Below are 56,599 nucleotides of genomic sequence, written 5' to 3' on the forward strand. Positions count from 1 at the left end.
CACACCGAGCCTAAGCGAGGTGCCGAGTGGTGGGGCAAGAGCGTTTTGCTTACTTTTGCGCTTTTCAAAAGTGAGCCGCTGTAAAAGCGGAACCGTTAGCAGCCGTTACCGCAGAAACGGATATGTACTCGGTCCAATCCAACATCCTGGTCGGCTCTGAGGCCGCCATCGGGGGCAAGCCCCCTCCCACATTTGGATTGTGGAGCATCAGTAAGATAGTCATAGGCTGGGGCTTGCCCCCCCACATTGGGTTCTATGTATTCACAGGCTGATCGGCATCGCCTCAAAGCGTACCCGGGGATGGGCGATTCGATCCTGCGCCCGCACCAGTTCCAGTTCATAACTGGCGCAGGCCTGGGTCTCCAGCAGCACCTCATGCACCGCCGCCGCCGTGAACTCGAACGCCGCCACCAGGCTATCACCCAACAGCACCCGCGCCAGGAACAGCCCCGACGTCAGGTCACCCACACCCACCGGCTGGCGCGGGAAGGCCAGGAGCGGCCTGCGCAAGTGCCAACTGCCCTCGGCCGTCACCAGCAACATCTCGAAGCCGTCCGGCAGCTTGCCCGGGTAATCCAGATGCTTGACCAGCACCGCCTTCGGCCCGCGCGCCAGCAAGGCTTTGGCCATCGCCAGGCAATCGAACAGCGATTGCGGCTTGCGCCCGGCAAAACTGTCCAGCTCCAGCTGGTTAGGACACAGGAAATCCGCCATGGCCGCAGCCTCGTTGAGCAGGAAATCACTGACTTCCTGGGGCACGCTGCAGCCCTTTTCCGGATGGCCCATCACCGGGTCGCACAAGTACATCGCCTTGGGATTGAGCGCTTTGATCCGCGCCACGCCACTCAGAATGGCGCGTCCCTGAGCCGCGCTGCCCAGGTAGCCGGACAGCACCGCATCGCAGTTACCCAGCTCGCCGATCGCCGCGATACCTTCCACCAGTGCCGGAATTTGCTGCGGCGCCAGCACTTCGCCCGCCCAGTGGCCATACTGTGTGTGGTTGGAGAACTGCACCGTGTTGAGCGGCCATACATTCACCCCGACCCGCTGCATGGGGAACACGGCGGCGCTGTTTCCGGCGTGGCCAAAGACCACATGAGACTGGATCGCAAGCAGATGGGGTGTACGTTTCATGCAGGAGATTTCCATAAAGCCATTGAAATTCTGGCCGCGCAGTATGCGACTAAACGCAGCCTGTACGACAGACCGGCGACACAGTTAAGCTGCGCTCACTTTGTTGGAGTTCATGGAATGCTGACCCTGGGAAACATGTTCGTGTTGATGCTGCTGGCGACCGGCGCCGCGTGGGTCTGGCACAACCATGGCCTGCGCGAGCGGGCGCTGGAGCGGGTCAAACAGCACTGCGCCAAGCTCGACATCGAACTGCTCGACGGCGCAGTGGCGTTGAAACGCATCGGTCTGGTGAAGGATGCCAAGGGTCGGCGCCGTCTGGCACGCGTCTACAATTTCGAGTTCACCGTCACGGGCGAGACTCGCCACAGCGGCACCATCACTCAATTTGGCGCCCACAGCGCGCAGATCGAACTGGCGCCCTACCCGTTCGAAGCCAAGGAGCCGCTGCCCAGCGCCGACGTCATCGAACTGAGTCAGTGGCGCCAGGACCACGCCACCAAGAACCGTCAGTAACGGCAGGCCACCAGGGCAGCCTGCAATGCCGCCACGTCCTGGGGTACGCTGAAGATCAGTTCGATACGCGAATCGCGGCGCCATTCGCTGAGCTGCCAGGCCAATGGGCTGTTATCCACAGCATTGGCGGATACCCAGGCCTCACGGCTGTGGATAACCAGTTTGGCACGACGCAATTCCAGGCTTGTCAGCCACTGCTTCAAGCGCTGCGGATCAAATTGCTGGCTCGGGTGCCAGCGCCAGCCGATACTCCAGCCGTCATCCTGGGCCTGACTCAGGCAGATCGGCAGCGCGGCGTCGCTCCAGACCGCCTCCATGTGCGCCAAGCCTTTGGGCACCACGAAGTTATCCACAACCCCGCCCGCCTGTGCCTTCAAACCAGGCAGTTGCTCGATGGGCAACCGTGACTGACGCGTCCAATAAATCGCGTTGCCGGGTAATTGCTGCGCTATGGCCTGACGCTGCCGCGCATCCAGCGTCTCATCCTTGTTCAACACCAGCAGGCCGGCACTGGCCAGCGCCTCCTGCTGCGCCGGCGGCAAGGGTTTGCCCGCTGCCAGGGCTTGAGCGTCCAGCACCAGCACACAGGGCTGAACCGACAGCACCTCCTGCCATGGCGCCTGGCCCAGTTGTTTGAGTAACTGCGCCGGATGGCCCAGGCCCGAAGGCTCGATAAACAGCCGATCCGGCCTGGCCTTGCGCAACAACCGACCCAGGCCTACCTGGAACGGCGCACCATTCACACAACACAGGCAGCCGCCCGCCACCTCGCCCAGGGCAATGCCATCCTCTTCTTGCGTGAGCAAGGCTGCGTCCAGGCCGATCTGCCCGAACTCGTTGATCAACACCGCCCAGCGCTCGTTGGCCGGACGCTGGGCAAGCAGGTGTTTGATCAGGCTGGTCTTGCCGGCGCCCAAGGGCCCGGCAATCACGTGGGTGGGAATGTTCTGCAGCATGGGTGGCATTATTCAGACCGTGTAGAGCGTTTGATCCTACGCGTTTATGCGAGCCAATCCAGCGTGAGAATCAAGCGACGCTCATTCGCCGTCAGGGCGGGCGAGCGGTGAATCAGGCCATGATTTTCGTTGCCGTGCCATTTTGTACCCTTGAGCAGCGCCACTTCACCGCAGTGAATCTGCTCGATGCGCTCGGCGGGTTCTGCGTCAGGTTGGCTCAAGCGGCGGCGGTCCATGACGCCTTCACGCAGCCACTGGCTGCCAATGCCCGCGTAGGTAGTGATCAGCCGCACAGGCACATGGTCGACATGGAAACGCGGGCACATCGCCTTGTCCAGCAAGCGCAAACGCACGCCGATGCGCCTGGCGCCAAGCAGGCAGGCGAATGCGCTGACCAGCCAGGAGACATCGGCGATAAAGCCGTCATAGCCTTCAAGATCACGGCAACCGGACGCCAGGCCCTGCAAGTTCGGCGCGGTGTCTTCGTCGCTCAACTCGATGACCAATGCTTCGGCCAACGGCTCATCGAGCGACACCAACAACGCACCGAACTCGGCGATATGCAGCGGCAATTGGCGCTGCCACAGCGCCAGGTTCACGCCGTCTTCGAGGATATCGGAGAGCGCCAGCGGGGTTTCGCCGCAGGTCTGGCGGATCACGGGGCGCAGGGGAATAACCGGGGCCAGCATCAGGCGGCTGCCTCCTCATACCAGGGGCCAAAGGGATCGACCCACTGACGCCAGCTTTCGACGCCCAGGGCCATTTCTTCGTCAGTGAGCAGGCACTGGTCAAGTTCGGCGCGCATCTGCGCAAAATCAATGTTCTGCCCGATGAACACCAGTTCCTGACGGCAATCGCCAGTGCTCGGCTGCCAGTTGCCCATGATTGCCGCGACACTTTCTTCGTCTTGCGGCCACTGGCTTTTCGGCACGAAGCGCCACCAGCGCCCGGCAAAGCCATGGCGCATCAAACCGCCGGCCTGGGACCAACTCCCGGCGTCCTGGTGTTTGCTGGCCAGCCAGAAAAAACCCTTGGAACGCAACAGCTTGCCGTTCACCCAGGGGCGGTCGATGAAGTCGAAAAACCGCTGCGGGTGGAAGGGGCGGCGCGCGCGATAAGCGGTGGAAGCGATGCCGTACTCTTCGGTTTCCGGCACGTGCTCGCCGCGCAATTCCTGCAACCAGCCCGGGGCCTGGGCGGCCCGTTCGAAATCAAAGCGCCCGGTGTTGAGGATGGTGTGCAGCGGCACCTGCCCCATCACCATCGGGATGATGTGTGCCTGGGCATTGAGCCGTTCGAGGATCGCCATCAGCTCTAGGCGCTCGTGGCTGCCGATCAGGTCGATCTTGCTGATCAGTATCACGTCGGCGAACTCGATCTGTTCGATCAACAGGTCGGTGATCGAGCGCTCATCCTCTTCCCCCAGGGTTTCCCCGCGTGAGGCCAGGCTTTCCGCGGCTTGATAGTCGAGCAGGAAATTCATGCCGTCGACCACGGTGACCATGGTGTCCAGGCGCGCGATATCCGCCAGGCTTTGCCCGTTTTCATCGCGAAAGGTGAAGGTTTCGGCCACAGGCATGGGTTCGGAAATGCCGGTGGATTCGATCAGCAGGTAATCGAACCGGCCTTCCCTGGCGAGCTTGCCGACTTCTTCGAGCAAGTCTTCGCGCAACGTGCAGCAGATGCAGCCGTTGCTCATCTCCACCAGCTTTTCTTCGGCGCGATTGAGGGTGACGTCGCGCTGGACCTCGCTGCCGTCGAGGTTGATTTCGCTCATGTCGTTAACGATCACCGCCACGCGCAGGTGTTCGCGGTTGCGCAGTACGTGGTTGAGCAGGGTGCTTTTACCGGCGCCGAGAAAGCCGGACAACACGGTAACGGGTAGACGATTGGGCATCAGGTCGCTCTCATCAGGCTGCCCGGTCAAGCCAGGCTTTGTTTTATGTTATATTATAACAATACAAACAAGCCAACCCTCCTTGCTCTGCGTGACGAAGGGCGCGAAGCTTGATCACCTCCCAACCCCAGAGAAACCCGATGAAACGCCTGTGGTACATCCTGCTATTGGCAGCGGCGGGACCTGCCTGTGCTCAATCCCCAAGCCTGTCGGCCCACTGCACGCGCAGCGCCAACCTGCTGGCCTGCGTTGACCCGGTGGGCAATGCCTACAGCGTGGCGACCGTCGGCAGCACCACGTATTTGCGCGGTTTCGAAGTGATCGGCAAACGCTTCTGGGCACAAACCAACAGCCGCTACGGGCAGCTGACGTTCTTCACCGGGTTGGCATCGGACGGTGAGGCGTGGGTCGGCTACACGCGGCGCGTGGGCTGGACCACGCTCAACCGCTTCTCCAGTTCCGGCGGAGCCGGCGCCACATTCACCTGCAGCCGCATCACCGGCTGCTAGACCTGGCCTTTCTTCTGTTCCTGCGCCCACGCCATGTAGCTGTTCATCGGTGGGTTTTTCTCGAAGTATTTTTTCAGACCGTCGAACAGGCCATCGGCAACCGCCTGTTGATGGCGCGCCGTTACCAGCCGCTGGGCGTCCTGGGTGTTGGAGATAAAGCCGGTCTCGACCAGGATCGACGGCACGTCCGGTGATTTGAGCACCGCAAATCCGGCCTGCTCCACCCGCTTCTGATGCAGGCTGGTGATATTTTGCAGGCTACCCAGCACCGAGCTGCCCAGTTGCAGGCTGGAGGCGATGGTGGCGTTCATCGACATGTCGAGGATTACTCCCGCGAGCATCGGGTCCTTGTCCTTGAGGTTGAGTAACGTCGTGGCGCCCAACAGGTCCGCGCCGTTTTCGCGCTGCGCCATGAAGCGAGCGGTCGCCGAGGTGGCGCCGCCTTCGGACAACGCGTACACCGAGGCCCCCGAAGCAGTAAGCCTTGGTGCGGCGTCGGCATGCACGGAGATGAACATATCGGCTTTGTGCTGACGGGCGATGTCCACGCGCTTGCGCAAAGGCACGAAAAAGTCATCGTTGCGCACCAGCTTCACGTCAAAACCCTTTTCGCGCTTCAAGCGTTTGGCCAGCAACTGAGCGATCGACAGCACCACGTCCTTTTCCCGCTGGCCCTTGGAGCCGATCGCGCCGGGGTCCTTGCCGCCGTGACCCGGGTCGACCACCACAATGATGTCGCGCCGGGGATGGGTTTTATCCACCGGCGCGATCAAGGGCGCAGGTTCGGCGGCGATTTGACGAGGCGCCTGTGTGGCGCGGGTCAGGTCGAGCACCAGACGGTGGCCCTGGCCCTCCTGGGGCGGTAACAGGAAGCTGTTGAGCTGCATCGGCGCGGCGAGGTCCAGCACGATGCGGGTGTCGTTCTGGCCAAAATGCCCGGAGCGGATCGAGGTAATTCCGCTGTTCTTGAGCGCCAACTGGGAGAAATCGCCACTGAGCCCTGCGCCGCTCAGGTCGATGATCAAGCGTTCCGGGGCGGTCAGTGAAAACGTCTTGTAGTGCACCGGGCCGCTGAGGTCGAAGACCAGCCGTAGCTTATCGGCCGAACGCCACAGGCGCGCATTGCGGATCTGCGTGGCGTAAGCCCCCGGCGGCAAGGCGAACAGGGGGCTGAGCAACAGCAGGTTGAGGAGCTGACGTCTGTGCATGACCGATACCGCAAATAAGGGAGCGTCCCTGCTCGACGCGACTGAAGAAAGGCTGGAGCAGAAAATTCATCGTGAATGTTATTGTTATACTATAACATGTCTAATTATTACCAACGATGGACCTGCTTATGAATGCGCTGACTCTGCCGGATATCGCCGCGCAGGCTTCACGCCAAGCCTTGCCACTCGACTGGGTGGGCATGTGCGGCGTGGCCTTGCCTGTCCTGTTTGATGGCCAACGCCTGCTCGCCACCGCCGATGCCGGTGTGAGCCTGGACGATGGATCGGCCCGTGGCATTCATATGTCACGCCTGTACCTGGCACTGGAAATGTTCGATCAGCAGCCGCTGACGCCTGCACTTCTGCGTAATGTACTGCAGCGCTTTCTCGACACACATGAAGATTTATCTAATAACGCCTACCTGCGTATCCACACCAACTTGCTGTTGAAACGCCCGGCTCTGGTCAGCCCTTTGGACGGTTGGAAACGCTACCCGGTCAGCATTGAGGCGCGTCTGGAAAACCAGATGTTCCACGTGGAACTAAAAATTGACGTGACCTACTCATCAACCTGCCCATGCTCCGCCGCCCTCGCCAGGCAATTGATTCAACAGCAATTTCTCGACGATTTCGCCAACACGCCATTGCAGCATGCAGACGTGTTGACCTGGCTCGGCAGCGCCAACGGCATTGTCGCCACCCCCCACAGCCAACGCAGCAGCGCGCAGTTGCATGTGCACCTGCAGGGCGAGCAATTGCCAATTGTCGACCTGATCAACAGTGCCGAAGCCGCCCTCGGCACCGCCGTGCAAACCGCAGTCAAACGTGCCGATGAGCAAGCCTTCGCCCTGGCCAATGGGCAGAACCTGATGTTCTGCGAGGACGCCGCCCGCCGCCTTAACCTCGCCTTGAAGCGCTCGGATGCGGTCAAGGCCTTTCACCTCAAAGTGGTCCACGCCGAAAGCCTGCACGCGCACGATGCCGTGGCTGAAAGCCGCTGGACGAGACCTTCCACATGATCACCTGCACTGCGTTGCGCTGGGGTGCTCCGGGCCAACCGCTCACCCCCGCCGTGGATTTCACCCTGGAAAAAGGCAGCCTCACCGGCGTCATCGGCCCCAATGGCTGTGGCAAAAGCAGCCTGCTCAAGGTCATCGCCGGCTTGCACAAGCCGCTGGCAGGAAAGGTCAGCGTCGATGTTCCACGGCGCGGCGGCCTGGCCTTCCTGCCCCAGCAGCAATACCTGGACCGGCAGTTCCCCATCAGCCTGCAGGAACTGGTCGCTGCAGGATTGTGGGGCACTCGGCTCACGTCACCACAACGCAACGAACGCCTGCACGCCGCGCTGGAAGACTGGTGCCTGAGCGGCCTGGAGCAACGCCCGTTAATGGCCCTGTCCGGCGGGCAACTGCAACGCGCCTTGCTCGCCCGCATGAGCCTGACCGACTCGCCGGTGTTGCTGCTCGACGAACCCCACGCCGCCCTCGATGAGGAAGGCCAGGCGATGTGCTGGAAACATATCCATGCCTGGCATGAAGAAGGCCGCACGCTGATGGTGGTCTGTCATGACCTGGCGTCAGTGCGCCACCACACACCGGACGTGCTGCACATCAAAAGCACAGGCTGCGCGCTGGGCCCGAGTAAAGAGTTGATTCGTCCACAACCGCAATTGCAGGTGGCCTGATGCAGGTTGCCGCCCATTTGTGGATGCCCTTTGTCGACTTCGTGTTTATGCGCCGCGCGCTGATCGGCGGGCTGGTGCTGGCCTGCAGCACAGCGCCGCTGGGGGTGTTTTTGATCCTGCGGCGCATGAGCCTGATCGGTGATGCGGTGGCCCACGGCATTCTGCCCGGCGCCGCCCTGGGCTTCTGGTTCGCCGGGCTGAGCCTGCCCGCGTTGACCCTCGGCGGCCTCGGCGCCGGGCTGGGCATGGCGGGGTTATCCGCGTGGATCACCCGTCGCACCGGCCTGCGCGAAGACGCCAGCCTCGCCGCCATCTACCCCATCTCCCTCGCCGCCGGCGTGTTGATTCTTGGCATCGCCGGCAAGCGCCTGGACCTGCTGCACCTGCTGTTCGGCTCCGCGCTGGCCGTGGATGAAACCACCCTCACCGGCATGCTGTGGGTGACCGGCTTCAGCCTGATTGCCATGGCGCTGATCTACAAACCGCTGTTGCTCGATACCCTCGACCCGCTGTTCCTGCAAACCGTCAGCCGCCTGGGCCCGCTCGCCCACGGACTGTTCCTGACCCTGGTAGTGCTGAACCTGGTGATCGGTTTCCAGGCCATTGGCGCCTTGATGGTGGTGGGTTTGATGATGCTGCCGGCCATCGCTTCACGCTTCTGGAGCCGGCGCCTGCCGGTGTTGATCGCGGTATCGGCAGTGCTGGGATGCCTGTCGGTATGGCTGGGTCTGCTGTTGTCGTTCTATTACTCACTGCCCAGCGGCCCGGCCATCGTGCTGGTGGCGGGCGGCGGGTATTTGCTGTCCGTGGTCTTCGGTCCGGTGCACGGCTTGCTGCGCCGCCCGCCCTTGCTGTCATCCCAATGAGGTGTTTTCCGATGCGCGCTCTACTCGTGCTGTTCAGCCTGCTGCTGCCGCTGTCGATGGCCCAGGCCGCCGACAAACTCCAGGTGGTCACCAGCTTCAGTATCCTCGATGACATCACCCATCAGATTGGTGGCGATCACATCCAGATCAGCAACATGGTCGGTCCGGACGCCGACGCCCACACCTATGAGCCCACACCGGACGACGCCAAGGCGCTGCTCAAGGCCAGGCTCATCATCAAGAACGGCCTGGGCTTCGAGCCCTGGTTGGACCGCCTGGTGACCAGCACCGAAACCCGGGCCACGGTGGTCACCGCCAGCAAGGGCGTGATCTCCCACACCATGGACGAGGACGGCGAGACCATCCCCGACCCGCACGCCTGGCACAACCTGGCCAATGCCGAGATCTACGTCAACAACATCACCAAGGCGCTGGTGGCCGCCGACCCTGCCAACAAGGCGGACTATCTGCGCAACAGCCAGGCCTACCTGAAAGACATCTACCGCCTGCTGGCCGAAGCCAAGGCCAGGTTCGGCGCGCTGCCTGCGGGTAACCGCCGTATCGTCACCTCCCATGACGCCTTCGGTTACCTGGGCCAGGCCTACGGTATCCAGTTCCTCGCGCCCCAAGGCCTGTCCACCGAGCGCGAACCGTCGGCCGCCGAAGTGGCCGCGTTGATCACCCAGATCCGCAAGGACAAGGTCAAGGCCGTGTTCATGGAAAACATCAAGGACTCACGCCTGCTCAAGCAAATTGCCGACGAAAGCGGCGCGCAGATCGGCGGCACGCTGTACTCCGATGCCCTGGCCGCAGAAGGCCCGGCCAGCACCTTTACCGGGCTGTTCGAGTACAACCTCAACACCTTGTGCGCCGCGCTGGGCAAACCATGATTCGCAAGAACCCTTCCGGCGATCTGCCGGTAATAGCCGAATCGGCCTATGTCGACAAAACCGCGATCATCTGCGGCAAGGTCATCATCGGCGAAAACGTGTTTGTGGGCCCCTACGCCGTGATCCGCGCCGACGAGGTCGACGCCAGCGGCGCCATGGACCCCATTACCATCGGTGCCAATTCCAATATTCAGGACGGCGTGGTGATCCACTCCAAGTCCGGCGCCGCCGTGACCATCGGCGAGTTCACCTCGATTGCGCACCGCTCCATCGTGCATGGCCCCTGCACCGTCGGCGACCGCGTGTTCATCGGCTTCAACAGCGTGCTGTTCAACTGCGCCGTGGGCGACGGCTGCGTGGTGCGGCACAACTCGGTGGTGGACGGGCGCGACCTGCCCGCAGCCTTCTATGTCCCCTCCACCACCCGCATCGGGCCCACTACCGACCTGTCGCAATTCCCGCCGGTGAGTGTCAGCGCCTCGGAGTTTTCCGAAGACGTGGCGCGCACCAATGTCGACCTGGTGCGCGGTTACAAGGCCCTGCAAAACGAGTTCTGAAGCAGGAATCGGGTGTTGATTGGCAATGCCCGGCTGGGTCAGGCGCGAGGTTTGACGGTGCCGCAATCGTTACCCAGCCACTGGGCGTGAGTGTCCAGGCTGCCCTTTTGCTGGATGCCGGTGGCATTGAAGGTGCCGTTGACGGTGGTGGTGAATTCTTTCTGGCTCTGGAACGTCGCCACCCCCACACCCTGGGCTTTCGGGCAACTGAAGCGGAATTTCCACTGGTTGCCGGTCTTGTCGGTCACTTGCTGTTTACAGCCCGACTGCGGGTCGGTCAGGGGGATGGAATCGGAGGCGACCTGAGCCGGCGTCAGGCACACCTGCACGCCTTTACCGGCCATGGTAATGCCTTGTTTTTCCAGCATGGCGCGCTGTTCGGGGGTCATCTGTTGCTTGAGCTGACCGAGGATCAGCGACAGGTCCGGCAGGTCCTGGTTATCGACTTTCATATTGCTGGTGGTCAATTCCCACAAGCCCGGCGCCAACATCTGCGCCTGCGCCGCCAACGGCAGCGACAAACCAACAACCATGGACAAACACAGCAGACGAGCATTCATCGGGTAACTCCTGGGCAATGGTGGGCGTTAGACGCCGCAAAGGCGCCAGTGTTGCACGGCAAATAAAATAGCGACATTCACTGTGGAACATGGTCTGTTACGCACTGGACTGCCCGGAGTGATGTCGTTCATGGATTTTTTTGGCCCGCACCTGCTCGCCTACTTCATTGCCACGCTGCATTTTTTCGGGAGCCTCGCCGCAGTCCATGCGGTACTGACCGTCAGGACCGCCCAAGGCTCGATTGCCTGGGCGTTGTCGTTGATGTTCATGCCCTATCTCACGCTGATTCCCTACCTGATTTTCGGGCGCAGCACCTTCGATGCCTACATCCAGGCGCGTCGCCAGGCCAACCAGGAAATGCACCGGGCAATCGCCGAACTGAACTGGCGCCCGTGGGTCGAGGAAGCGCTGGCCGCACGCAACTCCAGTGCCTACGCGTCCTTGCGCGCCATGCCCAAATTGGGTCGCATGCCCTGCCTGGCCAATAACCAGGTGCAGTTGCTGGTCAATGGCGACGCCACCTTCAGCGCCATCTTCGAGGCCATCGGCAACGCGAAAACCGCCGTACTGTTCCAGTTTTTTATCATTCACGACGATGACCTCGGCCGCCAACTGCACCGGTTACTCACGGCCAAGGCGGCCGAAGGCGTGGACATCTACGTGCTCTACGACCGTATCGGCAGCCACGCCCTGCCCCATCGCTACGTACAATCGCTGCGCGACGCCGGGGTGAAGGTCAAGGCCTTCGCCACCCGCAGTGGCTGGCTGAACCGCTTCCAGGTCAACTTTCGCAACCATCGCAAAATCGTGGTAGTGGACGGCGTCACCGGGTTTGTCGGCGGGCACAATGTGGGCGATGAATACCTCGGCAAAAAGCCGCCGTTGTCACCGTGGCGCGATACCCACGTGCAGGTCACCGGCCCGGTGGTGGCGTGCTTGCAGGAGTCGTTTGCCGAGGACTGGTTCTGGGCCGCGCGGGCATTGCCGCCGCTGATCCTGCCGGACGCTTATCCGGAAGACGGCGTGCTCTGTCAATTGCTCGCCAGCGGGCCGGCGGACCCGTACGAAACCTGCTCGCTGTTTTTCGTCGAGGCCATTCATGCCGCGACCCAGCGCGTGTGGATCACCAGCCCGTATTTCATCCCCGACGAAGCGGTGTTCGCCGCCCTGCGCCTGGCCGTCCTGCGCGGCGTGGATGTGCGCGTGCTGCTGCCCTCGCGTCCCGACCACCGCATCGTGTACGCCGCCTCCAGCCTCTATGCCATCGAAGCGGTACGCGCCGGCGTGCGGGTGTTCCGCTACACCCCCGGGTTCCTGCATCAAAAAGTGGTGCTGGTAGACAGCGAAATCAGCGCCATCGGCAGTGCGAATATGGACAACCGTTCGTTCCGGCTGAATTTCGAAGTGATGTTGCTGACGGTCGACGAAGCCTTCGCCAAAGAGGTGGAGCAGATGCTGCTGGACGACTTCGCCCAGGCCCATGAAGTCAGCCAGGAAGAAAGCCGCGAGACCCGGCGCCTGCAGCAGTTGGGCATGCGGGTGGCGCGCTTGATCTCACCCATCCTTTAAACACACAGGTGGCACTCGGTAGGAGCGAGCTTGCTCGCGAAAAACGTCAACGATAACGCGTCCTTCCTGAATGAACGCGGTGCCTGTGAGTTTTTCGCGAGCAAGCTCGCTCCTACAAAAAGCCCCCCTCCCACATTCAGCGGTAGATATCTTCCCGCGTCCACGGCAGTTCATGGCTGCCATCGGCATGGGGTTTCACCGCCAGGATCTGGTGCAGGTTGATCCAGCCCCGCGCAAACGCATAGGCGCAACCGGCCAGGTACAGGCGCCAGATACGCAAAGCGTGCTCCGGCACCATCTTCGTCGCCGCTTCGAGGTTGTCCTCCAGGCGCTCGCTCCAGTGGTCCAGCGTGCGGGCGTAGTGCAGGCGCAGACTTTCGACATCCACCACTTCCAACCCGACTTCGCTGATTTCCGCCGTCATCATCGCCAGGTGCGGCAGCTCGCCATTGGGGAATACATAGCGCTCGATAAACTCCCCGGCACCACGGCCCACGGGACGACCGTCGGTATGCTTGGCGGTAATGCCATGGTTCATCACCAGGCCGCCTTCGCGCACGGCGCCGTGCAGAATCCGGCAGTATTGCGCCAGGTTCGCGTGGCCGACATGTTCAAACATGCCCACGCTCACCACCTTGTCGAAACGGCCATCCTGAGGCAGGTCGCGATAGTCGAGCAACTGCAGGTCGACCTGCTCTTCAAGGCCTTCGGCCCTGACCCGCTCTCTGGCCAGGGCCAGTTGTTCCTTGCTCAAGGTAATCCCGAACACCTTGACGCCGAACTCCCGCGCCGCAAACCGCGCCAGCCCGCCCCAGCCACAGCCTACATCGAGAAGATACTCACCCGGCTGCAAGCGCAATTTGCGGCACAGGTGGCGAAATTTGTCTTGCTGGGCCTGGTCGATGGACTCGCTGCCGGTTTCGAAATAACCGCAGGAATACGCCATGTCCTGGTCCAGCCATAGCTGGTAGAACTCATTGGACAGGTCGTAGTGGTAGGAGATGGCCGCCGCGTCGGTTGCCTTGTCGTGGATCGAGCGCACCGGGCGAGGTCCGTCGTCGTCGTCGATCAAGGCGTGACTCAATTCGTCACATACCCTGATCACCTCGGCAATGGAGCCTTCCAGGTCCAGCTTGCCCTCGACGAAGGCTTCGCCCAGTGAGTCGAGCGTGGGATGGGTCAGCTGTGTGACGACCGTAGGGTCCTTCACCACAATGGTCACACTGGGCTCCGGGCCCAGGTTGAATTCATGGCCGTCCCAGAGTCGCAGACGCAGCGGTAGCTGAAGATTCTGTAAGGCCGGTGGAAGTTGCGCGAGCATGAGTAGTCCCCCCCTTGTTTCAGACGTCTGGAGTGAGGGTAGACCATCCCAAATAAAGTAGGAAGCTATCGATTAAATAACTGCCTGCTATGAAGCCCGACGTTCGAGCAACCCGTCCTGGATCCACTGTTTCAACCACGTGGCCGCTTGCAGTGGCGCACCCTCTCCATAAGTGACTGTCAACTCGATGCACAGTTCTGAAAAGTTCCAGCCGGTGGTCGTCATGCCTGCCAGGGCACGGGCCTCATCCGGTTCCAGGCTGCGGTACTGGCACAGGTTGCGGTGACGCCACACCAGGCACACCTGTGCCACGTCCAGCGCCTGGCTGCCGGGAAAGTCCGATTCATCCTTGTTGGCCCGCCAGATCGCCACTGTATTGAAACGGCACAGCACGTGTTGCACTGAAGGTGCCAGCGATACGCGCAAGTGCGGCCAGTCCTCGGGCGTCAGTTGCGCCATATGGTCGAGGGTCAGCGGCTCGCCCCCAGGCGCGTCAAAGGCCAGGGTGAACGCCCATTCCAACTGCGCCAGTTCGGCCAGGGGAATACTTTGTTCGGCCACCAGATGCTCAAGAATAAACACTGCAAAGCGCTCACCCAGCCAACGCAGGCTGTAATGGTCCGGCGGGTAGCGCCGAACATACGCCTGGCTCAATGCGGCAAACTCTTCATCACCCAGCCAGTAGCGGATGGCGGCGAAATCATGACGTAACACTTCCTGTAAGCGCGACAGGTAAGCGTTGTGATAAATCGCCAGGCCCGTGTCTACATCCAGCGTCGGGCCGCCGAGCAGGGTGGCAGAAAAGCCACTGGCGGCGGTGGACGTTTCAGACAACAGATGCGCCTCGAAGGCCAGTTGCCAATCGATCAGGCGCATAGCGCACCCCTGGCCAAAGCAGTGGCTCCCAGCTCCCGGGCCTTGCTCAATTCAGCCAGCAACGCCTCGAATGGCGGAAAATGATCGTCGCGTTCCAGCAGCGTCGACACCGGCCCCAGATGTTCCAGGGTGCGCTGATAGAGCGCCCACACCGGGTCGCACACCGGGTGATCATGGGTATCGACCACGTAGTCGCCGTAATCCAGATGACCCGCCAGGTGCAGTTGGCGAATGCTCTCGGGCGGCAGGTTGCGAATGAACTCCCAGGCATCGAACCCGTGGTTGCGCGAGCTGACGTACACATTGTTCACGTCGAGCAGCAGTTGGCATCCCGTCAGGTGCGTCAACGCATTGAGAAATTGCCACTCGGTAAATTCATCTGCCTTGGAGCGTACGTAGCTGGAGACGTTTTCCAGCACCAACGGGCGTTGCAGCACGTCTTGCACCTGACGCACGCGACTGGCCACGTGGTACAGGCTTTCCTCGGTGTAAGGCAGGGGCAGCAGATCATGCAACTGGTGGGCGCTGCCCCGGCTCCAGCACAGGTGATCGGAAATCCACGCAGGCTGGATGCGCGCGGCAAGCTGCTGGATGTGCTTGAGGTATTCGGTATCGATGACATGGGGCCCACCGATCGACAGAGACACACCGTGCATCACCAGGGGATAGCGCTCGGCTATCGCGTCCAGGTAGTACAAGGCTTTGCCGCCCTGCACCATGTAGTTCTCGGAGATCACTTCGAACCAATCCACCGCAGGGGATTGGGCCAGGATCTGTTCATAGTATTCGTTGCGTAAACCCAGGCCGTAACCCAGGGAGGGGAAAGAACTGACCATCATGCGCTCCTGGAAGTGTCCGCAGCGGCGCGGTGTCCGCTGCGGTCGCACTCGCGTGTCGGTTACTCGCCGACTTTGCCACCGGCCTTGTTGCATTCGGCCTGGGTCATGGCCTTGAAGCCGTGGCCCTTGCAGACCGCCTGGCCTTTGCAGGCGTTTTCAGCGGTTTTGCAGTCGTTCATGCCTTTGCAGGAAGTGACGCCGTAGCAATGAACCGGAGCATCGGCGGCCTGTACCTGGGTGGCGACGCCGGCAAACAGGGAAGCGGCAGCGATCGCCAGGGCAGCACCGGAAACGGCGTGTTTGATATTCATTGTGTAGTCCTCAGGTGATGGTGTCGGTCTGGACGGATTGCCCAGTCTCGACACACCACTAGAGTGAGGCGCCCTTTGCGCGTTACAGCCCTGTACAAAGATTTGTAAAAATTATTCGTCGAGCTTCAGCAACGGCTCCTGAAAGCGCAGCAAGCGCCCGGCGTTACCGAGTACCAGCAAGGTGCTGAGGTTATGCAGCACGGCGGCAATCATGGCTCCGGCGGCGCCCAGCCAGCCGAAGGCGGCGAACACCACGATGGCCAGCGTCCAGCCCAGGCCGATGATCACGTTGACCTGCAAGGTGCGTCGGCATTGGCGGCTCAAACGCACACAGGTACCGAGGCGGCGCAGGTCGCTGCCGATCAGCACCACGTCGGCCGAGGCCAGCGCGATATCGGCACCGCCCGCGCCCATCGCTACGCCGACCACGCCGGCTTTCAGTGCAAGGGAGTCGTTGATCCCATCCCCCACCACCATCGGCCGGAAACCGCTGCCGATCTCTCCCAGCACCCGGTTGAGTTTGTCTTCCGGTAACGCCTGGGCCTGGACCTCACTGATGCCCACACTCACGGCGAGGCTGTCGGCCACGCTCTGGCGGTCACCGGTGAGCAGCAGTTGGCGTCCCAGCCCCAGCTCGCGCAGCTCCTGCAGGGCCTGGCGCGCCTCCGGTTTGACGCTGTCGGCCAGCAGCAGCCAAGCCAGGAATTGCCCGTTCAGCGCCAGCCCGGCAATCGGGCCGTCGTGCTCAGGCACCGAGGTGGTGACGATATTCAGTTGCTCGAACAGTTCGGGGCGGCCCAGCGCCGCTTCGCCCTGTTCCGTGTGCGCAACCACGCCGAGCCCCTGGCGCTCGCGAATATCGCTCAGCGCCAACAGTTGCTCCTGCGTCGCCAACCCCGCCAGCGCACGGCTGACCGGATGGCTGCTGGCCGAACCGAGGCTGGCCGCCAGGTTGAGCAACGCCTGGCGATCGGTCGAAGCGGTTTGGATGGACTGCAAGCGTAAAGTGCCGAAGGTCAGGGTGCCGGTCTTGTCGACGACCAGCGAAGTGAGGTCCGCCAGCTCTTCCAGAAACGCCGAGCTGCGAATCAGGATGCCATGGCGTGCAGCGACCGCGATCCCGGCAATCGCGGTCGCCGGCGCTGACAACACCAATGCACACGGACACGCCGCCACCAGCACGGCCAGCATCGCCTGGGCGTCGTGGGTGACAAACCAGGTGACCGCCGCCAGCAGCAGTACCAACACCATGTAGCTACCGGCATAGCGCTCCAGCAACCGCGTGATCGGCGGCTTGGCCCGCTCGGCGTTCTGCATCAGCGCAATGACCTTGCCCAGGGTCGACTCATTGCCCGTGCGCGTCACTTCAAGGCGCAGCAGGCCGTCGAGATTGATCGCCCCGCCGAACACCTGTACGCCCACACTGGCCTCCAGAGGCACCGACTCCCCGGTAATCGGCGCGGTGTCCAGGCTGGCCTGGCCCGACAGCACCACGCCATCGGCCGGCACGCGGTCGCCGGCGCGCACTTCAACCACATCACCGCTGTTCAGCGTGGCGTTGTCCACTTCCACAATGCTGCCGTCAGCCTGCACCCGGCGTGCATGGCTGCGGGTGAGCTTGCCCAGCGCATGGATCGCTTCCTGGGAGCCGATCACGCTGCGCTCTTCAAGTACATGCCCGAAAATCATGATGATCGGCAGCAAGGCAGCGGTCAGCAGATCGCCCGTGGCCCAGGCGCCCATCATCGCCAGCGCGATCAATTGGTCGGTGATGCCATGCAGGCTCGGGTAGCGCAGGCTGTACCAGGCCGAACGCATGACCGGCACGGCCACCAGCAGCGAGGCAACACCGAGCAACAGCTGGCTGACCCCGCTCTGGTCCGCCGCCAGCCAGCGCCATACCAGGCCCAGCAGCAATAAACCCAGGGCCAGCATGGCCAGGGTCAATTGCCGGGCGGCGCTGCGCTGTTCAGTCGTGGTCAGCATGGATGCGCTCATTGCTCGGCTCCCTGGAGGATCAAACGGGCGTCGTCTTTGGGATCGACCGTGGTCACCGAGCCGGCCTGGCCGAGAATCTTCGGCAAGCGTTCACGGTACAGGCGCAGCAACAAGCCCGGGTCTTTCACTTGCGCCAGGCCGGCGACCGTGGCGGTCTGCGCCTGGGCATTGGCCAGACGTTCACTGGCCTGGGCATGGGCGACCTGCACCTGGCGATCAGCCTCCTGGTTGGCGGTCTGGGTGAGCTTTTGCGCATCGGTGTGCGCGTTGGCCACCGCTTTGTCAGCTTGCTGGCTGGCCGTGAGTACCGCGTTGAACGCGTTCACCGCCGGGCCCGGCAGGCTCGATTGCACATCGACCCGGGTCACTTCGATACCCAACCCCAAGCCGCTGGCGGTCAACTGTGCCAGACGCTGATTGATGCCTTGCACCAAATCACCGCGCAGCCGTTCGCGGCGCTCGGCGGCGCCGTTGTCAGTGCCGATCAATTCAGGGCGCGCCACTAAGATAGTGTCCAGGTCCCGCGCCGCCGCCAGGGCAACCGCACTGCGCGTCACCAGGCGGTCCAGCGCGGGCAGCACATGCTCGCCCTGCAATACAAAGGCATAGGGTTCGGTGACCTTGTAGAAGGCTCGCACATCCAGTTGCACGATCCCGGCATCACCGGTCAGCAGATAGCCGGAGCCGGCCAGCGTATCGCTCAAGGGCGTGGCGAAACTGGCCACGCGGTCCGCCTGCACCGCCGCATCCGAACGCAACAGGTTCTCCACCCGACGCTCGATCACCCGGTCCGCCGCCGGCAGCAACACCACCTGCTCGAACGGTTGCGGCCATGCCAGCAGCAACCCGGCGTTCTGAATGCGGTCGAGGGCGCCGAAGTGCAGCACCATGGCGCGGTTCTGCGGGTCGATCTGGCGCACATTGGAAAACGCCCAGGCCAACGCCGCCAATACGGTGACTGCGTACAGCGCCAGGAACGTCAGGCGCCCGGCCTGGATCCAGGGGCTGTCCGGGCTGTCACGCTCACTCATGGCTGAACATCCTTCGGGCCATCCACCAACGCGCGGAACGGCGCGGCATCGGTACGCAGAATGATCCTGGTGCTTGGCGTCACCACCGTACCCAGGGTATCCAGCGAGCGCAGCAGGTTGTACAGCTGCGGGTTGCCCGCGTAGGCACGTCCGTAGATCTGCGCCGCCTCGACCCGCGATTGCGCTTCGATATCAGCGGCCTTGACCGTGGCCTCGGCTTGCACGATCCGCGCATCACGCTCGGCCGCCGAGCGGATCTGCGCCGCCTCGCGCTTGCCCACGGCAGTGCGCTCGGTGGCGATGGTTTCACGTTCGGCGCGCATGCGGTCGACCGTGGCGGTGAGCGTCACCGACGGCAAGGTCAGCCGCTCGATGCCGACCTGGGCCACGCGGACGCCATAGGTGGCGAGCAATTGCTGATCGATCTGCCGGCGCAGTTGGGCTTCGAACTCGGCGATGCGTACCTGGCTGGCGTCGGTGTTGATCAGGCTGGACAGGTCAAAACTGGCTGCCGTGGTCTCCAGCGCCGAGCCGACGAAGGTACGGATCTGCCGCGCCGCTTCGTCCGGCTGGTTCTGCACCGCACGCATGAAGCGCTGCACATTGTCGGTATCGCCCTGCACCTGCCACGCCACGTAGGCCTGCACGATGATGCGCAAGCCATCGCGAGTGCCCACATCCTGCAACCCGCTGGAGGTGGTACGCAGGCGCAGGTCCACCGGAATCGCCGCTTCAAACGGCGCCGGCCAGCGCCAGCCCAGGCCCGGCTGCAGCAGCACCCGCACCGGGTTGCCGAACCGGGTAATCACCGTGGCCTCGCCGGAACGCACCTGCACCAGGCTCGCCGCCGCGATGGCGAACAGCACAAGCACTGCCGCCCAGGCCATGCGTCGCCAGGGAAAAGGTCCGGCCGCCTGCTCATCGCCGTGATGGTGATGGTGGTGATGGCCGTGGTGATGACCGTGATCGTGGGAATGAGCGCTCAACAGACAGACTCCTTATTGAACGGCTTTACGCGGCACCGAGGGATCGGCCGGCAAGGTAAAAGAACGCAGATCGATCGTCGGCGCGCTGTCGGCGCCCAGGCGATGATCCAGAATAAGCAGTTTGGCGTGGGCCAGGCCCTGGCTGAGCTGGCTCAGGTACTGCTCCAGCACGAAGGCTCGGCCCGCCGCGGCATAGGCCTTTTGTTCGGCAACAAAGCGCAGGTTCGCCGCCTGGGCACCGGCATTCACTTCGCGGGCGTTGGCCTGGGCCTGGTCGCGGGCCGTGCTGGCCTGCAGCAACGCCTGGTTGGTCTGCTCGCTGGCCGCGCCGCGCTCGCGCGCGATCAATGCCTGCGCGCCGATCTGCGCGGCTTGCACGCCGTGGTAGGCGTTGGCGGCGCCGGCCGGTGGGTGGATCGCTTCAACGACGGTGGCGAGAATTTCCACGCCACTGTCGAGTGCGTTCAGGTCCGCTTGCACGCTGCGACCGATCTCGTCGGCCAGGCTGGTGCGTTGTTCGCCGAGTAATTCATCAAGGGTGCGCGAGGCGAACTCATGCACCAGGATCCGGCTGGCGGTGCTGCGAATCAGGGTCGGGACATCGGCGCTGTGGTAGGTGGCGGCCAGCGCCGCCTGGTCCGTCAGGCCGATGCGATAGACGAACCGCACGTCCATATTGACGATCTGGAAGCTCTGCTTGTCACCGCTGCTGCTAGCGATGACCTGGGATTTATCATTCACATGGCTGGCGTCCCACAGGCGGTTGGCGATCAGCGGCGCCGGACCTTCGGCGCTGGCCAACTCAGGTGCGGCCGTTTCGCTGACGCTGGTCGCCAGCTCATGCACCACGCCGTTCTCTACATTCAACACGCGGCCCAGCGGCCAGGGCAACCCGGCGTGCAGGCCCGGGCCGAACACCTCTACCGGTTTGCCGAAACGCTCATAGATTCCTCGGACCTGCAAAGGCACTTCATGCACGCCCGTCAGCGCCCAGCCTACCGCGAGCACCACCAGCAACACCGGCAGGAAGGCGCGGCGCATGTAGGTAAACGCCCAAATCTGGCGCAGGTCGATGCCGAAGCGGTTATGCAATTCATGCTGCAACGCCAGCAAGGGTTGCGGTGGCCAGCGCAGCAGGCCGGCGACAAAGCTCTGCGCGATAAGGCGCGGTTCGAGGCGCGGCTGGCGCGGGCTGAACAGCGACAGCACGCCGCGCAGCAGGAACTCCAGCGCCACCAGCGCGGGCAGCAGGCCGATCAGCACTGCCAGGCGCAACGGCCACACCGACTCGGCACCGGCGAACAGCAGGCAAATCGAGCTGACCAACAGGCAACCGATCGCCACGCGGCACAGCTGCGCCAAGGCTAAGGCTTCAGGCCACTGCGCAGGTGTTTGCTGGGCCAGGCGCCGCTCGAACACCAGCAAAACGAACGCCAGCGCCAACCCCAGCGCTGCGCCGATGCTGGCGGACTGACCGACGGCTGCGGCGGGTAGCGTCAGGTTCCAGAATTCGATGATGCTGATCAGCGCCAACAATGACCAACCGCACAACCACAACACCGGCGCGCCAATCTGATCGCTGACGCGCTCAACCAGGCGAGCGTAGCGGCCGGTTTCTGTAACCGGCGCATCAACCGCCGGCTCTTCCAGCGCCTGGGCCCGCCAATCGGCGACCCACCACGCCGACTGCAGCCCGGCGACCAGCACCAACAGCGCCGATGAGCAATTGATCAGCACCACCGGCCAGATCGATACCGGTGCAAACAGCGCGACAAACAGCGCCAATACCCACCCGGTGACGGCCACGGCCGTCAGGCTGATGCCGGCTTGCCTCAATCGACGGGCATGGAACACCCCTTGCTGAAAGCGCGGCAGGCCTTCAACCGAAGCGCCGTCAGCTTCTAGATCCACTTGCATCCACTCAACGCCCGCTTGTACATAATTCGTTACGATATAACACAGGGCGTGAAATTTTTGTTCGCTTTTGGCCACGCCGCCGATCCTTGTGGGAGGAGGCTTGCCCCCGATGGCCATGGGTCTGTTAAAACAGGTGTTGGCTGACACACCGCTATCGGGGGCAAGCCCCCTCCCACATTTGAATCTGCGCTTTCTCGAGACCGTGACTAAACCCCCATAAACACGCGACATCACTGGTGCACGCTGCAATTAATCGGCACACTCCAGAACAGCTTTTCGCGGGTCCACGGACAAGGAAGCATCACCCCTCATGATCTCCATCTATCAGCTCAAGCCGCGTTTTCAAAACCTGCTGCGCCCCCTCGTGCAACGCCTCTATGACAACGGCACCACCGCCAACCAGATTACCGTGCTGGCCGGCGTCATTTCCGTGCTGGTGGGCCTGCTGATCGCCGGCTTCGCCCAGCACCTCTGGCTGTTTGCGCTGATCCCGCTGTGGATGATCGTGCGCATGGCCCTCAACGCCATCGACGGCATGCTCGCGCGGGAATTCAGCCAGCAGTCACGTCTGGGCGCCTACCTCAATGAACTGTGCGATGTGATCGCCGACAGCGCATTGATTCTGCCGTTTGCGCTGATCCCCGGCGTGAGCCTGGCGCCCGTGCTGCTGGTGACGTTGCTCGCGGTGTTCAGCGAATACGCCGGCGTATTGGGGCCGATGGTGGGCGCATCGCGCCGCTATGACGGGCCGATGGGCAAGAGTGACCGGGCGTTCGTACTCGGCGTGCTGGCCACTGGCGTGGCGCTGGGCTGGCTCGGCGCCGGCTGGGTCGAGACGGTGATGTGGCTGGTCGCCGCCCTGCTGGCCTACACCCTGGTCAACCGGGTGCGCCACGGCCTCAAGGAACAATCAGCAACCTCACCGATTGCATAAGGATTTTTGCGATGCGCGAACAGCAACAGCACACCTTCAGCACCCATGATGGCGTCGAGCTTTTTTACCGGCACTGGCCGGCTACGGCAGACGCCGGGCCGCGCAAGGCCATTGTGTTGTTCCATCGCGGTCATGAGCACTCAGGTCGAATCGCGCACCTGGTGGACGAACTGGGCCTGCCCGACTTTGACTTCTTCGCCTGGGACGCCCGTGGCCACGGCCAATCCCCCGGCGAGCGCGGTGACAGCCCCAGCTTTGCCACCAGCGCCCGCGACGTACAAACCTTCTGCGACCACATAGGCGCCGCCTACGGTATCGACGAGGAAAACCTCGCCGTTGTCGCCCAAAGCGTCGGCGCGGTGATCGCGGCCACCTGGGTGCATGACTACGCACCCAGGATCCGCGCCCTGGTACTCGCCTCCCCTGCCTTCAAGGTCAAGCTGTACGTGCCTTTCGCCCGCCCGGGCCTGGCACTGATGCGCAAGTTTCGCGGCAACTTTTTCGTCAACAGCTACGTCAAGGCCAAGTTCCTCAGCCATGACCCGCAGCGCGTGGCGTCCTACGACAGCGATCCACTGATCACCAAGGCCATTTCGGTGAACGTGCTGCTGGGCCTGTACGAAGCGGCCGACCGGGTTGTAGCCGACGCCCAGGCCATTCAAGTGCCGACCCAATTGCTGATCTCCGGCTCCGACTTCGTGGTGCACCGCAAACCCCAGCAGCAGTTTTTCGAGCGTCTGGGCAGCCTGAAAAAAGAGCTGCATGTGCTGCCCGGTTTCTTCCACGACACCCTCGGTGAACGTGACCGCGCCACGGCCGTTAACAGCGCCAGGCGCTTTATCCTGCAAAACTTCACGCAACCGCTGGACCGCGCCAGCCTGCTGGACGCCGACAAACTGGGCGCCACCTGCGCCGAATCCGAAGCGCTTGCCGCACCGCTGCCGCGCAATTCCCTGCGCGATCTGTACTGGCGCATGACGCGCGCCAGCATGGGCCTGGGCAAGAACCTGTCCGACGGGGTGAAACTGGGCTTCGACACCGGCTTCGATTCCGGCAGCACCCTGGATTATGTGTACCGCAACACGCCCACCGGCAAAGGCGCGCTGGGGCGGATGATCGACACCAACTACCTGAACTCCATCGGCTGGCGCGGTATTCGTCAACGCAAGCTGAATGTCGAAGAGCTGCTGCGCCTGGCCATGGCCCGGTTGCGGGCGGACGAGCGCGACGTGCGCATCGTCGATATCGCCGCCGGCCACGGGCGTTACATCCTGGAAGCGTTGCAGGGTGTAGCGCCGCTGCCGGAATCGATCCTGCTGCGCGACTACAGCGACATCAACGTGCGCGACGGCAGTGCGCTGATCCGTGAAAAAGGCCTGGGAGACATTGCCCAGTTCATCAAAGGCGATGCGTTTGACCGGGCGAGCCTGGCGGCGCTGGCGCCCAAGCCGACGTTGGCGGTGGTGTCCGGGTTATATGAGTTGTTTGCCGATAACGCGATGGTCGGCGGTTCGTTGGCGGGCCTCGCCGAAGCGGTGGAGCCCGGCGGGTATCTGGTCTACACCGGCCAACCGTGGCACCCGCAGTTGGAACTGATCGCCCGCGCCTTGACCAGCCACCGCCAGGGCCAGGCCTGGGTGATGCGTCGGCGCAGCCAGGCGGAAATGGACCAACTGGTGGAGGCTGCGGGCTTTCGCAAGATCACTCAGCGTGTGGATGAATGGGGCATTTTCACCGTGTCCCTGGCGCAGAAGATCTGAGCATGCGCGAACCCGGCTTATTCAAACCAGCGCTTCTCTGGCTGCTGCTGTTGGCACCGCTGTTTTTCAGCACCTACGGCCTCGCCACCTGGGTCACCACCCAACGCAACGATGTGGGCACGCTGGTGTTCGGCTGGGAAACCCACATGCCGTTCTGGGCCTGGACCATCGTGCCTTATTGGTCCATCGACCTGCTCTACGGTTTCTCCCTGTTGCTGCCGAGCACCCGCCACGAACTCAGGCAACATGCCCTGCGCCTGCTGACGGCACAGGTGATTGCCGTCAGTTGCTTCCTGATCTGGCCGCTGCGCTTCACCTTCGAACGACCGGAACTGGATGGCGTGTTCGGCTGGTTGTTTGCGGTGCTGGCGGGCTTCGACAAACCCTTCAACCAGGCGCCTTCACTGCATATCGCGCTGCTGGTGATCCTGTGGGTGGTGTACCAGCGGCATACCCAGGGTTTCTGGCGATGGGCAGTGCACGGCTGGTTTGCACTGATCGGTATTTCCGTACTGACCACTTATCAACATCACTTTATCGACTTACCCACAGGCGCCCTCGCCGGCTGGTTGTGCGTGTGGCTCTGGCCGCTGGAACATCCCAACCCTCTGCGCAATGCCCGACTGACACGCGACCCTAAACGCGGTTGGCTGGGTGCGCGCTACGCCCTTGGCGCGCTGGCGCTGATGCTGCTCGCGCTGGCCTTGGGCGGTTGGGGGTTATGGCTGCTGTGGCCGGCAGTATCGCTGGGTTTGGTCGCGACCAACTACTGGCTGCTGGGTGCCGAGGGCTTTCAGAAACGCAGCGATGGCCAGCTGACCTCAGCCGCGCGTTGGCTGTATGCGCCTTACCTGGCGGCTGCCTGGATCAATTCGCGGCTGTGGACACGTGGTCATCCACAGCCTGAACCGATTGTGGATAACGTCTGGCTCGGCCGGATTCCAGCGGCCGGCGAGAAACAGCCATTCAAGGCCATCGTCGATCTCTGTGCCGAACTGCCGATTGATCCACAGGGACGCCGTTATCAATGCATCCCGGTTCTGGACTTGATTGCGCCAACCTCCGCCGAATGCCTGCAAGCCGCCCAGGCCATCGAACGCTTGCGCTTGGACGGGCCACTGCTGGTGTGCTGCGCCCTGGGCTACTCGCGCAGTGCGACGGCCATCGCTGCCTGGCTGTTGCACAGCGGGCGCGCGGCGACGATCGATCAGGCGCTGGCTATTATTCGTACAGCACGAACCCGTGTGGTCCTGCATCCTGCACATCGCTTGGCTTTGGAGGGTTTGCCCCATGCTCGCTGACATGGAACTGCACGTAGTTGCCAGCCTGCTGCGGCGTGGCCGTTCGCTGGACCAGTTATCCACAGGCCTGACAGTGGTCGGTGTGCTGTTCGGTCTGGCCCAGTTGCTGATGGCGAGCGTTTCGACGATCTGCCTGGTGCTGGCCTTGTGGATGATCATCCTGGGGCTTCTACAGAAATACTGGGCGCTGCGCGTCGCGTTCGACGCCGATTTGTTCGCCCTGCTGGCCCGCGACACCCAGCGCACCGCCGACCTTGACCAAGCCCTGCAAACCCTTGGCCTGCAATCGGCCGAGCGCGCCGGCAGACCCTGGACCGAACGCCGTCGTGGTGCGCTCAAATTGCTGCGCAAACAGGCCTGGCTGCTTGGCGCGCAAGTGCTGCTGACCCTGGGCGTAATACTTGCCAGCCCTTGGCTACCTTTCGCCGGATAAGGAGTTCCCATGTTCGAACCCGTGGTCGCCACACTGATTACCTCCATGGCCCGCACCGTCACGGGCGCTCGCAGCCTGTGGCTGGGTTGCGCGCCGGTGCCGGTGCAACGCATTTATTTCGCCAATCACAGCAGCCACGGCGACTTCGTGCTGGTATGGGCGTCGCTGCCGCAGAACTTGCGCAAATTCACCCGCCCTGTGGCCGGCAGCGACTACTGGAATAAAAGCGCGCTGCGCCGCTACATCATCAACCGCGTGTTCAACGGCGTACTGATTGATCGCGAGCGCAAGGACCCTGTGGATAACCCGCTGCAACCAATGCTCGCCGCGCTGGAAGGTGGCGACTCGCTGATCATCTTTCCTGAAGGTACGCGCAATCTGGAAGACGGCCTGCTGCCGTTCAAAAGCGGCTTGTATCACTTGGCAAACAGTTACCCACAGGCCGAGTTGATCCCGGTGTGGATAGCCAACCTCAACCGCGTGATGCCCAAGGGGCGTGTCCTGCCATTGCCGCTGTTATGCACAACCAGCTTCGGCGCTCCCCTGCAATTGGAAGAAGGCGAAGACAAAACCGCGTTCCTTGCCCGCACCCGCGACGCCCTGCTCGCCCTCGCCCCGGAGCACTCCTGAGATGGATAGCCAAACCCTGATGTTATTCGGCGGGATCGGCGCGATCCTGGTCACCGCCTCGCTGATCGGCCTGATCCTCAAGCTGCGCACCCGTGGCAACCCCAATGCGGTGATCGACAACCTCAACGCGCGCATCAACGCCTGGTGGGTGATGGTGGTCGTCATCGGTATCGCCTTCTGGCTCGGCACCGGCGCGGTGATCCTGCTGTTCTACGCGGTGTCGTTCTACGCCCTGCGCGAATTCCTCACCCTCACGCCGACCCGGCGCAGCGACTACCCGGCCCTGGTAGCGGCGTTCTACCTGGCCCTGCCGCTGCAGTACGTGCTGATCTACGCCGATTGGTACGGACTGTTCTCGATCTTCATCCCGGTCTACGTATTCCTGCTGCTGCCGATCCTCGCCTCCCTGGGCGGCGACAGTACCCACTTCCTGGAGCGCGCATCGAAGGTGCAATGGGGCCTGATGATCGCAGTGTTCTGCGTGTCATTCGTCCCGGCGCTGCTGACGCTGGACATCCCCGGCTATGAAGGCCGTAACCTGCTGCTGATCGCCTACCTGGTGATCGTGGTGCAACTGTCCGACGTGCTGCAGTACGTGTGCGGCAAGCTGTTCGGCAAACACAAGATCGCGCCCAACCTCTCGCCGTCGAAAACCGTGGAAGGTTTTGTCGGCGGGATCCTGCTGTCATCCCTGATTGGCGCGGCGCTGTGGTGGGCCACACCGTTCAATCCCTGGCAGTCATTCCTGATCGCGCTGCTGATCAACTTGCTGGGCTTTGCCGGTGGGATTGTGATGTCGGCGATCAAGCGCGATCGCGGGGTGAAGGACTGGGGACACATGATCGAAGGGCACGGCGGCATGCTGGATAGGCTGGACTCGGTGTGCTTTGCGGCGCCGATCTTCTTCCACCTGGTGCGTTACTGGTGGACCTGACCTACCCCTTTCTCAAAACCAATGAAGATCAAACTGTGGGAGGGGGCTTGCCCCCGATGGCGGAGTATCAGTCACCTATGAATTGGCTGAACCACTGCATCGGGGGCAAGCCCCCTCCCACCTTGGTTCTGTGTGCTTTCAAGATCGTCAGGCCGTGATCTCGATATAACTCGATTCCCCGCCTCCTGTTGCTCCCGACAACCAACCCCATATAAAACTCAACGTCGTGCGCCCGGCGTGATCAACGCCAATCGTGCCACGTGACCAGCCAGCAAGCAGTTCCCCTTCCAGGGTCAGACACTGATACAGCAGCTCGATGGTATCTGGACCGGTCACCCGTCCGACTTGAGTGCCCAGGCGAATCCGGCCGCCCTGATAAGTTGATCGTTCCCACGCTCCGCGTGGGAACGCCGCCCGGGACGCTCCGCGTCCTGCTTTCAGCGCGCAAAATCCGGCACCTGTGCATTGGTGACGCGGAGCGTCACGGGATGCATTCCCACGCGGAGCGGGGGAACGATCATTCACGGAACGTAAAAAGGGGCTGTCGAAACAGCCCCTTGGTTTTAGAGAATTAAAACTGTCGCAGAGCCACCTGAAAAAAGGGGGCTGCAGCCAATCTCTGAGAAAGCGCAAAACTGTCGCAAGCGGCCAAAACAACAGTTCAGACACAAGCTCTAGAGAATTAAAACTGTCGCCACCATGTAGGACAAGCCTTTCAGCGGCTTGACCATCTTTTACCGCCCGGCGACCTCAGCAACCTGATCGTATCGGGCTGATGAACATACCATGCCCAAGTCATGTAGTTTCGCGTGATGCTAGTTCGGCAAATTAGCTTCAATTCCGCGCAATAGATGGTGGAATATTCCGATACGAAACCGATGGGTGTTTGCTCACCGGCCCCTTCCTTTAATCAGCAGAGCTACTGGCATGCCGGACAGCTTTCCCACCCTGAGTCATGACACTCGTCACAGTGACTATGGCCCTCCTCATCGTTCGCTCCGCTGGAACCATGACACTGTCGACACCTGACCTCTTCCGACCCACCGCAAGTCAGGCAGTCGTCTTCGGACAAAAGGCCTGTACCTTGGCAAGGATCACAAAGAACAGTTCCCTGACCATCACAATAGTTACAGGCGTCTGCGTTGACCCCACCCTCACCTTCGCACCGGTTGCAATCGCGTGACTTCTCAGCATCCGGATCGTACCAACAACCATCTCCGCCGCAATCAGGACAAGTAACCCCCGCCCGACCTCCTTGGCAGTTCGGGCAACTGGTGTAGCCATCATCACAATGTGGGCAAGCAATAAGACACGACACATCAACTCTCCCCCTTGGGCAATAATGCGCGATGAGAGCTTGATACATTCCTATCTTCCAATGATTCACAAATGGAGCGGTAGCCTCACCCACATCTAAGATCGTTTCCCTAATATCTTGCTCAGACAATCCTTTATCACGCATGCGATCCATTTGCGCCAATATCGTTATCGCATTCTTACCCGCAATAGACCTGTACCTTCCACCGATATTGAAGTCGACAAAATGTTTGGTTGCTCTCGCCTTGTCTACAGCCTCCCAATGGACAGGGGGCTTTACTATAAAATCAAAAACACCAGGTTTTTCCGCGTTTCCTGGTCTAAAACTGGCAAATATCCATTGTTCAGTAAAAAAGCAGTCTTTATCGGTATATGGCTGAATTATTTGAGATTCGGCATCCACGGCAAATGCAGTAGCTTTAGCATCCATATTACAGTCCCTGCATGAGGGCACTAAATTGCTTGGCAAAATCGCAAACTGCGGAAAATTAAATTTTGGCAAGAAATGATCTAAATTTCTAGGAGTGCCAAGTCCACCGCAAAAAGGACAGTCATCAAGAGCAGCGGCTAATAGATAGTCGTATATTTCCCTTGCTGGTTTAGAGCCCGGAACCAAATATTGCTCATAAACTTTAACCAGATCCGACTTTTTCAACAGTCCAATTACAACTGGATCCGGGCCCGCCTTCAAATCGATTGGCGCAATTGTATATAGGTTTCCATTTTTTGATCTCTGCTCGTACTGTAAAGCAGCGGCTAGAAGTTCTGCTTTAGCTCCTTCCACTCCGGCTCTTAATACAGCATTTCCAGTTACACCCTCTATGCAACGGTCGATTACATATTCAGGATTATACTTTTCACAATTAAGACGCATCATGGGCGCGCTCCTGATCTCTTGTTTCCACTAAAGACCTAAGCAGTGCCCTCCCCTCCAAACCAAGCTGACCACTATACTCACTGATTATTTCCTCATATTTCTTCCCACTTCTAACAGATGCAGCCAACAAATCATGAAATCCTGAGCGATCAACCTCCAAGTTGAAAACCTCACTAGTGATGACACCAACGTTCTCTCCAAATGTTTCGATTTTAGGTCGGCCAGTCACAGAAGCCTTACCCACTCTATTTATCACCCATGCACACGACTTAGGTATTTCTTGCAAGACTACCGGTGAGTGTGTAGCGATAATAGCGACACCATTTCGGTCGTGAAGAAGATCTGCTAATGCTCGAACAAAAGCTGACAATAGTGGAGGGTGCAGGTGGCTTTCTGGCTCGTCTAAAAGAACAAGCGTTTTTTCTTCGACTAAAGCAACTAGTCGGGTTATTGTCAACAAAACAACAGAATGCCCTGAACTCATTTTTTCTAGATATGGCAAAGCTTTGCGATAATAATTATCGTAGAAAGTTTGCGAGTCCGCCTGGCTTGTTCCACTTAATTCTTCTTTAATAGCACGAAATACAGATTCTAGCTGATGAAGGCCCATCCTAGAGAAATTTTCATCTGATCCAAGTTTTTCTATAGCTTTTAGCCAGCTATCTACTTTCCCAGGAGCACCAAAACATGCGACCAGCGATTTTATACAGTCTCCGCGCAACTCTTGCAGAGTTTTCAGGCTATCATCTATTCCCACTTTTTTAAGGCCAACATAAAAATAACACGTACCTTTTGCAGGGTCCGGTTGGTCAGCAGGCGGAGTGAATGGGTCGAACACACTGAACGAAACAGACACCAAGCTACTAAAATAGTCGGAGGCAATAGGAGACCCAGATTTATCTAGAAAAAAACCTTGGTTCTTTTTGTTATTAACTGATTCAATCATTCCATTGAGTAAAGTTGTCTTACCTACACCATTACGACCGATGATCGCGTGCACATTGGTGTTTGGCTTGACGTCGACAGAAACGTCAAACGACATTGTTATGCTGCCCACATCCAAGTCTTCAGGTCGTCTATATTGAAAGGCGTATTCGGTAAGCTCTGCTTTACCCCATAAAATACGCGCAAACTGGCCTTTCACCACAGAAAGGCTGTGATATCTCAATAAAGAAGTCCCAAACACATCCTCGCCAGTAATTTCCTGAATAATTTCTGGCTGGACCACTATATCGCGTAGCGCTGTTAGCACAGTCCGCCTGGTATCGCGATTAAGCTTGGCCATAGCTTTATAGAAATCAACGCTATTACCAAGTGAAAAATATTTTTTATCTAGCTCAGTGAAGCTTTTATCCAGTGTAGAAAACGTAGAAACGCTTGTGGTTTGTCCTTTGAATGCTATTTTAATGCTACCGACGATTACATAATTCCCATTAGCATCATGCAATGACATATCAAACATTGTCACATATGAGTAATCATTCCAGTTATCCTTTTTTAGATAGACGGTATTTCTACCTAACTGCGGCACCGTCGCGTCAACGGTCAACACCTTAAATTCCATTTTCAGCACCTACTTTCTAGAGAATTTACTATGGATAGCGATCCGGGCTTTACAAACTTAAATCGCAACCACTCTAATTCAGATGACAACCGGACGCTTCGATAAATTTTTAGCGCCGCCAATGTGACCACGCCCCGCTTGTGCTAGCGGGGACTCCTCGCCTGTTTTATTGCTTGGTCGCTGATCTGTCGACTGTCTGCGTTAATTGATAGCCCTTTACTCGGCTTGCTGTATGTTCTGAACTATTTTGAAAAACTCATCGTAATCTGAGAAGCTGCAGAAACCAGCCTGTTCGCCACGAGTCGAGATGGATATCAGTGGAGGTACTCCTGAGTCGATGTCCGCCAATACACCCTCAATGAAGCTACTGACAATACTGATTTGGTTGTAATAAACCTCACCAGTATCATGTTCAGAAGGCTTTTTTTTAGGTTCTTTCAGGAAGTTTTTTAAAATGGCTATTCCGGCGGTTGGGTTATTTGAAAAGAGTTTTAGTATGCCTTTAAAGTAATTGGCGCTTGATGCATGTGTTGCCTCTGCGAGCTCATTTAACATGCTTTCAAGTGGATCAGCTTGGATTTGGAACATGTTTTTCAGATTGGTTATCTGAAAGATAGACATATAGGCAATATCGAAACCACCATCGGCAGATATTATCAAGCAACGTAGAGAGTCGATGTGATTTCCCTTGGCCGCAAGGTGCAATGCCATTTCGTAGCACGCCCCGAGATGACCTCTGTTGTGAGCCATCGATAACCAGAGTAGGCAATCATCATTCCGGCCCCCCCCAAGCGAGGCTCCGATCCGATACATGGCGCTGATATGCCCGTTAGACGCCGCTTTAGTTAACTCATAGCTTTCGGCATCAGATAGCTGATGCTGCGCAAGCATAATGGGTATACAGGCGTCATTTATTCTTTTCTTGAGCAATTCGATTAACTTATCCCAGTTAAGCCTAAAATCACTTAGCGAGCAGTCGTTGAGGTACTGTTTCGCTGATGAACGAGGCCTGCGTGGTTGGGCGTTGTACTCAGCCCTCTTTTCTGTCTTGTAGATCGCTACTGTTTTTTCAGTCGGAAGTATAATGTCATCTGTATGTACCTCACGAAGTGCTTCCGAGGCTTTTCCGTGAAGGTGCTGAAACCAGCTTCCGATCCTGATTTCATACGTTACGTTATTATGTGTGATAGCTGTCATTTTCTTCATCACGGCTGTCCTTGCTTAATCATGTGCTCGATTAAGATAAGCTCGCGCCGCGAAGAGAGCCTGGTCCCAAGACATATTTGGGTGACTCTCCATATAGTCCACTGCAATATTGAGAAGTAAGCGCTCGGCGCCAAGCGGACCAGACTCCAGCATTTTTTGCTCGCGATCAAGGCGTGCAAGTGCACGTCCCTTCTTCTTGCGAAATTCGGGAATAGGGAGAAGAGAAGGTAATATTTCTGACATAACTGCCTCCAGAGTAAGAGGCGGTTTCGCGAATGCAAAGATCCACCTCTCACTATTTAAAATTAGCGAGAAAGAGAATCCGTAACTTGCTTTCGCCGGCCACGAATAAAGCCGTATCGAAAACTTAGCTAAAAAGCACAGAAAGGTCAACCACAAAAACAGACTTGGTGGAAAAAGTGCATAGCCTCCAGGGTGTGTACGGATGCGGAGCCCTTCTTAGTCGGAGGAGCCTCAGGCCAGTTAGAGAGGTTTGCCGGCAAAGTGGTCGAATGGTGGGCGCGCTGGGCGTCAGCGGGATGGGTATGAAGGCCAGGGAAGGCTGATTGATCGCCTGTCGTGCTTCTTGAGCCAAGGAACAAGTAAAGCAAACGACAATGACTGCACATTAGTCGAAAGGATTCAGCTCGAAGCGCCGATCGCGCACTGCAATCTTGAGCTCCCGCTTGACAGTCCTGACATCATCCAGCGAACAGTCTCCGGCTGAGCTCGCAAGATCTAGGCTTTCAAGGCATTTGCTGGCCGCTTCCTCGATTTTGAGATCTCCGCCAGCGCGAGCTAGACGTTCCTTGGTACTCTCGAGAATTGTATTGGCTGCATCTCCAAGCAAAACAAGATCAACACATTCGTGAATGGATCGGCCAATCATAGGTGCCTCATTTGTATTGATTTCCCACAATTTTAGCGGCTAGCTCTGGCAACGTCGAATGCCGATGATTAGCGGCTGCCAGCATTAAGCTTCGACCAGCGTGCACCGAAGCCCAACCCTGAATCCAGTGCGGCTGGTTTTTGAGAACTAAAACTGTCGCAAGAAGGCCCAGTTTCATTGGGCGCGCGCCTACCTCTTGAGAGCACGCAAAGCTGTCGAAGCCAACACTGACGCTGCTTTGAGCAGTTTTTAAAGTGTAGTGGTCAACTAATTTAGGACATCGCGTTAAGTTTTTTCTCGGCCACAGCGGGCGCCAGCCCGCAGGGGTATATAGCAGCATCTGACTGGAAGCGAGCCGGTCGAGGCTATGCCCATCGGGTCCATCAAACAACGGATCTGCCAAGCTCTTACCTCTGCGGCTCGGAAGCTTCTCGGTATCGATGCGTTTCCGATACGAAATCGATAAATGCCACTGCTGCGGCAACCGCAAGCCGAGCATGCCTGGGCTGCAGCCCGCGATGTTGGCCGTCCTTGCCATGTCCGGTACCGTACAAACCTCTCAACTGCGTGAGATTGCTGGTCAACTGAGTGAGGTTGCGGAGGATATTTTTGATGTTTTCAGCGCCCTTAGCTGCTTCACTGACTCCGTCGGGAACCAGCTGCAATGCTTTGGTAACCTTCTTTGTCAGATTGCCTAGGTCATCGGCCTTGGTGAACGGAATTTCTCGTTTCGTGAGAATGGACTTGCAGCAGCTTTCCACCAGTTCTTTGGCTGTCCCGATCGCCAATTCGGGGTCTGAATCGACGGCATATTCCAGACGTTCAATTTGCTTCGCCATCCATCCAGCGCTCAGCGCCTCGACAACAACTCTCGCTCGCATGACCGACCTAGTTGCGTTCGCTTCTGTCGAAGGGCTGCTTATCAAACGGTAGGAAAAGCGTGGGCGGCCGGCGATTTGCTGCTCCTGATACAACTCCCAGCCGGCGTTCTGGAGTTGATCGTTGAAATGCTCAACGAGCTTAATCGCTTCTTCTCGTTGGGGGCGAACTACGGGGTGCACCGTTTCGCAGAGAAACCGGAGAAATGCCTCAGCACTCCCATCGAAGAGGTTGAATCGGGAGTCGCTGAAGACCCAGTCATCCTCCCAGTCATCGTTGTTATAGCGATGTTGCCAAATGTCGCCGACGGCGTCTTTGTAGCGACTGTCCGTGGAAGGAAGGGTTTCAAGCTCATACAGCCGACTCAGAAACTCAACATCGTTGAGCTCCCCATACCACTTCACGTTCTCAAGACGTAGGCCATCCGTGATGTTTTGCCGCACCGATTTCGGTAGGTTGGAAGACTTCCCGGAGCGCCAATCCACATGATACTCACGTGCAGGCACGATCAGCGCTGAGTACGCGTCGCTTTGCTCGTGCTCGGTTACCGTCCTCAGCGCGGTTGTGATCCTTTCCTGGAGCTGGACCCGTTTGACCCCGAGTTTGGCGTACTCCAAAGCAGGAATGATGAAGTGGATTTCCCAATAGTTGGTTCCGCCATTCCAGTTGTCGCTGCCTGTCAGTTCCGCATTCGCAGGATGACCGCGGACTACCTCCGCCGCCTCATCAGCACCCTCTGCGCGGAGAACCGCGTATACCGTCGCCAAAAGCGGCTCAATTTCGGTTTGCTCCATACGGCCCCCCAATCCAGATAACTGAGAGTCATCGTAGCTAGCTGGACGGGCCATCTGCTATCAAAAACTAGATACGTTGGTGAAAAAGCTAAACCCGAGGCATGCCCAGCAAACCAGGGGCCATTCACATGCCTTTCACTTTTCAGCCCTTTCCCTACTTGGGTTCCTCATTCCTTTAACCTGCAAGCGTGCCTTTCCCTTCACCCGAGCTCAACCTGTCTTTACAGGACGAGTCTGTAAGACTGGTAGTCGCTGCTATCCAGGCTTGCGTTGTTCAACCAGCTTGAGCAGTCGGCACATCTGTGTGGCCTACGGCGAAATTTGGTCCTCGCCCAGCGGGCGTGTATCAGCTTCCCGCAAGTCCCAGGTGATGCGGTTTGTAGCAGGCTGACACGGATCAAACAATGCTGGCGCCGCCGTCCACCAGCACAGTCGAGGAAGGCGTACTAGCTAGATAGGCGATAGCGTTGGTAACGTCTTCCGGTTGCCCAACACGCCGCGTCGGCAAGCGCGCAGCAGCGCCTTCGTACATAGATTGACGGGCTTCTTCCGACAACTTCGACCACAGCGGCGTGGCGATCAGCCCCGGGGACACGGTATTGACCCGCCCCTGTGACAAGGGCTTCCGGCGCGGCGTTGATTGCGCCTTGAGGGGCGACTGCGTAAGTTCGCAGGCATGCCCATATTTATGCGCACGCATCCGGTTATGGAGGAAACCCAAAACTGTCGCAGCCAGAAACGACCCGGCTTTGACTTATTTTCCAGAGCACCGGCGGCTAATCTGCCGCCGGGCCCTAGAGTCATCGACGAAGGATGAAGTAGGCAACGAGACCGATGGTCATCAACCAGACATGGGTTGAACCGTCGACCGGGGTGTCACCTGAGAAAAGGATCATGGTTTGCATGGGCCGATTCTCCTGCCAGGGGAAGGGTCATAGCCGAAATTAACTAGTGATTGTCCTGACTTCGTATTTAGTGGTGTTGATCATCAAGTTGACAGATCTAGACAAAAAACTTGCCTCACTACCGGCTGAATATCAGCACTCCCAGGCCATCTAAGCTCTTAATAACCAGGCATTCCTGATTTCAACTCGAGTACATAAGCAAGGGCGCCGCGAGCTATCCAAGCCGCAACATGTTGGATGATTTGTCGGATGACAAACTCTCACAGTAGCAGGTACGCTCGGCGCTCTACCCTAGGACAACTGGTATCGTCCATGCGAAAACAAGCAGGCTATCCAGTCAAAGCAGGAGCACTTATCCATGCTAGACACCACTCTTTCTGATCAACAACTGATCGACACCTTCCTTCCCCAGATCTTGGAAAACGAAGCCAAAGGCGTGCTTCAGGATCTGCTCGCTCAGCCCACTCTAGCCATGCAGTTTCTTTTCTTTTCAGAAGAGGCAACCCGAAAGGCCATCAAGCATGTAGTGGGAATTTTTGACGAGTGCTACCGAGCAGGGCAACTGAAGGTTGCCATGAGCCATGAAAATGGCTGCCTCTACGGCTATGCGTTGCTGTTCGTTCATCCAGACCCAAACGTTCCACGCTATTGTCACAAAATCTTTGTTTTCCCAGATTTTCGCGGCCACGGTATTGGCTCACAGATTCTCAATGCGCTGATCGACGATCCGCGCGATACCGCCCTGTTGTGCGGCTATGACCTGATAGATTTTTACGAGAATGCTGGGCTTGAGCAAAAAGGCGCATTCGCGGCTCCTGGGAAGCAGCAAGGATTTGCACTAACTCAAGGTATGTACGCAGACCTGGTTGTGATGGGCACACGAGGAGCAAGTGTGGCGGCAGGTGTATTCATGCTCAACGATGACGACGTAAAGGCGCTCTTGGATTGCGCGTGACTCACCTAAGCCAGCCTGGAAAAAAGCGCTACCCCGTGCGATGCATGAACTGCTGATCAAAGCAGGCATCAGAGAGCCTCCAAACGTAACACTCGTGCCAATGAGAGATTGCTGAACCTAATGAAATACATCCTGTTTTTCGTCGCTGCCGCATCGACTTTGTGGCAGCTGAGTTTTCAATACCATTCCTGGTGGAATTTTTTTCTGCTGTCAGCGATATCCGTCTCATGGATTCTCGGCACGGTATACACCTATGACTGTATTCAAGCTTTGACTGGACGAAGCTCCCCCTATTACAGGGAGTTTTATGGTGAGCTGAATAAAGATTTCTGTATAGCACTACTTAGCGGCTTATCACTTACATTCATTATAAACATCTCTTCGGCGGACTACAGCCTGTCAAGCATTGACATAGCTTTTGCTGGATTCCCATTTTTATTGTTAAGCGTGTACGACAGCTTTGCGTTGCAAAAACGAAAGATCGTCGGTGTCCGGCTTCCTAAGGCCATGACGCGTTCCATGATTGGACTTCAGCTTTTCATCATAGGCGTATTTAACTATTACCTGATACAGATTAACTCCGGTGCATTCGCGCCCGCAGAATCCCTGTGGATTCAGATAACGCTCTTATTGACGGCCCTGTGTGTTTGTGTGTTTTCACACCAGATGGTTTTCATTCTTACAAAGCAGAGAATGGAGATCTCTCCTGCGATACTTGGACTATTTGAAAGTATTAAAATGAGCAGAGGCGTTTATAGGCAGGCTGGCGAAATGGCAGAACAATGGAATAAAATTGTATTTGATAAAAAGCTAGAGCAGCGTAAGAAAAAGGCTAAAAAGCACAAGCACTGAAAAATTCGGTTCGGGCTGCTGTACGCCTACCAAGCAATGGCCGTAGCCACTGGCCTGCTTCTAACGGGTACTAGCCAACCGCTTTGGTCCAAACTCCGCTCCCGAGTAAATTCTGTTTAGCAGATGCCACTGGGAATGGACCGATTCGCGAGGGTATTCAGCGATACCCCTAATCCAAGACGGAAGACCGTATCTGTTGATACAGGACCCGAAATCAGTCGGCCATACGACAGTCGCATGAAGCGGAGGGCGTTGGCTCCCAGTACACGAAGTGGAGCATCTTCGCTTAACCCACCAGGCTATGACGAGATGTTTGCTGGGTTACGGGGGCAGTTTAAAACGGGATGTCGAAATCATGCCGCCAAGAAGCGCGTGACATCTCTTCCTGGGGGGCACGCCCACCCCAAGGAATCGGTGGCCCTCCTGGGATTACCTTTGCCTTATCCAAGACAACTGCGAACTCCACCACACCTTCTTTGGCCAGCAAGCCGAGCAGCGCTTCGAACGTCTTGAAGACACGATCTCCACCTCGTTGCCGCTGCAAAATTTGAACGCCCTCAGGTGTAGCAACCTCCAAAACGAAGTGGCCTTCAGAAACCCGACGAGCGTAAGGAACCGCTTTGGGTGCTCTCAGCCTTTCCCTCAAATCCAGCTCTACAAACCCAGCCATAAGCCACCAATCAGTTTCCAGATATTGATTCACTTTAGCATTTTTGATGACTGTTTTTTGCCTTTAAGGAGGTGTGAGATTAACTAATCAAAAATGCGTCAAACCCACGTATTTAGCGGGCTTGCTTGCAATTTTACGATAATGGATCATCTAGATGCTGTTGTGGGGTGGATGTGAAATGGCTCCTGAATTGGTTTTGGAGCGCATCACCATGGATTCAATCAGCAGCATTTTCTCGGCCGCACTCACAGCGGATCCTCTCAACTTGGCACTGTGTGCCGTGATTACCCTTTCGGTGGCTGTCGTCGCCGTCGTATGGAAGCGGAGCTGATTTATGAGCACTACCGACAAGCCTGATTTTGCTCGTCTCCCTATCAAGTGGATTCAAAGCGGTGGTGTCGCCGTGTTCGATAGCCGCTTAGGAAATGGAGAACGTTGCCTGCTGGAACAAAACACAAGCCTTGGCGCGCTGAGACTTTTCATCAGCTTGTGCATGCTTGCGGACTACTACACAGGGCAGCTGAAAACGACATACCCAAAATTGATTGCTCTATCTGGGTTGTCGAGGCCGATCGTTGCTCGATCACTCAAGCGCCTTGTCGAGGTTGGGCTGCTTGAAAAATACAACAAGCCTATATGCGAGGGAACTGTATTGCAGATGGCCGGATGGGAGGAGAGCTTCCATGGAAAGCTACCCAAGTCCAGGCTATATGATGGAAGTAAGACTCAGCTGCTCGTGCTGCACCAGTTTGAATTCAGCGCTTTGAGTTTATATTCGTTGAAGGTGTTTCTTGTGATCTGCGCGTTCAGAAACAAAAACAATTTTAACATCGCTACCATCAACTACTCGACCATCTCCAGATTGGCCGGCGTGCCCATACATCAGATCCCAGGTTCGTTGAATCGTCTGTATCACTTAGAGCTAATTTCCTACAAGCAGGCAGACTATTACGAACCCGGGAACACCGAACAAGATCGGACAAATCGTTATCTTGTCCGCGGTCTAGGCGATAAATGGCCAGCCTTTAACCCTGAGAAGATGGCTGGTAAGGCCGGTAAGCTGAGTAAGGCGAAGGTCGCGGCAGCAAATGAATTCGTTGCCATCAAACCCTGAACTCGTCGAGCACCCAGTGTGATCACCAGGCGATAGATACGACGCGTTACTCGTGGAAAGCCACGCTCTCGGAGACTGGGAACGACCAAGACCATCTCATTGGCGGCACCCTTCCCATCTGGACGCTATGGCCCTCGTCGAAGTAACAGCCACAGCACGTGCGCGTATTCGTTGAGTGCCCTACATGAGGGTTTATGCGAATGATGCCCATCTGAGCAATGCCGCTTGATCCTGGGCTACTTGCGGGCAGGAACCTCTTGAAAACCAGCGGCAATCAGATTCGGGCGAAGTGCTTTCAAGCAAGTATGTGGCACGGCCAGCCAGAACAGGTTCCGCGCTCTGGTCACAGCGACATAGCCGATGCGACCTTCCTCGGTAAGGGTGCCGGCAAGCAAGGCGTCAACGTTCGGCTTTTTGGTTACGTACAGAACCGCACCGATAGACTCGCCCTTCACCTGGTGGATGGTTTCCACTCTAATCCCGGGGCCCCGATCTTTCTCCTCTACCGCACCAGTTAGGGGAAGATCCAACAACCCGGTTTTAGCCAGCTTGTTGCCCAGTCTGTCTGCAGCCTTCAACCCAAATTGCCCTTCGGTGGTCGAGAGAAGCTTTTTGAGATTGGTCAGTAATTGGGGATGCCACTCGGTTTTAGCCAAAAGCGTAGATGAAGGTAGCCCGGCCTCAGCGTCGCGGATGAACCCCCACAGCAGTCGTCTAAGCCCAAGCATCCATGCATCCTGCGGGGCACCCTGAAGGTGAGTGCTGAGGCCATGCGGTGGCTTATCCATCAAACCCTCCACCGCTCGGCACACAAGCTTGAAGCAGTCTTGATAGCGGCCTTGCTGGTCTCGGACCAATGCTGCTTTGGTGAAAAGAGCGACCGTACCTTGACCTGGGGGAGCAGCTTTGCCGGATAGCACTGCCGCCCGGTCAGTCCCCCGGCTGAGGATCACCGCATCTTGATATTGCATGCCCAAGTCATCAATTTGCGCTTTGAATGATTCAAAAAGCTTGGGAAGCTCGGAGTCCTTGTACCCGACGAAGTACGCCCCCCCGTTTTCAGGCTCCCGATCGGCCTCATCCTCGCGGCCACAGAGTGAATTAGCGATGCTGATGATTGGAGGCAGTGAACGATAATTGCGCGAGAGCTTGTAGTCATTCACCCCCGCACGGTTGTAATAGGTGCCCAGGAATGAACCGTCAGCTCCTGCGAAACCGTAAATGCCCTGGTTTACGTCACCGATGAGCGAGACTTGAACTCCAGCCTTGATGAGCAATTCCAAAATAGCCTGATGCAAGGTGCCCAGATCCTGGGACTCATCAACCAAAATCTGCGGGTAGCGGGCGGCAAGCGCTCGCAAGACTGCTGGTTGCCCGACCAACGTACGGTACACCCAATACCGGCCAAGCTCGTGCGTGTAGGCCCCAATGCGGCCCAGACGCCTGATCGCATCTAATGCCTTAGCGGTATCGAGCTTCACCAAATCATCGAGGGTGCCGGTAAAGAAGTAGAAGTTCCCATGCTCCAGCCCCACTTTGACGTCCTTGATGTGGGTCGGACGTCCTTCCTCAGGCCAGTATTTAAAGTTTGCTAGGAACGGCTCGGTACCGGATACAAGGTACGCAGCTTGGTCTGAGGACATTGTTCGATAAGCGTGGGGACGCAGCACATGCTGGGTGAAGAAGCCGTCTAGCGTGTCCACTTCCACGCGTTTGCGGTTTGCATCATCTGGAAGGTCTGAAGCGAGCTGGGCGTAGCCTTTGTTGAAGGTATTGACCGCAACATTCGAGAACGACAAAAGTACAACCCGACCCCGACTATTTTCCATTTTTTGCCGGACGGCAATCAGCCGCCTGATCGCCGTGGACGTCTTGCCGCTACCGGCGCAGGCTGTAACAGCGATAGGTCCAAGAGGCGCATTGATTATTTCCTTCTGCTCATCGGAGAGCTTCATGGCTTGATCGCTCCCTGACAGACATGCTCAATCGCCTTGCGAAGATAGTCAGGTACTTCACACGTTGGCGTGCTGGAAATCTGTTCAGCCAAAGCCTGGGCAAACCGGCCCTTCTGCAGGTTACCGCTACTCGCTTTACGCTCGAACATACCGCAAAACAGCGCTTTCGCCTTCGCAGTGTTGTCTGGCTGAGCATCGACGATCTTGCGTAGCGCTGCCGAAATGATCGGATGAGGGTCTGCCAAAGCCTTGAGCATCGGGTCGCGGTTCGCCTCAAGCAATGCAAGGTCGTATTCCAGCGTTTTCAAACCGTGGAACACTTTGACGAAAGCGTCTTCCGATTTCTTCATCTTGACGGTGTTGCTCGACAGCCTCACTTCGTCTCCCAGCGACGGGTAGACTTCTTTCCGTTTTAGCTTCTTCTTTTTCTTCGCAGGCTCAGCCAACGGATCATCCGCGTCAGGACCGTCGGCGACAGGGGCATCCATTTCTTCGAGATACGCAGCCTCGGCGAGAATGTCTTCGATGTCACCTGCATCCAGCGCACCTTCCGCAAGCCCGTTGGCCTCTTCCTCCTCGAAAGGATCGGCGTCGGTTACGACGGCAACCGGGATCCGAAGTCCGTTTTCACCGAACAAGGGTAGGAAAGAATCGAAATTGAGTCCTTCGACACTGATCAGACTGATCCCGAACTTTCGCAGGTCCAGCCCCATGAGCGTGGCCAGAGCATCGACGAGCATGAGCTCGGCGGCGCCTTCCACGAATATTACCCGGCGAGCAAAAAAAAGTTCGGCTCGGGTCACGTCCAGATAGCGCTCCAGCTTTTCGCGTTTGCCCTTACCGAACTTGATGTCGCGCGGGAAGAAGGTCTCTACGCCGGCATCGTTCTCAACCAAACACACCAGGGATTCGAGCTTAGAGTTGCTGGCAAAATTGGGGGAGTGACTGGTGACGAACAGCTGCACCGCCTTTTCACCTTCGCTCGTTGGCACGCCTGCGAGGTAGCGCAACAACACGCGCTGCAGCTGAGGATGCAAATGGGCTTCCGGCTCTTCAACAATCAAGCTGCGATACGCGGCGTCCGGATTCTTGGCCAGCTCGCTTAGCACTACCGCCATGAAAATCAGGTTGTTGAAACCCAGGCCATTCTGCTCAATTTCCATTGCTTGAGCCGTGAGGGAAAGCCGAGCAGATAACCGCTGAAAGTCCGTCGCGCTAAGCCCAACAGAGAGTGTCTGTGCCAATTGATCACCCATCATCAGGCCGTGTCGGGACGAAATCGCGGTATGGGTGTTCTGGATCGCTTCGGTCTGTTGGAGCTTTTCGTCCAGTTCCTTCAATGCTTGGTTAATCGCGTCACGGCCTGGTTCATCCGTGAGCATGTGAAGCAGGCGTGCCAGCTGGCTGTTGCGGCTGGGTCGAAGTCCCTGAGCGGCATCCCGCAGGGGTTGGAGATAAACGCCCCTGAGGTTTTCCATCATGTCTGAGGTAAGGACCACGTCCTGATGATCGCCACACCAACGCTTCACCCTGAAGCGTCCTGTCTGATCTGCGTCGGTATAGCGGACATGGATATGGGCTTCCATGGTCTTATCAGCAGCAGGCTTGAGCGCAGCGATAAAGTCCGCTTCATCATCGTGACTTAAATCACGAAAGACAAAATGGAAGCTGATGTCGCCAGCCGGCTCGCCTTCAAGCGGACGGTGCCGGTCGGCGATATCAAGGCGGGGATACGGTTCGTCATGACCGGCGAGAAGGGTCCGAAGCGCATCCACTACAGCGCTTTTGCCAACATTGTTTGGACCTACCAGCACATTCAACCCAGGCTGAAATTTCAGCTTGGCGTCACGTAGCTTGCGGAAATTCTTAATAGTCAGCTCAGCGAGGTACATAAAAGTCTCCACCTTGTTGTTCGGATGAAAGCCTATATGAGCTGAAGTGCGCAATAGGGTTTCCTCTCTCCGACTTCGAAGGTCCGCTATTGATGAAGGCGATCGTGCCTTCAGGTGCGAAAAATGGATGCATCCCTACCTCGCCATGCCCCTCTTCCCACACCCTATACCCTGCAGCACGGCGAGCACACTGAGTACGCCGAGCACATTCAGCACATCAGAGCACCGAAAAACAAAAATAAAAATATGAAATTCAGCACGTTATAAATATTTTCTGCGCGATATCGCGCAATTCGAATATCTGAACTAGCCTCATATAAGGAATTTGAGGGGCCTGTATCGTTCATTCACGTGCGTAGAAATGCGCGATATGATATGAGCGTGTAATGACGGTTTGTCATCGTCAACAGATGCCCGGAAACTGGACCTAACAGAAAACGGATAAGCGCATACAGTTATTCGAGAATGAATACGTTTCCAATATGAATACCCTCGCACATGAGAGTCTTCTTTGGCGCACAATGGGCAATAGGAGCGTGTTTCTGAGAAGTTATCAAAGCAGTAGGACTTGGATACAAACTCAGACGCCGAGTACGAGAAGCTGCTCTTTGACTTTAAGACACCATGAACAGGGTAGTCGGTATGCGAATGCACTAACTTGTTAAATCCGTAACAACCATGCCACCCGAACATATTAGCGATGGAGATTACTTGTTTACTACGCCAGCGGCAGTAGCGGAATTCCGGTGCCCTAAAAATCTCTAAAGCAGGACTGTGCGGTTGTAAGAATAGATTTCGCTCCACATACGAACGGAGCGATTCATCGGGTTGGATTCGCAACAGCATGGAGCGGCCCGTTGGGGGTATAGGAAGGGGGGTAACAAGCGAAGGGCCGGGGGCATCGCAGGAGACGAGAGGACAGACCTCACCGGCTCTTGCGACAGTTTTAATTCTCCCGCGACAGTTTTAATTCTCTAAAACCACCCTTTCGGTACGCCAGTGAGGCTTATTCCACCGTCACCGACTTCGCCAGGTTGCGCGGCTGGTCAACGTCGGTGCCCTTGAGCACGGCGACGTAGTACGACAGCAACTGGAGCGGAATGGTGTAGAGGATCGGCGACAGGGTGTCGTGGATGTGCGGCATGTTGATCACGTGAGTGCCTTCACCGTTGGTCATGCCGGCCTTCTCGTCGGCAAACACAATCAGTTGGCCGCCACGGGCGCGTACTTCCTGCAGGTTGGATTTGAGCTTTTCCAGCAGTTCGTTGTTCGGCGCCACGGTGACAACCGGCATGTCGTCATCCACCAGGGCCAGTGGGCCGTGCTTCAGCTCGCCGGCCGGGTAGGCTTCGGCGTGGATGTACGAAATTTCCTTGAGTTTCAGCGAACCTTCCATGGCCACAGGGTATTGCGCGCCACGGCCGAGGAACAGGGTGTGGTTCTTGTCGGCGAACAGTTCGGCGACTTTTTCCACGGTGCCGTCCATGGCCAGGGCTTCGCCCAGGCGGGTCGGCAGGCGGCGCAGCTCTTCTACCAGGGTGGCCTCAACGCCTTCGGCGAGGGTGCCGCGTACTTGACCGAGGGACAGGGTCAGCAGCAACAGGCCGACCAGTTGGGTGGTGAAGGCTTTGGTCGAGGCGACGCCGATTTCGCGACCGGCCTGGGTCAGCAGGGTCAGGTCCGATTCACGCACCAGGGAGCTGATGCTGACGTTGCAGATCGCCAGGCTGCCGAGGAAGCCCAGCTCCTTGGCGTTGCGCAGGGCGGCCAGGGTGTCGGCGGTTTCGCCGGACTGGGAGATGGTCACGAACAGGGTGTCGGGCTGCACCACCACTTTGCGGTAGCGGAACTCGCTGGCAACTTCGACCTGGCACGGGATGCCGGCCAGTTCTTCGAGCCAGTAACGCGCAACCATGCCGGCGTGGTAGCTGGTGCCGCAGGCGACGATTTGCACGTTGCGCACTTTGGCGAACAGCTCGGCGGCTTGTGGGCCGAAGGCGTTGACCAGCACCTGGTTCTGGCTCAGGCGACCTTCGAGGGTGCGCTGTACCACGGAAGGCTGCTCGTGGATTTCCTTGAGCATGAAGTGGCGGAATTCGCCTTTGTCGGCGGCTTCGGCACCGTCGCGGTATTGCACGGCTTCGCGCTCGACGGACTGACCGTTGACGTCCCAGATCTGCACGCTTTCACGGCGGATGTCAGCGATATCGCCTTCTTCCAGGTACATGAAGCGGTCGGTGACCTGGCGCAGGGCGAGTTGGTCGGAGGCGAGGAAGTTCTCGCCCAGGCCCAGGCCGATCACCAGTGGGCTGCCACTGCGCGCGGCAACCAGGCGGTCCGGCTGGCTGGCGCTGATCACGGCCAGGCCGTAGGCGCCATGCAGTTCCTTGACCGTGGCCTTGAGGGCGGTGGTCAGGTCGCTGTGGTCCTTGAGCTTGTGGTTGAGCAGGTGGGCGATGACTTCGGTATCGGTGTCCGAGGTAAATACATAGCCCAGGCCCTTGAGTTGTTCGCGCAGCACTTCGTGGTTTTCGATGATGCCGTTGTGCACCACGGCCAGGTCACCCGAGAAATGCGGGTGAGCGTTGCGCTCGCACGGCGCACCGTGGGTGGCCCAGCGGGTGTGGGCGATGCCCAGGCGGCCTGCCAGTGGCTCACCGGCCAGGGCCTGGTCCAACTCGCTGACTTTACCCGGACGGCGCATACGCTCCAGCTTGCCGGCGTTGGTGAAGACCGCCACACCGGCGCTGTCATAGCCACGGTATTCCAGGCGCTTGAGGCCTTCGATCAGGATGGCCGTTACGTTACGTTCGGCGACTGCGCCAACAATTCCACACATGGTATTTCTCCTAGATGACTGCCGCGCATATCAGCGTAATGCCGCGGGCTTGGATCTGGTCGCGGGCCTCGAGCGGCAGGCGATCATCGGTGATAAGGGTATGGACACTGCTCCAGGGCAGTTCCAGGTTGGGAATCTTGCGGCCGATCTTGTCGGATTCGACCATCACCACGACCTCACGGGCGACCTCGGCCATGACGCGGCTCAGGCCCAGCAATTCGTTGAAGGTGGTGGTACCGCGCTGCAAATCGATGCCGTCGGCGCCGATGAACAGTTGATCAAAATCGTAGGAACGCAGCACCTGCTCGGCGACCTGGCCCTGGAACGAGTCCGAATGCGGATCCCAGGTGCCGCCGGTCATGAGCAGCACTGGTTCATGCTCCAGCTCGCTCAAGGCGCGGGCCACGTTCAGGGAGTTGGTCATGACCACCAGGCCGGGTTGATGGCCCAGTTCGGGGATCATCGCGGCGGTGGTGCTGCCGCTGTCGATGATGATCCGCGCGTGTTCACGCAGGCGCACCACGGCGGCACGGGCAATCGCGCGCTTGTAAGCCGAGACCGGCTGGGCCGCGTCGCCCACGAGTTCTTGAGGCATGGTGATTGCGCCACCGTAGCGGCGCAGGAGCAGGCCATTACTTTCGAGTGCGGCCAAGTCCTTGCGGATGGTCACTTCCGATGTTTCGAAACGCTTGGCCAATTCGTCCACGCTGACTTCGCCCTGTTCATTGAGCAAGGTCAGGATGTTGTGGCGACGTTGGGGGGTATTTCGTTTCGACATGGGAGTGATAAGTTTCGTTTCGAAAGATAACGAAGGCAATCAAAACCTATTGGCGAAAGATCGTCAAGCGTTGGCAATCATTATTTTTGAAATAACGCAGGCAAATGTGGGAGGGGGCTTGCCCCCGATAGCGGTTTATCCGTCAGCCCTTTATTGACTGACCCACCGCTATCGGGGGCAAGCCCCCTCCCACATTGGAGTTTTGTTGCTGCCAAGGGTGTGGATAGATCAGGTCTTCTTGATTTTGACCGGGCGTTTCCAGCCGTCGATGTTGCGCTGGCGCGCACGGGCCACGGCCAGTTGCGACTTATCCACGTCCTGGTTGATGGTTGAGCCCGCTGCGGTGTTGGAACCATCACCGATGGTTACAGGAGCAACCAGCGAGTTGTTGGAGCCGATGAATACGTCTTCACCAATCGTCGTCTGGTATTTGTTGGCGCCGTCGTAGTTGCAGGTAATTGCACCGGCGCCAATGTTGCTGCGAGCACCGATTACCGCATCACCGAGGTAAGCCAGGTGGCCGGCCTTCGCCTCGTCGCCCATTTTCGCGTTTTTCAGCTCGACGAAATTGCCGACGTGCGCCCGCGCGCCCATCACCGTTCCCGGACGCAACCGTGCAAACGGCCCGGCATCGCTGCCCTCGCCCATCACCGCACCGTCGATATGGCTGTTGGCCTTGACCACCACGCCTTTGCGCAAGGTGCTGTCCTTGATCACACAGTTAGGACCGATCACCACGTCGTCTTCGATGATCACGCGGCCTTCGAGGATCACGTTGATATCGATCAACACGTCGCGGCCCACCGTCACTTCGCCACGCACATCGAAACGCGCCGGGTCACGCAGGGTGACGCCCTGGGCCATCAGGCGGCGGCCTTCGCGCAGTTGGTAGTGGCGCTCCAGCTCTGCCAGCTGCTTGCGGTCGTTGGCGCCCTGCACTTCCATCGGGTCGTGGGGCTGTTCGGTGGCGACCACCAGCCCGTCACTGACCGCCATCTCGATAACGTCGGTGAGGTAGTACTCGCCTTGGGCGTTGTTGTTGGACAGGCGGCTCATCCAGTCGCCCAGCTTATCGGCCGGCACGGCGAGAATGCCGGTATTGCCTTCAGTGATGGCGCGCTGGGCTTCGCTGGCGTCCTTGTGCTCGACGATCGCGGCGACCTTACCGTCGGCGTTGCGCACGATGCGTCCGTAGCCGGTGGGGTCGTCCAGCTCAACGGTGAGCAGGCCCATCTGGCCCGGCACCACATGCTTGAGCAGGCGTTGCAGGGTTTCCACTTCGATCAGCGGCACGTCACCGTAGAGAATCAGCACGGTGTCAGCGGTAATGAACGGCACGGCTTGCGCAGTGGCGTGGCCGGTGCCCAGTTGCTTGTCCTGCAATACGAAATTCAAGTCGTCTGCGGCCAGGCGCTCACGTACCACATCGGCACCGTGCCCGATGACGACGTGAATGCGTTGCGGATCCAACTGCCGGGCGCTGTGGATAACATGACCGAGCATGGAATTGCCTGCGACCGGGTGCAGCACCTTGGGCAGGGCTGAACGCATGCGGGTGCCCTGGCCTGCGGCGAGAATTACGATTTCAAGAGACATGAATGGCTACCAATCCTGGGCGGTCCGGCTTCAGACCAGAGAAGTGTTTTGCAAAAAAAGAAAAAGGGTAGCCGAGGCTACCCTTTTTAATCAATCACGCGTGAAGCGTAACGGCAAAGCCGCTTACTTCTTGCGGATCTGCTGGAGCGTACGCAGCTGCGCTGCAGCTTCGGCCAGACGGACTGCAGCAGCGCTGTAGTCGAAGTCTGCGCCTTTTTCGTTCAGCGCCTTCTCGGCAGCCTTGACGGCTTCCTGAGCGGAGGCTTCATCCAGGTCGCCGGCACGTTGCACAGTGTCGGCAAGTACCTTGACCATGTTCGGCTGAACCTCGAGGAAACCACCGGAGATGTAAAACACCTCACGTTCCCCGCCTTGCTTGGTCAGCGTGATCGGACCTGGCTTCAAGCTGGTAATCAGCGGAGCGTGACCCATGGCGATACCAAGATCACCCAGGTCACCGTGCGCTGTTACAAACTCGACCAGACCGGAGAAGATTTCCCCTTCCGCGCTGACGATATCGCAATGGACTGTCATAGCCATCTGATTGCCTCAACCTGATGAGCGCCCGTTTCCGGGCGCCAGGATTACAGTTTCTTGGCTTTCTCGATCGCTTCTTCGATGCCGCCGACCATGTAGAACGCTTGTTCTGGCAGGTGGTCGTAGTCACCGTTGAGGATGCCTTTGAAGCCAGCAATGGTGTCTTTCAGGGAAACGTATTTACCCGAGGCACCGGTGAAGACTTCAGCCACGAAGAACGGCTGCGACAAGAAGCGCTGGATCTTACGAGCACGGTTTACCAACTGCTTGTCGGCTTCCGACAGCTCGTCCATACCCAGGATCGCAATGATGTCCTTCAGTTCCTTGTAACGCTGCAGCACGTACTGAACGCCGCGAGCGGTGTCGTAGTGCTCCTGGCCGATCACGTTCGGGTCCAGCTGGCGCGACGTCGAGTCGAGTGGATCGACCGCTGGGTAGATACCCAGGGAAGCGATGTCACGGGACAGAACGACGGTGGCGTCCAAGTGGGCGAAGGTGGTGGCAGGCGACGGGTCGGTCAAGTCATCCGCAGGTACGTATACCGCTTGGATCGAGGTGATCGAACCTTCCTTGGTCGAAGTGATACGTTCCTGCAGAACGCCCATCTCTTCAGCCAGGGTCGGCTGGTAACCTACTGCCGAAGGCATACGGCCCAGCAGTGCGGATACTTCAGTACCGGCCAGGGTGTAACGGTAGATGTTGTCGACGAACAGCAGAACGTCGTTACCTTCGTCACGGAACTTCTCGGCCATGGTCAGGCCGGTCAGTGCTACGCGCAGACGGTTTCCCGGCGGCTCGTTCATCTGACCGTAAACCAGTGCCACTTTGTCCAGAACGTTGGAGTCCTTCATCTCGTGGTAGAAGTCGTTACCCTCACGGGTACGCTCACCCACACCGGCGAACACGGAATAACCGCTGTGCTCGATGGCGATGTTACGGATCAGTTCCATCATGTTGACGGTCTTGCCTACACCGGCACCACCGAACAGACCGACTTTACCGCCCTTGGCGAACGGGCATACCAGGTCGATAACCTTGATGCCGGTTTCCAGCAGGTCGTTGCCGCCCGCTTGCTCGGCGAACGAAGGTGCTGGACGGTGAATGCCCCAGCGCTCTTCGGTGTCGATCGGGCCCGCTTCGTCGATCGGGTTGCCCAGTACGTCCATGATCCGGCCCAGGGTCGCTTTACCGACCGGTACGGAGATGGCAGCACCCGTGTCGACAACGTCCAGACCGCGCTTCAAGCCTTCGGTGGAACCCATCGCAATGGTACGAACTACGCCGTCGCCCAGCTGTTGCTGAACTTCCAGAGTAGTGTCCGCGCCTTGTACTTTCAGCGCGTTGTAGATGCTCGGTACGCTGTCGCGTGGGAATTCCACGTCGATAACGGCGCCGATGATTTGAACGATACGTCCGCTACTCATAGCTGGATCCTCTGAATATTTGAACCGTTAAACCGCGGCAGCGCCGCCGACGATTTCCGAGATCTCTTGGGTGATCGCAGCCTGACGCGCCTTGTTGTAGATCAGCTGCAAATCGCTGATCAGATCACCGGCGTTATCGGTAGCGTTTTTCATCGCGATCATCCGCGCCGCTTGTTCAGCTGCGTTGTTCTCGACCACCGCCTGGTACACCTGCGACTCCACGTAGCGCACCATCAAGCCGTCAAGCAGCTCTTTGGCGTCTGGTTCGTAGAGGTAGTCCCAGTGGTGCTTGAGTTCCTGATCCGGGGTCGCCACCAGTGGAATCAATTGCTCCACGGTTGGCTGCTGGGTCATGGTGTTGATGAACTTGTTGGATACCACGGACAGGCGGTCAATCCGGCCTTCCAGATACGCATCCAGCATCACCTTCACACTGCCGATCAAATCATTGATCGACGGCTCTTCACCCAGGTGGCTGATAGCTGCAACGACGTTACCGCCGAAGTTACGGAAAAAGGCCGCACCCTTGCTACCCACAACACACAGATCGATCTCGACGCCGTTTTCGCGGTTTACCGCCATGTCCTTGACCAGGGCCTTGAACAGGTTGGTATTCAAGCCACCGCACAAACCACGGTCACTGCTCACTACCACATAACCGACACGCTTGACGGCGCGCTCGATCATGAACGGGTGGCGGTATTCCGGGTTGGCGTTGGCCAGATGCCCAATTACCTGGCGGATACGCTCCGCATAAGGACGGCTAGCAGCCATGCGCATTTGTGCCTTGCGCATTTTGCTGACCGCCACTTTTTCCATGGCGCTGGTAATCTTTTGCGTGCTTTTGATGCTCGCAATCTTACTGCGAATCTCTTTTGCGCCTGCCATGTAACACCTATCAGGTTAGCAAGCGGGAGCCTTGCGGCTCCCGCTGCGGCTTACCAGGTTTGGGTGGCCTTGAACTTCTCGATACCGGCTTTCATGCCAGCGTCGATATCGTCATTGAAGTCACCCTTCACGTTGATCTTCGCCATCAATTCGGCGTGATCGCGGTTGAAGTAAGCAATCAGCGCTTGTTCAAAGCTGCCGACCTTGGCGATTTCAACGTCGGTCAGGAACCCACGCTCAGCGGCATACAGCGACAACGCCATGTCAGCGATCGACATCGGGGCGTATTGCTTCTGCTTCATCAGCTCGGTAACGCGCTGACCATGCTCAAGTTGCTTACGGGTCGCTTCGTCCAGGTCAGAAGCGAACTGGGCGAATGCCGCCAGTTCACGGTACTGAGCCAGAGCGGTACGGATACCACCGGAGAGCTTCTTGATGATCTTGGTCTGAGCGGCACCACCCACACGGGATACCGAAACACCGGCGTTCACAGCAGGACGGATCCCGGAGTTGAACATGGCCGATTCCAGGAAGATCTGACCGTCGGTGATGGAAATCACGTTGGTCGGAACGAACGCGGAAACGTCGCCAGCCTGGGTTTCGATGATCGGCAATGCGGTCAGGGAACCGGTTTTGCCGGTCACTGCGCCGTTGGTGAACTTCTCTACGTACTCTTCGGAAACGCGGGATGCGCGCTCCAGCAGACGGGAGTGGAGATAGAACACGTCGCCTGGGTAGGCTTCACGGCCTGGTGGACGGCGCAGCAGCAGGGAAATCTGGCGGTAAGCCACTGCTTGCTTGGACAGATCGTCATAAACGATCAGCGCGTCTTCACCGCGGTCGCGGAAGAATTCACCCATGGTGCAACCGGAGTACGGTGCCAGGAATTGCAGCGCAGGAGATTCCGAAGCACTGGCAGCCACGATGATCGTGTTGGCCAGGGCGCCGTTTTCTTCCAGCTTGCGAACCACGTTGGCGATGGTCGATTGCTTCTGACCAATGGCTACGTAGACGCAGAAAATGCCGCTGTTCTTCTGGTTGATGATCGCGTCGATGGCCAGAGCGGTTTTACCGATCTGACGGTCACCGATGATCAGCTCACGCTGGCCACGGCCGACAGGGATCATGGCATCGACAGCCTTGTAGCCAGTCTGTACAGGCTGGTCTACCGACTTACGCCAGATCACGCCTGGAGCAACTTTCTCGACCGCGTCGGTCTCGGTGTTGCCCAGTGGACCTTTACCGTCAACAGGGTTACCCAGTGCGTCGACTACTCGACCCAGCAGTTCCTTACCAACCGGAACCTCCAGGATGCGGCCTGTGCACTTGGCGCTCATGCCTTCGGCCAGACTGGTGTATGCGCCCAATACAACGGCACCTACGGAGTCTTGCTCCAGGTTGAGGGCCATACCGTAGACGCCGCCCGGAAACTCGATCATCTCGCCGTACATGACGTCGGCCAGACCGTGAATCCGCACGATGCCGTCAGATACGCTGACGACAGTGCCTTCGTTACGGGCTTGGGAGGTCACATCGAGCTTGTCGATGCGGCCCTTGATAATTTCACTTATTTCGGAAGGATTGAGTTGCTGCATTGCTCTGCTGCCCCTTCAAACTCAAGATTTCAATGCTTCGGCAAGTTTCGCGATTTTTCCGCGAATCGAGCCATCGATAACCAGGTCGCCGGCACGGATAACGACACCACCAATCAGGGATGCGTCCTCCGAAGCTTGCAGGCGCACTTCCCGATTGAGTCGTGCACTGAGAACCTTGGCGAGTTTGTCTTGCTGTTCTTGGTTCAATGCAAAAGCACTGGTCACTTCAACGTCTACCGATTTCTCTGCTTCGGCCTTGTACAGGTCGAACAGAGCGGCAATCTCCGGCAAGAGCGGGAGACGGTCGTTTTCGGCAATGACGTGAATGAAGTTCTGCACTTTCACATCAAACTTGTCGCCGCACACTTCAATAAAAGTGGCGGCCTTGTCTGCGCTCGTCAGGCGCGGGGCCTTGAGCACGCGCTGCATGGTGTCGTCTTGCGACACTGCTGCAGCCAGGCCGAGCATGGCTGACCAAGAGGCCAGCTGCTGGTGGGCCTGGGCGTGCTCGAAGGCTGCCTTAGCGTAAGGTCGGGCCAACGTGGTCAGTTCTGCCATGATCGCCCTCGCTTAAATTTCAGCAGCCAGTTTGTTAACCAGCTCCGCGTGCGCGTTTTGATCGATTGTGGCACCGAGGATCTTCTCGGCACCGCCGACCGCCAGAGCACCCAGTTGGGCACGCAGCGCGTCTTTGACGCCGTTCAGTTCCTGTTCGATCTCGGCATGAGCCGAAGCCTTTACACGGTCAGCTTCGACGCGGGCTTTTTCAACAGCCTCTTCGACGATCTGGTTACCGCGCTTCTTGGCTTGCTCAATGATCTCGGCTGCCTGTGCTTTAGCTTCGCGCAGTTGCTGACCCACTTTCTCGTGGGCCAACTCCAGGTCGCGAGCTGCACGGCTGGCAGCGTCCAAACCGTCCGCGATCTTCTTCTGACGTTCGTGCAAAGCCGCGATGACCGGAGGCCACACGAACTTCATGCAAAACACTACAAAAATGAAGAACGCAACGGATTGGCCAATCAGGGTTGCATTAATGTTCACGCCAACACCTCGCTCATTCGTTGTCCATCACCCCAATCACTCGAAAAGTCGAGTGATCAGCCAGCGAGTTGACCAACGAAGGGGTTCGCGAAGGTGAAGAACAGTGCGATACCAACGCCGATCATGGTCACGGCGTCGAGCAGGCCGGCAACGATGAACATTTTAACTTGCAGCATTGGAACCATTTCCGGCTGACGCGCTGCGCCTTCCAGGAATTTGCCGCCCAGCAGGCCGAAACCAATGGCAGTACCCAGGGCGCCCAGGCCGATCAACAGTGCAACAGCGATAGCGGTTAGACCAACTACAGTTTCCATCTTTCCTCCCGACTTTTACGTCGTATGGTTTAGGTTTTTTAGATTTTAAAGCGGTAAAACAAATCGTTTCATAGCCCTGTTGGGCCACCTTCCCGTTTCACCGGGAAGGACATCAGACTAGTCGAGACTGGTCTTAATGGTTCTCTTCGTGCGCCATCGACAGGTAGACGATGGTCAGCATCATGAAGATGAAGGCCTGCAGGGTGATGATCAGGATGTGGAACACAGCCCACGCCCACTGCAGAACGATGCCCAGGCCGCTAAGCCAGAGCAGACCGCTGCCGAACATCACAGCGATCAGAATGAACACCAGCTCGCCGGCATACATGTTGCCGAACAGTCGCAAGGCCAGAGAAATCGGCTTGGCAACCAGGGTCACGAATTCCAGCAGGAAGTTCACCGGGATCAGCAGGGCTTGAACGAAGATGTTCTTGCTGCCGAACGGGTGCAGGGTCAGTTCGCCGATGAAGCCGCCGATGCCCTTGACCTTGATGCTGTAGAAAATGATCAACGCGAACACCGACAGGGCCATGCCCAGGGTAGCGTTCGGGTCAGTGGTCGATACGGCACGGAACGGAATGTGCGCATCGCCGGAGATCAGGATGGCCAGCTGAGGAATCCAGTCAACCGGGATCAGGTCGACGGCGTTCATCAGGAACACCCAGACGAAGATGGTCAGTGCCAGCGGTGCGATCACCGGGCTGCGGCCATGGAAGCTGTCTTTCACGCTGCCATCGACGAATTCGACCAATACTTCAACGAAGTTCTGCAAAGCACCTGGCTGACCGGAAGTCGCCTTTTTTGCCGCCATGCGGAAAATCAGGACGAAGATCAGACCCAATGCGACCGACCAGCCCAGAGTATCCAGGTGGAAGGCCCAGAAACCCATTTCCTTGGCTTCTGCTGCGGTGTGGGCAAAGCCCCAGCCGCCGTTGGGAAGCTGACCGAAGGTCAGGTTCTGCAAGTGGTGCTGGATATAGCCCGAAGCGGTTGTTTCTGCCATGGTTGCCTCAAACGCCCTAAGGTTTCGAAAGTCTTGTTTTCATTAGCAGGGGAGCGAACCAGCTGACCAATTGGGTCAACACGAAGACGCCGAATACAGCCAGCGGCGCCAATGGCTTCACACCTGCAAAGGTCAGTGCGAACAGCACTGCCGTCAAAATCAGTTTCCCCGCCTCGCCGGCATAAAAAGACCGGACGATGGCCTGGGCTGCTCGGGCGCCGGAAAACCGAAAGGCCCTGTGAGCAAAATACATATTGGGCAGCAAGGCTATCAGGCCTCCGCAGAGTCCTGAATATCCGGCTACGACTCCATGCCAGTACCAAAGCGCCAATGCAGCGATCAGCAAAACGACAAGTTGCGCCAATAAAACCGGAAAAACAGCCAAGCGATGGAACGGCAACGTGTTTGGCGTGCGGGTTTCCATCACTCTTGCTCCTCAATGGTCGGCTGCCGGAAATCAATAACTTGGCATACTTTGTGCCGACAAAATGCGCGCAGAGTATAGGGGCGGTTCAGCCCCTATTCAACTGCCGGGTAGTGATTTCCGATCACACGCTACATGAGCAAATGTTTCAGCGAATGTTTCAACGGATGTGGGAAAGGACGCCTTGAAGCTCATCGAGAGAGTTATATCCGATGACCAATTGCCCTTTGCCTTTCTTGCCGTGGCGAATTTGTACCGCAGAGCCTAGGCGCTCGGCCAGGCGCTGCTCAAGGCGCGCGATGTCCGGATCAGTTTTGACGGTTTCGACCGGTGCAGGTTTGCCGCTCAACCATTGACGAACCAGGGCTTCGGTCTGACGAACGGTAAGCCCGCGTGCGACAACGTGTCGCGCCCCTTCAACCTGTTGATTTTCCGGCAAACCGAGCAAAGCACGGGCGTGACCCATTTCCAGATCGCCGTGGGACAACATGGTCTTGATGACTTCCGGCAACGCGATCAGGCGCAGCAGGTTGGACACGGTCACGCGGGATTTGCCCACCGCCTCGGCCACTTGTTGCTGGGTCAGCTGGAACTCCTGCTGCAGACGTTGCAACGCGATCGCTTCTTCGATCGGATTGAGGTCTTCGCGCTGGATGTTTTCGATCAGCGCCATGGC

Annotated in this window: 54 protein-coding genes and 1 pseudogene (1 of these 55 cut by a window edge); 17 read left to right on the forward strand and 38 right to left on the reverse strand. The window is 58.3% G+C overall.

Going from position 1 to position 56,599, the window contains the following annotated elements; all coding sequences use genetic code 11:
* Positions 1-261: 261 nt before the first annotated feature.
* Positions 262-1,134 (reverse strand): pyridoxal kinase PdxY, encoded by an 873-nt coding sequence (gene pdxY / locus BFP96_RS14590; protein WP_065885123.1) that lies wholly within the window; start codon positions 1,132-1,134, stop codon positions 262-264.
* Between the two features lie 117 nt (positions 1,135-1,251).
* Between pdxY and BFP96_RS14595 the strand changes: the two genes are divergently transcribed.
* The gene (locus BFP96_RS14595; RefSeq protein WP_065885122.1) at positions 1,252-1,647 is read left to right on the forward strand and encodes a DUF3301 domain-containing protein; all 396 of its coding nucleotides are present in this window, start codon (positions 1,252-1,254) and stop codon (positions 1,645-1,647) included.
* On the opposite strand, the gene BFP96_RS14600 is transcribed toward BFP96_RS14595, so the two are convergent.
* Genes BFP96_RS14600 through zigA form a run of 3 tightly spaced genes read right to left on the reverse strand, consistent with a single transcriptional unit; the run spans position 1,641 to position 4,500 of the window.
* On the reverse strand, positions 1,641-2,603 hold the full coding sequence (locus BFP96_RS14600; protein WP_065936465.1) for a CobW family GTP-binding protein: 963 nt from the start codon (positions 2,601-2,603) through the stop codon (positions 1,641-1,643). The two genes, BFP96_RS14595 and BFP96_RS14600, sit on opposite strands and share 7 nt — an antisense overlap.
* A 44-nt stretch (positions 2,604-2,647) precedes the next feature.
* Positions 2,648-3,292 (reverse strand): DUF1826 domain-containing protein, encoded by a 645-nt coding sequence (locus BFP96_RS14605; protein ID WP_065936466.1) that lies wholly within the window; start codon positions 3,290-3,292, stop codon positions 2,648-2,650.
* Positions 3,292-4,500 carry a zinc metallochaperone GTPase ZigA gene (gene zigA, locus BFP96_RS14610; RefSeq protein WP_065936467.1) on the reverse strand — a complete coding sequence of 403 codons (1,209 nt, stop codon included), beginning with the start codon at positions 4,498-4,500 and terminating at the stop codon, positions 3,292-3,294. The genes BFP96_RS14605 and zigA overlap by 1 nt, the downstream gene beginning before the upstream one ends.
* A gap of 140 nt (positions 4,501-4,640) precedes the next feature.
* Here zigA and BFP96_RS14615 point away from each other — a divergent pair, with 140 nt between their 5' ends.
* A complete protein-coding gene (locus BFP96_RS14615; protein WP_065936468.1) occupies positions 4,641-5,009 on the forward strand; it encodes a glutamine synthetase in 369 nt (122 codons plus the stop codon).
* On the opposite strand, the gene BFP96_RS14620 is transcribed toward BFP96_RS14615, so the two are convergent.
* Entirely contained in the window at positions 5,006-6,217 is a 1,212-nt protein-coding gene (locus BFP96_RS14620) for an N-acetylmuramoyl-L-alanine amidase (protein WP_065885117.1), read from the reverse strand. The genes BFP96_RS14615 and BFP96_RS14620 overlap by 4 nt on opposite strands.
* A 128-nt stretch (positions 6,218-6,345) precedes the next feature.
* Between BFP96_RS14620 and folE2 the strand changes: the two genes are divergently transcribed.
* From folE2 to BFP96_RS14645, 5 genes are read left to right on the forward strand one after another with little or no spacing between them, the layout of a single operon-like run.
* Entirely contained in the window at positions 6,346-7,236 is an 891-nt protein-coding gene (folE2, locus tag BFP96_RS14625; RefSeq protein ID WP_065894321.1) for a GTP cyclohydrolase FolE2, read from the forward strand.
* Positions 7,233-7,901, forward strand: coding sequence for a metal ABC transporter ATP-binding protein (locus tag BFP96_RS14630; protein WP_065936469.1), 669 nt, complete (start codon positions 7,233-7,235; stop codon positions 7,899-7,901). Before folE2 ends, BFP96_RS14630 begins: the two co-directional genes overlap by 4 nt.
* Positions 7,901-8,767, forward strand: coding sequence for a metal ABC transporter permease (locus BFP96_RS14635; RefSeq protein ID WP_065936470.1), 867 nt, complete (start codon positions 7,901-7,903; stop codon positions 8,765-8,767). The genes BFP96_RS14630 and BFP96_RS14635 overlap by 1 nt, the downstream gene beginning before the upstream one ends.
* A gap of 11 nt (positions 8,768-8,778) precedes the next feature.
* The gene (locus BFP96_RS14640) at positions 8,779-9,657 is read left to right on the forward strand and encodes a metal ABC transporter substrate-binding protein (protein WP_065936471.1); all 879 of its coding nucleotides are present in this window, start codon (positions 8,779-8,781) and stop codon (positions 9,655-9,657) included.
* Positions 9,654-10,214: a gamma carbonic anhydrase family protein gene (locus BFP96_RS14645; protein WP_065886671.1), complete on the forward strand. Its 561-nt coding sequence runs from the start codon at positions 9,654-9,656 to the stop codon at positions 10,212-10,214. The genes BFP96_RS14640 and BFP96_RS14645 overlap by 4 nt, the downstream gene beginning before the upstream one ends.
* Before the next feature lie 38 nt (positions 10,215-10,252).
* Here BFP96_RS14645 and BFP96_RS14650 read toward each other — a convergent pair whose 3' ends face one another.
* Complete coding sequence (locus BFP96_RS14650; protein ID WP_065894330.1) at positions 10,253-10,774, reverse strand: DUF3617 domain-containing protein; 522 nt, start codon at positions 10,772-10,774, stop codon at positions 10,253-10,255.
* Between the two features lie 130 nt (positions 10,775-10,904).
* On the opposite strand from BFP96_RS14650, the gene cls reads away from it, so the two are divergent.
* Positions 10,905-12,344: a cardiolipin synthase gene (cls, locus tag BFP96_RS14655; protein ID WP_065894378.1), complete on the forward strand. Its 1,440-nt coding sequence runs from the start codon at positions 10,905-10,907 to the stop codon at positions 12,342-12,344.
* 136 nt (positions 12,345-12,480) lie between these two features.
* Here the strand turns inward: cls and cfaB are convergent, their stop codons facing one another.
* The 8 genes from cfaB to hflK (BFP96_RS14695) form a co-directional block, all read right to left on the reverse strand.
* Positions 12,481-13,665 (reverse strand): C17 cyclopropane fatty acid synthase CfaB, encoded by a 1,185-nt coding sequence (gene cfaB, locus BFP96_RS14660; protein ID WP_065894332.1) that lies wholly within the window; start codon positions 13,663-13,665, stop codon positions 12,481-12,483.
* An 87-nt stretch (positions 13,666-13,752) separates the two neighbouring features.
* Positions 13,753-14,541: an HvfC/BufC N-terminal domain-containing protein gene (locus BFP96_RS14665; RefSeq protein WP_065894334.1), complete on the reverse strand. Its 789-nt coding sequence runs from the start codon at positions 14,539-14,541 to the stop codon at positions 13,753-13,755.
* Positions 14,532-15,377: an MNIO family bufferin maturase gene (locus BFP96_RS14670; RefSeq protein ID WP_065936472.1), complete on the reverse strand. Its 846-nt coding sequence runs from the start codon at positions 15,375-15,377 to the stop codon at positions 14,532-14,534. The genes BFP96_RS14665 and BFP96_RS14670 overlap by 10 nt, the downstream gene beginning before the upstream one ends.
* A 62-nt stretch (positions 15,378-15,439) precedes the next feature.
* A complete protein-coding gene (locus BFP96_RS14675; RefSeq protein WP_065936473.1) occupies positions 15,440-15,691 on the reverse strand; it encodes a BufA2 family periplasmic bufferin-type metallophore in 252 nt (83 codons plus the stop codon).
* Positions 15,692-15,802: 111 nt separating this feature from the next.
* Complete coding sequence (locus tag BFP96_RS14680; RefSeq protein ID WP_065894337.1) at positions 15,803-17,689, reverse strand: cation-translocating P-type ATPase; 1,887 nt, start codon at positions 17,687-17,689, stop codon at positions 15,803-15,805.
* Complete coding sequence (gene hflK / locus BFP96_RS14685) at positions 17,686-18,720, reverse strand: protease modulator HflK (protein ID WP_065894339.1); 1,035 nt, start codon at positions 18,718-18,720, stop codon at positions 17,686-17,688. The genes BFP96_RS14680 and hflK (BFP96_RS14685) overlap by 4 nt, the downstream gene beginning before the upstream one ends.
* Positions 18,717-19,706, reverse strand: coding sequence for a protease modulator HflC (gene hflC, locus BFP96_RS14690; protein ID WP_065894341.1), 990 nt, complete (start codon positions 19,704-19,706; stop codon positions 18,717-18,719). The genes hflK (BFP96_RS14685) and hflC overlap by 4 nt, the downstream gene beginning before the upstream one ends.
* A gap of 12 nt (positions 19,707-19,718) precedes the next feature.
* Positions 19,719-21,623: a protease modulator HflK gene (hflK, locus tag BFP96_RS14695; RefSeq protein WP_065936538.1), complete on the reverse strand. Its 1,905-nt coding sequence runs from the start codon at positions 21,621-21,623 to the stop codon at positions 19,719-19,721.
* 310 nt (positions 21,624-21,933) lie between these two features.
* On the opposite strand from hflK (BFP96_RS14695), the gene BFP96_RS14700 reads away from it, so the two are divergent.
* The 6 genes from BFP96_RS14700 to BFP96_RS14725 are packed head-to-tail and all read left to right on the forward strand — an operon-like array spanning position 21,934 to position 27,615.
* On the forward strand, positions 21,934-22,557 hold the full coding sequence (locus BFP96_RS14700) for a CDP-alcohol phosphatidyltransferase family protein (RefSeq protein WP_065936474.1): 624 nt from the start codon (positions 21,934-21,936) through the stop codon (positions 22,555-22,557).
* An 11-nt stretch (positions 22,558-22,568) separates the two neighbouring features.
* Positions 22,569-24,317 (forward strand): bifunctional alpha/beta hydrolase/class I SAM-dependent methyltransferase, encoded by a 1,749-nt coding sequence (locus BFP96_RS14705; protein WP_065936475.1) that lies wholly within the window; start codon positions 22,569-22,571, stop codon positions 24,315-24,317.
* 2 nt (positions 24,318-24,319) lie between these two features.
* On the forward strand, positions 24,320-25,618 hold the full coding sequence (locus tag BFP96_RS14710) for a phosphatase PAP2/dual specificity phosphatase family protein (RefSeq protein WP_065936476.1): 1,299 nt from the start codon (positions 24,320-24,322) through the stop codon (positions 25,616-25,618).
* Positions 25,608-26,051 (forward strand): hypothetical protein, encoded by a 444-nt coding sequence (locus BFP96_RS14715; protein WP_065894349.1) that lies wholly within the window; start codon positions 25,608-25,610, stop codon positions 26,049-26,051. The genes BFP96_RS14710 and BFP96_RS14715 overlap by 11 nt, the downstream gene beginning before the upstream one ends.
* Before the next feature lie 9 nt (positions 26,052-26,060).
* The gene (locus BFP96_RS14720; RefSeq protein WP_065886684.1) at positions 26,061-26,681 is read left to right on the forward strand and encodes a lysophospholipid acyltransferase family protein; all 621 of its coding nucleotides are present in this window, start codon (positions 26,061-26,063) and stop codon (positions 26,679-26,681) included.
* Position 26,682: 1 nt separating this feature from the next.
* Complete coding sequence (locus BFP96_RS14725; RefSeq protein WP_065897798.1) at positions 26,683-27,615, forward strand: phosphatidate cytidylyltransferase; 933 nt, start codon at positions 26,683-26,685, stop codon at positions 27,613-27,615.
* Between the two features lie 147 nt (positions 27,616-27,762).
* Here BFP96_RS14725 and BFP96_RS31310 read toward each other — a convergent pair.
* From BFP96_RS31310 to BFP96_RS29205, 8 genes and pseudogenes are all read right to left on the reverse strand, one after another.
* Positions 27,763-27,999: pseudogene (locus BFP96_RS31310) on the reverse strand (hypothetical protein); the annotation flags it as partial.
* A 535-nt stretch (positions 28,000-28,534) separates the two neighbouring features.
* Complete coding sequence (locus tag BFP96_RS29200) at positions 28,535-29,809, reverse strand: hypothetical protein (protein WP_177343732.1); 1,275 nt, start codon at positions 29,807-29,809, stop codon at positions 28,535-28,537.
* On the reverse strand, positions 29,796-31,373 hold the full coding sequence (locus BFP96_RS14735; RefSeq protein ID WP_065936478.1) for an AAA family ATPase: 1,578 nt from the start codon (positions 31,371-31,373) through the stop codon (positions 29,796-29,798). Before BFP96_RS14735 ends, BFP96_RS29200 begins: the two co-directional genes overlap by 14 nt.
* Positions 31,374-31,589: 216 nt before the next feature.
* The gene (locus BFP96_RS14740) at positions 31,590-32,579 is read right to left on the reverse strand and encodes a hypothetical protein (protein ID WP_065936479.1); all 990 of its coding nucleotides are present in this window, start codon (positions 32,577-32,579) and stop codon (positions 31,590-31,592) included.
* Between the two features lie 15 nt (positions 32,580-32,594).
* The gene (locus BFP96_RS14745; protein ID WP_065936480.1) at positions 32,595-32,822 is read right to left on the reverse strand and encodes a hypothetical protein; all 228 of its coding nucleotides are present in this window, start codon (positions 32,820-32,822) and stop codon (positions 32,595-32,597) included.
* Between the two features lie 385 nt (positions 32,823-33,207).
* Positions 33,208-33,468 carry a hypothetical protein gene (locus BFP96_RS14750; protein WP_027610296.1) on the reverse strand — a complete coding sequence of 87 codons (261 nt, stop codon included), beginning with the start codon at positions 33,466-33,468 and terminating at the stop codon, positions 33,208-33,210.
* A 407-nt stretch (positions 33,469-33,875) separates the two neighbouring features.
* The gene (locus tag BFP96_RS14755; RefSeq protein ID WP_065936481.1) at positions 33,876-35,141 is read right to left on the reverse strand and encodes an abortive infection family protein; all 1,266 of its coding nucleotides are present in this window, start codon (positions 35,139-35,141) and stop codon (positions 33,876-33,878) included.
* 397 nt (positions 35,142-35,538) lie between these two features.
* On the reverse strand, positions 35,539-35,736 hold the full coding sequence (locus BFP96_RS29205) for an SDR family oxidoreductase (protein ID WP_218188738.1): 198 nt from the start codon (positions 35,734-35,736) through the stop codon (positions 35,539-35,541).
* A 668-nt stretch (positions 35,737-36,404) separates the two neighbouring features.
* On the opposite strand from BFP96_RS29205, the gene BFP96_RS14760 reads away from it, so the two are divergent.
* Positions 36,405-37,001 carry a GNAT family N-acetyltransferase gene (locus BFP96_RS14760; RefSeq protein ID WP_065936482.1) on the forward strand — a complete coding sequence of 199 codons (597 nt, stop codon included), beginning with the start codon at positions 36,405-36,407 and terminating at the stop codon, positions 36,999-37,001.
* A gap of 120 nt (positions 37,002-37,121) precedes the next feature.
* Positions 37,122-37,853: a hypothetical protein gene (locus BFP96_RS14765; RefSeq protein WP_065936483.1), complete on the forward strand. Its 732-nt coding sequence runs from the start codon at positions 37,122-37,124 to the stop codon at positions 37,851-37,853.
* 334 nt (positions 37,854-38,187) lie between these two features.
* Here BFP96_RS14765 and BFP96_RS14770 read toward each other — a convergent pair whose 3' ends face one another.
* On the reverse strand, positions 38,188-38,556 hold the full coding sequence (locus BFP96_RS14770) for a hypothetical protein (protein WP_242522231.1): 369 nt from the start codon (positions 38,554-38,556) through the stop codon (positions 38,188-38,190).
* A gap of 301 nt (positions 38,557-38,857) precedes the next feature.
* Here BFP96_RS14770 and BFP96_RS14775 point away from each other — a divergent pair, with 301 nt between their 5' ends.
* Complete coding sequence (locus BFP96_RS14775) at positions 38,858-39,637, forward strand: hypothetical protein (protein WP_065936485.1); 780 nt, start codon at positions 38,858-38,860, stop codon at positions 39,635-39,637.
* Positions 39,638-39,873: 236 nt separating this feature from the next.
* Here the strand turns inward: BFP96_RS14775 and BFP96_RS14780 are convergent, their stop codons facing one another.
* The 15 genes from BFP96_RS14780 to BFP96_RS14850 all read right to left on the reverse strand — a co-directional run.
* Positions 39,874-41,592: a UvrD-helicase domain-containing protein gene (locus BFP96_RS14780; RefSeq protein WP_065936486.1), complete on the reverse strand. Its 1,719-nt coding sequence runs from the start codon at positions 41,590-41,592 to the stop codon at positions 39,874-39,876.
* Positions 41,589-43,484, reverse strand: a complete 1,896-nt coding sequence (locus tag BFP96_RS14785; RefSeq protein ID WP_065936487.1) for an ATP-dependent nuclease — start codon at positions 43,482-43,484, stop codon at positions 41,589-41,591. The genes BFP96_RS14780 and BFP96_RS14785 overlap by 4 nt, the downstream gene beginning before the upstream one ends.
* 1,006 nt (positions 43,485-44,490) lie before the next feature.
* Positions 44,491-46,323, reverse strand: a complete 1,833-nt coding sequence (glmS, locus tag BFP96_RS14790) for a glutamine--fructose-6-phosphate transaminase (isomerizing) (RefSeq protein WP_065936488.1) — start codon at positions 46,321-46,323, stop codon at positions 44,491-44,493.
* Between the two features lie 10 nt (positions 46,324-46,333).
* On the reverse strand, positions 46,334-47,101 hold the full coding sequence (locus tag BFP96_RS14795; RefSeq protein ID WP_065886690.1) for a DeoR/GlpR family DNA-binding transcription regulator: 768 nt from the start codon (positions 47,099-47,101) through the stop codon (positions 46,334-46,336).
* A 228-nt stretch (positions 47,102-47,329) separates the two neighbouring features.
* Positions 47,330-48,697 (reverse strand): bifunctional UDP-N-acetylglucosamine diphosphorylase/glucosamine-1-phosphate N-acetyltransferase GlmU, encoded by a 1,368-nt coding sequence (glmU, locus tag BFP96_RS14800; protein WP_065894357.1) that lies wholly within the window; start codon positions 48,695-48,697, stop codon positions 47,330-47,332.
* A 123-nt stretch (positions 48,698-48,820) separates the two neighbouring features.
* Positions 48,821-49,237 (reverse strand): F0F1 ATP synthase subunit epsilon, encoded by a 417-nt coding sequence (locus BFP96_RS14805; RefSeq protein WP_003195825.1) that lies wholly within the window; start codon positions 49,235-49,237, stop codon positions 48,821-48,823.
* 44 nt (positions 49,238-49,281) lie between these two features.
* On the reverse strand, positions 49,282-50,658 hold the full coding sequence (gene atpD / locus BFP96_RS14810; RefSeq protein WP_065886692.1) for a F0F1 ATP synthase subunit beta: 1,377 nt from the start codon (positions 50,656-50,658) through the stop codon (positions 49,282-49,284).
* 27 nt (positions 50,659-50,685) lie between these two features.
* The gene (gene atpG, locus BFP96_RS14815) at positions 50,686-51,546 is read right to left on the reverse strand and encodes a F0F1 ATP synthase subunit gamma (protein WP_003195829.1); all 861 of its coding nucleotides are present in this window, start codon (positions 51,544-51,546) and stop codon (positions 50,686-50,688) included.
* Between the two features lie 50 nt (positions 51,547-51,596).
* A complete protein-coding gene (gene atpA / locus BFP96_RS14820) occupies positions 51,597-53,141 on the reverse strand; it encodes a F0F1 ATP synthase subunit alpha (RefSeq protein ID WP_003177064.1) in 1,545 nt (514 codons plus the stop codon).
* 21 nt (positions 53,142-53,162) lie between these two features.
* The gene (locus tag BFP96_RS14825; RefSeq protein WP_003195833.1) at positions 53,163-53,699 is read right to left on the reverse strand and encodes a F0F1 ATP synthase subunit delta; all 537 of its coding nucleotides are present in this window, start codon (positions 53,697-53,699) and stop codon (positions 53,163-53,165) included.
* 12 nt (positions 53,700-53,711) lie between these two features.
* Positions 53,712-54,182, reverse strand: a complete 471-nt coding sequence (locus tag BFP96_RS14830; protein ID WP_003195835.1) for a F0F1 ATP synthase subunit B — start codon at positions 54,180-54,182, stop codon at positions 53,712-53,714.
* A gap of 56 nt (positions 54,183-54,238) precedes the next feature.
* The gene (gene atpE / locus BFP96_RS14835) at positions 54,239-54,496 is read right to left on the reverse strand and encodes a F0F1 ATP synthase subunit C (RefSeq protein WP_002555987.1); all 258 of its coding nucleotides are present in this window, start codon (positions 54,494-54,496) and stop codon (positions 54,239-54,241) included.
* 133 nt (positions 54,497-54,629) lie between these two features.
* Positions 54,630-55,499 carry a F0F1 ATP synthase subunit A gene (gene atpB, locus BFP96_RS14840; RefSeq protein WP_057725770.1) on the reverse strand — a complete coding sequence of 290 codons (870 nt, stop codon included), beginning with the start codon at positions 55,497-55,499 and terminating at the stop codon, positions 54,630-54,632.
* Between the two features lie 16 nt (positions 55,500-55,515).
* Positions 55,516-55,923, reverse strand: a complete 408-nt coding sequence (locus tag BFP96_RS14845; protein ID WP_065886693.1) for a F0F1 ATP synthase subunit I — start codon at positions 55,921-55,923, stop codon at positions 55,516-55,518.
* Between the two features lie 160 nt (positions 55,924-56,083).
* Positions 56,084-56,599, reverse strand: partial view of a ParB/RepB/Spo0J family partition protein gene (locus tag BFP96_RS14850; RefSeq protein ID WP_065894359.1) — the 3' portion only. The gene runs 357 nt beyond the window's last position; 516 of the gene's 873 nt are visible here — the last part of the coding sequence; its start codon lies beyond the right edge, outside the window — the gene reads right to left on this strand; the stop codon is at positions 56,084-56,086.

Origin of the sequence: Pseudomonas sp. 34 E 7 (genome assembly GCF_900005715.1) — a bacterium.
Classification (GTDB): domain Bacteria; phylum Pseudomonadota; class Gammaproteobacteria; order Pseudomonadales; family Pseudomonadaceae; genus Aquipseudomonas; species Aquipseudomonas orientalis_A.

What these genes read in the sequence shown, in the direction of transcription:
- BFP96_RS14795 (WP_065886690.1), bottom strand. Translation starts at nt 47,101, where the DNA reads ATGTCGAAACGAAATACCCCCCAACGTCGCCACAACATCCTGACCTTG.
- BFP96_RS14750 (WP_027610296.1), bottom strand. Translation starts at nt 33,468, where the DNA reads ATGATTGGCCGATCCATTCACGAATGTGTTGATCTTGTTTTGCTTGGA.
- BFP96_RS14615 (WP_065936468.1), top strand. Translation starts at nt 4,641, where the DNA reads ATGAAACGCCTGTGGTACATCCTGCTATTGGCAGCGGCGGGACCTGCC.
- BFP96_RS14785 (WP_065936487.1), bottom strand. Translation starts at nt 43,484, where the DNA reads ATGTACCTCGCTGAGCTGACTATTAAGAATTTCCGCAAGCTACGTGAC.
- cls (WP_065894378.1), top strand. Translation starts at nt 10,905, where the DNA reads ATGGATTTTTTTGGCCCGCACCTGCTCGCCTACTTCATTGCCACGCTG.
- pdxY (WP_065885123.1), bottom strand. Translation starts at nt 1,134, where the DNA reads ATGAAACGTACACCCCATCTGCTTGCGATCCAGTCTCATGTGGTCTTT.
- atpG (WP_003195829.1), bottom strand. Translation starts at nt 51,546, where the DNA reads ATGGCAGGCGCAAAAGAGATTCGCAGTAAGATTGCGAGCATCAAAAGC.
- zigA (WP_065936467.1), bottom strand. Translation starts at nt 4,500, where the DNA reads ATGCCCAATCGTCTACCCGTTACCGTGTTGTCCGGCTTTCTCGGCGCC.
- BFP96_RS14705 (WP_065936475.1), top strand. Translation starts at nt 22,569, where the DNA reads ATGCGCGAACAGCAACAGCACACCTTCAGCACCCATGATGGCGTCGAG.
- BFP96_RS14635 (WP_065936470.1), top strand. Translation starts at nt 7,901, where the DNA reads ATGCAGGTTGCCGCCCATTTGTGGATGCCCTTTGTCGACTTCGTGTTT.
- BFP96_RS14715 (WP_065894349.1), top strand. Translation starts at nt 25,608, where the DNA reads ATGCTCGCTGACATGGAACTGCACGTAGTTGCCAGCCTGCTGCGGCGT.
- BFP96_RS14740 (WP_065936479.1), bottom strand. Translation starts at nt 32,579, where the DNA reads ATGAAGAAAATGACAGCTATCACACATAATAACGTAACGTATGAAATC.
- BFP96_RS14725 (WP_065897798.1), top strand. Translation starts at nt 26,683, where the DNA reads ATGGATAGCCAAACCCTGATGTTATTCGGCGGGATCGGCGCGATCCTG.
- BFP96_RS14670 (WP_065936472.1), bottom strand. Translation starts at nt 15,377, where the DNA reads ATGGTCAGTTCTTTCCCCTCCCTGGGTTACGGCCTGGGTTTACGCAAC.
- BFP96_RS14755 (WP_065936481.1), bottom strand. Translation starts at nt 35,141, where the DNA reads ATGGAGCAAACCGAAATTGAGCCGCTTTTGGCGACGGTATACGCGGTT.
- BFP96_RS14640 (WP_065936471.1), top strand. Translation starts at nt 8,779, where the DNA reads ATGCGCGCTCTACTCGTGCTGTTCAGCCTGCTGCTGCCGCTGTCGATG.
- BFP96_RS14780 (WP_065936486.1), bottom strand. Translation starts at nt 41,592, where the DNA reads ATGAAGCTCTCCGATGAGCAGAAGGAAATAATCAATGCGCCTCTTGGA.
- BFP96_RS14665 (WP_065894334.1), bottom strand. Translation starts at nt 14,541, where the DNA reads ATGCGCCTGATCGATTGGCAACTGGCCTTCGAGGCGCATCTGTTGTCT.
- glmS (WP_065936488.1), bottom strand. Translation starts at nt 46,323, where the DNA reads ATGTGTGGAATTGTTGGCGCAGTCGCCGAACGTAACGTAACGGCCATC.
- BFP96_RS14845 (WP_065886693.1), bottom strand. Translation starts at nt 55,923, where the DNA reads ATGGAAACCCGCACGCCAAACACGTTGCCGTTCCATCGCTTGGCTGTT.
- BFP96_RS14645 (WP_065886671.1), top strand. Translation starts at nt 9,654, where the DNA reads ATGATTCGCAAGAACCCTTCCGGCGATCTGCCGGTAATAGCCGAATCG.
- BFP96_RS14775 (WP_065936485.1), top strand. Translation starts at nt 38,858, where the DNA reads ATGAGCACTACCGACAAGCCTGATTTTGCTCGTCTCCCTATCAAGTGG.
- BFP96_RS14760 (WP_065936482.1), top strand. Translation starts at nt 36,405, where the DNA reads ATGCTAGACACCACTCTTTCTGATCAACAACTGATCGACACCTTCCTT.
- hflK (WP_065936538.1), bottom strand. Translation starts at nt 21,623, where the DNA reads ATGCAAGTGGATCTAGAAGCTGACGGCGCTTCGGTTGAAGGCCTGCCG.
- BFP96_RS14735 (WP_065936478.1), bottom strand. Translation starts at nt 31,373, where the DNA reads ATGGAATTTAAGGTGTTGACCGTTGACGCGACGGTGCCGCAGTTAGGT.
- BFP96_RS14595 (WP_065885122.1), top strand. Translation starts at nt 1,252, where the DNA reads ATGCTGACCCTGGGAAACATGTTCGTGTTGATGCTGCTGGCGACCGGC.
- glmU (WP_065894357.1), bottom strand. Translation starts at nt 48,697, where the DNA reads ATGTCTCTTGAAATCGTAATTCTCGCCGCAGGCCAGGGCACCCGCATG.
- BFP96_RS14720 (WP_065886684.1), top strand. Translation starts at nt 26,061, where the DNA reads ATGTTCGAACCCGTGGTCGCCACACTGATTACCTCCATGGCCCGCACC.
- BFP96_RS29200 (WP_177343732.1), bottom strand. Translation starts at nt 29,809, where the DNA reads ATGATGCGTCTTAATTGTGAAAAGTATAATCCTGAATATGTAATCGAC.
- BFP96_RS14825 (WP_003195833.1), bottom strand. Translation starts at nt 53,699, where the DNA reads ATGGCAGAACTGACCACGTTGGCCCGACCTTACGCTAAGGCAGCCTTC.
- BFP96_RS14765 (WP_065936483.1), top strand. Translation starts at nt 37,122, where the DNA reads ATGAAATACATCCTGTTTTTCGTCGCTGCCGCATCGACTTTGTGGCAG.
- hflK (WP_065894339.1), bottom strand. Translation starts at nt 18,720, where the DNA reads ATGAGTGAGCGTGACAGCCCGGACAGCCCCTGGATCCAGGCCGGGCGC.
- BFP96_RS14745 (WP_065936480.1), bottom strand. Translation starts at nt 32,822, where the DNA reads ATGTCAGAAATATTACCTTCTCTTCTCCCTATTCCCGAATTTCGCAAG.
- atpD (WP_065886692.1), bottom strand. Translation starts at nt 50,658, where the DNA reads ATGAGTAGCGGACGTATCGTTCAAATCATCGGCGCCGTTATCGACGTG.
- atpA (WP_003177064.1), bottom strand. Translation starts at nt 53,141, where the DNA reads ATGCAGCAACTCAATCCTTCCGAAATAAGTGAAATTATCAAGGGCCGC.
- atpB (WP_057725770.1), bottom strand. Translation starts at nt 55,499, where the DNA reads ATGGCAGAAACAACCGCTTCGGGCTATATCCAGCACCACTTGCAGAAC.
- cfaB (WP_065894332.1), bottom strand. Translation starts at nt 13,665, where the DNA reads ATGCTCGCGCAACTTCCACCGGCCTTACAGAATCTTCAGCTACCGCTG.
- BFP96_RS14650 (WP_065894330.1), bottom strand. Translation starts at nt 10,774, where the DNA reads ATGAATGCTCGTCTGCTGTGTTTGTCCATGGTTGTTGGTTTGTCGCTG.
- BFP96_RS14805 (WP_003195825.1), bottom strand. Translation starts at nt 49,237, where the DNA reads ATGGCTATGACAGTCCATTGCGATATCGTCAGCGCGGAAGGGGAAATC.
- BFP96_RS14600 (WP_065936465.1), bottom strand. Translation starts at nt 2,603, where the DNA reads ATGCTGCAGAACATTCCCACCCACGTGATTGCCGGGCCCTTGGGCGCC.
- BFP96_RS14605 (WP_065936466.1), bottom strand. Translation starts at nt 3,292, where the DNA reads ATGCTGGCCCCGGTTATTCCCCTGCGCCCCGTGATCCGCCAGACCTGC.
- BFP96_RS14630 (WP_065936469.1), top strand. Translation starts at nt 7,233, where the DNA reads ATGATCACCTGCACTGCGTTGCGCTGGGGTGCTCCGGGCCAACCGCTC.
- BFP96_RS14710 (WP_065936476.1), top strand. Translation starts at nt 24,320, where the DNA reads ATGCGCGAACCCGGCTTATTCAAACCAGCGCTTCTCTGGCTGCTGCTG.
- folE2 (WP_065894321.1), top strand. Translation starts at nt 6,346, where the DNA reads ATGAATGCGCTGACTCTGCCGGATATCGCCGCGCAGGCTTCACGCCAA.
- atpE (WP_002555987.1), bottom strand. Translation starts at nt 54,496, where the DNA reads ATGGAAACTGTAGTTGGTCTAACCGCTATCGCTGTTGCACTGTTGATC.
- BFP96_RS14620 (WP_065885117.1), bottom strand. Translation starts at nt 6,217, where the DNA reads ATGCACAGACGTCAGCTCCTCAACCTGCTGTTGCTCAGCCCCCTGTTC.
- BFP96_RS14700 (WP_065936474.1), top strand. Translation starts at nt 21,934, where the DNA reads ATGATCTCCATCTATCAGCTCAAGCCGCGTTTTCAAAACCTGCTGCGC.
- BFP96_RS14680 (WP_065894337.1), bottom strand. Translation starts at nt 17,689, where the DNA reads ATGAGCGCATCCATGCTGACCACGACTGAACAGCGCAGCGCCGCCCGG.
- BFP96_RS14675 (WP_065936473.1), bottom strand. Translation starts at nt 15,691, where the DNA reads ATGAATATCAAACACGCCGTTTCCGGTGCTGCCCTGGCGATCGCTGCC.